We start from the raw sequence: 44,361 nt of genomic DNA, 5'->3' as shown, positions 1-44,361 counted from the left end.
CGCGGGCATCTGCCCGCGCCGCATGCTTATGGATTTTTTACTTGGTGCCGAAGATACGGTCACCGGCGTCGCCCAGGCCGGGGACGATGTAGCCATGGTCGTTGAGCTTCTCGTCCAGAGCGGCACAGTAGATATCCACATCAGGGTGGTCGTGGTGGACCCGCTGAATGCCCTCGGGAGCGGCGATGATGTTCATAAGCTTGATATTTTTGACCTCATAATTTTTGATAAACTGGATGGCCGCAGAGGCAGAGCCGCCGGTTGCCAGCATGGGGTCCAGAATGATGACCTCCCGCTCGGCGATGTCGTTGGGCATCTTGCAGTAGTACTCCACCGGCTCCAGGGTGTCGGGGTCCCGGTACAGGCCGATATGGCCCACCTTGGCGGAGGGAATAAGGGTCAGGATGCCGTCCACCATACCCAGGCCGGCCCGCAGAACGGGGACAATGGCCAGCTTTTTGCCTGCGATGGTTTTGAATTTGGCGGTGGTGATGGGAGTTTTGATCTCCACCTCCTCCAGGGGCAGGTCGCGGGTGGCCTCATAGCACATCAGCGTGGCGATCTCTGAGACCACCTCACGGAAGTCCTTAACTCCGGTGTTCTCATCCCGCAGGATGGACAGCTTGTGCTGCAGCAGAGGGTGGTCCAAAATGTGTACTTTTTCCATGTCCATGGCACGATTCCCCTTTGTGTTGTTCTTTTTCCAGCCGCTCCCGTTCCGCTTGGGAGAGCCGGTGGTAATTGGGCGTCAGTCCGGCCGCGTCGGTCAGCCTGCCCGCTCTGGTCAGCTCCAGTGCACACCGGGCAACCCCCCAGGCACTCTGGTGCCGCAGGTGGGGAGGCGCCAGCCGGATGTCCAACCCCAGTTCCTTGAGGGTAGTATAGCATAAAAGTGCGCCGTCTCCAACCAGAAATTGCGGATTCCCGCTCTTTTTTAGCTCGTCGGCCAGGGCGTCCAGGCCCACGGCCCGGTCGGGGCACAGGCGCTCCAAGCGGCCGCCTGCCGCACGGAAGCGGGCGTTGTAGACCTGGTTCCGGCGGGCATCCATGACTGCACAGATCTCCCCGTCCAGGTGGGCCAGACACCAGGCCATGGACTCCAGGGTAGAGCAGGCCGCGCAGGGCTTGTTCCCCGGCCAGGCCAGCCCCTTGGCGGCGGCGACGCCGATGCGCAGGCCGGTGAAGGAGCCGGGCCCGGCCGCCACGGCGATGAGCTCCACCGCGTCCAAGGCGGTTCCGCAGTTGTCCAGCAGGGATACGGCCATGGGCATGAGGGTGCGGGAGTGGGTCAGGCCATTGTTCTGGAAGGACTGGGCAATCAGAGCCTCATCCTCACACAGCGCCACCGAGCAGGCGGTGGCGGAGGACTCCAGGGCCAATATTTTCATGCGTCCGTCCCTCCCGTGATGGTAATGATGCGCTCTCCTTCACCGGCTCCCCGCCGTATGTCCACCCGGAGCACGCCGTCCTCCAGCGCGTCGCTGACAATCTCGCTCCACTCCACGGCGCACACGCCGCCCCGGGCCAGATAGTCTTCCCACCCGATGTCGAACAGCTCGTCGGAGGAGCCCAGCCGATACATGTCAAAGTGGAACAAGGGCAGACGGCCCCCCTCATATTCGTTGACAATGGTAAAGGTGGGGCTGGTGACCCGGTCGGGAACGCCCAATCCCCGGGCCAGTCCCCGTGTGAAAGCGGTCTTTCCCGCCCCGAGATCTCCGGTAAAGGCGACCACCGTCCCCGCTGTCAGCCGGGCGGCCAGCGCCTCGCCCAGCGCCTCGGTCTCTGCTGGGGAGTTGGATATATATTCCATATAACACCTCGAATGTGAAAATTCGCTTAAATATTATACCACACCCGTTTACCAAACGCAAAAAAGATGGTAAACTAAATTGATTTTAAGCACGGTTTTGGAAGGGAGGGATGTGGTTGAACTGGCTGACCGATTCGATCCGCGAATTTATACACCGGGGCGACCGGCTGTTGCTGACGCTCTGCCTGCTGGCCAGCGGCTTCGGAATGGTGCTGATTTACAGCGCCACCCGTTATATGAACCACTCGGCGGGGTTGCGCTGCATGCTGATCCAGGCGGTGGGTATCGTTCTGGGGGTGTTCGTCTATATCGCCATGTCCTCGGTTGATATTGAGCTGTTTACGGAAAAATCCTGGAAATGGCTCTTTTTGTTTGGACTGTTCATCAATTTGCTGCTCCTGACCCCACTGGGGATCGGCGCGGATGAGACAGGCAACAACAGTTGGCTGAGTATTCCCGGCTTTCCGGTCAATCTGCAGCCGGCGGAGCTGGCCAAGCTGACCTTCGTACTGCTGCTGGCCTGGCAGATGAACCGGCAGCGGGAGCGGGGACTCAGCCGCCCCTCCTCCGTATTCCAGTTGGCGGGCCACACCCTGGTCATGATCGGGTTGATTGTGGCGACCTCCGGCGATTTCGGTATGGCGCTGACCTATGCCTTTATCTTTGTCATCATGGCTTGGGCGGGCGGGGTGAAAAAACGGTGGTTCCTGCTGGCCATTGTGGTTTGTGTCATAGGGGCCGTGCTCATTTGGCCCCACATCAGCGACAAGTACTTCGCCCGGCGTATCACCGTGGTCATCGATCATATTATGGGCAATACGGAGACCATCAGCGAACAGACTCAGGGACAGGGCTTTCAGCAGACCCGCAGCATCCTGGCTATCGGCAGCGGGGGGCTGTTCGGCATGGGGTATCTCAAGGGGATTCAGACCCAGAGCCTCTCTGAGTCTGCCCTGCCCGCCCGGCACACCGACGAGATCTTTGCGGTCTGCGGAGAGGAGTTCGGCCTGATCGGGTGTATTGTTCTGCTGTTCCTGCTGGGAGCGATCATTGCCCGCTGCATCTGGGTGGCGCGGCGGGCCTGCTCGCCTCAAAGCGCTTTCATCGCCATGGGGTACGCAGGGATGCTGTTGGCCCAGGTTGGAGTCAACGTGGGAATGTGTCTCTATGTGTTCCCCGTTGTGGGGCTGACACTGCCGTTCATCAGCTATGGCGGCACCTCCATCGTCACCATGTTTGCGGCCATGGGCATTATCTCCAGTATCAAAATGCGCTCCCTTCCGAGCTGGCTGCGGGATCGGAGCCGTATTTGAACCAGTGGACGGGGGCTGGCCGATTTGGATAGCCTCCGCCGTATATTCTCCTTGATTTGGCAAAGACTACGGATGATTTCCAAACAAGGAGGTAATTGTCTTGAAACACCGCGTCCTTCTGCGCCGCGCTCTGCCGCTGGCAGTGCTGGCGGCGGTCCTGTACTCCGCTGGCTGGCCTGCATCTGCCTTTTTCTTCCAAAAAGATGAGGCGGTCCCAACCGTGGCGGCCATGACCAAAAACGGCCCGGCGGCGGAACCCATCTCCTTTTCCGAGGAGGACTTCGTTGTGGAAGGCTCCGGCAAGCTGGACAGCATTGTGATCACCACTCTGCCGGATGCCGCGGTCGGCTGTCTCACCCTGGGCGCTCAGGGCATCCAGGTGGGCGACGTGATTGCTATGGAGGCGGTGGACGGACTGCGCTTCACCCCTCTGGCCGCACCGGCCGGCCTGGAGGCTCAGTTCCAGTTCACCCCGGTCTTTTCCGACGGGCGGAGCGGCGATGCCGTCACCGTTGAACTCTACCTGCTGGCCGAGGCAAACGGCGCGCCGGTGGCGGAAAACCTGGAGCTCACCACCTACAAAAATGTGGCGGTGACGGCCCAGTTTTCCGCCGTAGACCCCGAGGGGGATCTGCTCACGTATCATATCCTCAACAAGCCCGCCCGCGGGGCGGTGACCATGCCGGAGGACGGCAGCAGCGAATTTGTCTACACTCCCTATGAAAACAAGACTGGCAAGGACTCCTTCACCTATGTGGCGGTGGATGCGGTGGGCAACTCCTCCGACCCCGCTACCGTTAAGATCAAGATTGAAAAGCCGAATACCAAGGTCACCTACGCCGACATGGACGGCGACCCGGCCCATAAGGCTGCCATCCGACTGGCAGAGGAGGGGATCTTCGTGGGCGAGTGCATGGGTGGGGCCTATTTCTTCCAGCCCGACACCGCTGTGACCCGCGGGGAATTCGTGGCTATGGCCATGAACGCCGCCGGTATGGAAGCCCTGGAGGACGTAGAGCGCACCGGCTTTGCCGACGATGTGTCGATTCCCACCTGGGCCAAGCCCTATGTCTCCTCCGCGCTGAAGGCGGGACTGGTGCAGGGCAGCCGCTCCAGCGATGGGCAGGTAGTGTTCCAGGCGGAGGAGCCCATCACCGCGGCAGAGGCGGCGGTGCTCCTGGACCGGGCCCTTCAGGTGACTGACGTGTCCGCCGATACGCTGGCGGAGGAGGGGATTCCCACCTGGGCGGCCCAGTCTGCCGCCAATCTTGCCACCTGCGGCGTACTGTCGCTGGACGGAGGCCTGAGTGCCCCCCTTACCAGGGGCGAGGCGGCCGAGCTGCTGTGCGGCGCGCTGGAGTTGCAGGACAGCCGGGATGGCGGCTGGTTCTGAACTCTGAACAGAGAGAATGGGCCGGTTCCGTAGGGAACCGGCCCATTGCCTATGTGCGGCGCACCAGAAGCGAGAGACCCAGGGCGGCCGAGGCGCCGCCCAGCAGGACGAAAAAGCCCCAGAGAAAATTCCAGCAGGGGGAGGTCACATCAAACATCCAGGCCAGCAGGGAGTGCCAAAAGGACAGGCCGGCGGCAATGGCAAGGAGATCGAACAGGACATAGCTGCCGCCGAAGAGGTAGATCCACCGCCACCAGGGATTGCGGCCCCAATTCCGAAAGAAGGTGGCGACGCCCGCCAGGCACAGCACGGCCAGAAGGCCCATCAGGCCGAAGTAGAGGGGACCCTTTTGTGTCAGAACCCCCAGCCAGAAGGCGGCGTAGCTCTCCCGGTCCGCCAGCCCCCAGACACGGTGCAGATGAAACGCCCCAAAGAAGAGGAAAAACAGCGGCTCATACCACGCGATTTTCACAGCGCACCCCCCAATCTCCGCTCTACTCTACCACAGAGGAGGTGCTTTTGCAAGAATTGGACGGGGAAGGTTCGAAAGAAGGTTGAGAATAGGCCGGAACCGTGCTATAATATACCACTAGTGCGTATCATATTGTATCAAACTCTCGAACGAGGTGTGCTATGAAAATTGTTGTGCTGGCAGGGGGACTGTCTCCAGAGCGGAATGTGTCCCTCTCCACAGGAACCATGGTGACCGAGGCGCTGCGGGCGCTGGGCTACCGGGCGGGCCTGATCGACTTATATTTCGGCCTGGAGACGGGCGGGGCGGACGAGGCGTTTTTTGACGCGCCTGTGTCCGAGGCCTACAAGAAAATCAGCCGCGAGGCTCCGGATCTGGATCAGGTGCGGCGCGGCCGGAAGGGGGACAGCCCCAGCATGTTCGGCCCCGGGGTGCTGGAGTTGTGCCGGATGGCCGACATGGTATTCCTGGCCCTCCACGGCACCTGCGGCGAGGACGGGCGGGTGCAGGCCGCCTTTGATCTGATGGGAATTCCCTACACCGGCGCGGGCTATCTGGGCAGCGCCATCGCCATGGACAAGGATCTGACCAAGCGGATGGTGGCCGACGTGGTGTCCACCCCCGGCTGGAAGACCGTCGCCTACACCGCCGCGGACATCGACCGACTGGTAGAGACTGCCCGCTTGCCCCTGGTGGTCAAGCCGGTGGCCAGCGGCTCCTCCATCGGTGTATCCATCGCCCACACGGCGGAGGAGCTGCGCCGGTCCCTCACTGAAGGACTGGCCCTGGGTGGGCGCACGGTGCTGGAGGAGTACATCAGGGGCCGGGAGATCCAGGTGGGCATCCTGGAGGATAAAGCCCTGCCCTCCATTGAGATCATCCCCAAGCAGGGCTTTTACGACTATGCCAACAAGTACCAGCCCGGCGCCGCTCTGGAGGTCTGCCCGGCGGAGATTACTCCGGAGGAGGAGGCGCGTGTGCGGGCCGCGGCCCTGCGGGTGTACGAGACACTGGGGCTGTCGGTGTACTCCCGCGCGGACTTCATCCTCACGGAGGACGGGGAGCCCTGGTTCCTGGAGATCAACACCCTGCCCGGCATGACACCCACCAGCCTGCTGCCCCAGGAGGCCGCGGCGGCGGGCATTGACTACAACGAGCTGTGCCAGCGCATTGTGCACGCCTCTCTGGAGGCCCGAAAACAGGGAAGATAAGGAGCGGAAACGGATTATGGAGCCGATGACCATACGTGAAATCATGGACGCGGTCGGCGGTAAGCTGCTGGGAGAGTTTGGGGATATCAACCGGATGGTGGGACGGGTGGAGACGGACAGCCGCACCATCCACGCCGGGTCCCTCTTTGTGCCCCTGGTAGGGGAGCGATTCGACGGCCACGCCTACATCAACGCCGCCCTGGAGGGGGGCGCTGCGGGCTGCTTTACCCAGCGGGAGCGGGAGAGCTATCTGCCGGGCAAGTTCTATATCAAGGTGGACTCCACCCAGCGGGCCCTGCGGGATCTGGCCAAGTATTACAAGAAAAAGTTCCCCATACCCGTGGTGGCCCTGACGGGCTCGGTGGGTAAGACCACCACCAAGGACATGGTGGCGGCGGTGCTGGGGGAGAAGTACCGGGTGCTCAAGACCGAGGGCAACCTGAACAACGAGATCGGCGTGCCCATGACCCTGCTGCGCCTCAGCGGGGAGCACGAAATTGCCGTGCTGGAGCTGGGCATGAACCACGCCGGGGAGATCGACTACCTCTCCGCCCTGGTGGAGCCCGACGTGGTGCTGATGACCAACATCGGCGACTCCCACATCGAGCACTTCGGCTCCCGGGAAAAGATCCTGGAGGCCAAGAGCGAGATCTTCCACCATGTCAAGTCCGGCGCCTTCGTGGTCATCAATGGGGACGATCCCCTGCTGAACACCCTGCCGGGGAAGCTCCCCTATGCGTTCACCCGCGTGGGCGCCGGAGAGGGGCTGGACTATCGGGCGGAGGGGCTGGTCAGCGACGGCAAGAGCCATATGACCTGTGAAGTGAAAACACCTCACAACTATTTCCGGGTGGAGATTCCCGCCCTGGGCGACCACATGATCTACCCCACGCTGATGGCGGCGGCGGTGGGGGAGCACTTTGGCCTGACGCAGACGCAGATTGCCGACGGCGTGCTCCACTTTGCCCCCACCAAAATGCGTATGAACCTGCTCCACCGGGGCGATGACATCACCATCCTAAACGACACCTACAACGCCAACCCCCAGTCCATGCGGGCGGCGGTGGAAGTGCTCTCCAGTGCCCGGGGAGCGTATAAGGTAGCCGTACTGGGCGACATGTTCGAGCTGGGGCCCCTGGCCCCCGCCCTCCACGCCGGCGTGGGCGACTACCTGGGCAAGGCGGGCATCGACTGCCTGGTGGCGGTGGGCGAGCTGGCAAGGCACATCCATGACGCAGCCCAGGCCGCCGGCGTGCCGGAGTGCTATTACTGCCCCACAAAGGCGGAGGCCAGGCCGGTGCTGGACGGCGTGGTGCGGCCCCATGCCACCATTCTGGTCAAGGCCTCCCGCGGCATGGCGCTGGAGGAGCTGGTGGATTATCTGCTCACCATCACAGGGGAGGCATAAAAGGGCCGCCGGGTGTCCGCCCGGCGGCCAGCAGGGGCCGGTGTTCCCATCGGCCCGTCTTTATCCAAACAGCTTTTGCAGATTCTCCTGAAAGGGCGGGTAGATGACCCCCTTCTCGGTGATGATGCCGGTGACCAGACTGTGGGGGGTCACGTCGAAAGCGGGGTTGCAGACCTCCACCGACTCCGGGGCGGTGCGGGTGCCGTACAGGGTGCGCACCTCGTCCCTGTCCCGCTCCTCGATGGGGATGCCGCTCCCGTCGGCCAGAGACAGGTCGATGGTGGAGCAGGGGAGGGCCACATAAAAAGGAATGCCGTGGTAATGGGCGTTGACCGCCACGGAGTAGGTTCCGATCTTGTTGGCAAAGTCGCCGTTGGCGGCCATGCGGTCACACCCCACTACAGCCAGGTCAATCTTCCCCTTGGCCATCAGGCTGGCGGCCATGTTGTCCGCGATCAGGGTGGCGGGGATGTGGTCGGATACCAGCTCGTAGGCCGTCAGGCGGGCTCCCTGGAGGAGCGGTCGGGTCTCATCACAGTAAACCATATTTACTTTACCAGCTTCATGGGCCGCGCGGATGACACCCAGTGCCGTGCCGTAGCCGCCGGTGGCCAGGGCCCCGGCGTTGCAGTGGGTGAGGATGCGGGCGTGCTCCGGCACCACCGCCGCCCCGTGGGCCCCCATGGCCCGGCACATGGCCACGTCCTCGGCGTGGATGGCCTTGGCCTCGGCGATCAGCGGTTCTGCCGCGCCGCCGCACTCCTTTGCCTTGCGTTCCATGCGCTCCAGGGCCCAGAACAGGTTGACCGCTGTGGGCCGGCTGGCGGCCAGTGTCTCCTTGGCCTCGTCCAGCCCCTCACCGGCCAGGGCGGCCAGGCAGTAGGCATAGGCGGCGGCCACACCGATGGCGGGGGCGCCCCGCACCACCATGGTGCGGATGGCATCGGCCACTGGCCGGTAATCGGTATAGGGGAGCCACACTTCGGTCACGGGGAGCTTGGTCTGGTCGAGCAGGTAAAGGGTATTTCCTTCCCATCGGATGGCGTCCATAGGGAAAACCTCCATTCCTTGATTTCGTCTTTCACTATATCACAACGGACAACAGGAGTAAACAAATGATTGATATCTCCATCTCGAACCTGTCCAAGGAGTTCGAGGTAGGCAAAAAGATACTGGACGGCCTGACCTTTCAGGTAGACCAGGGGGAGCGGGTGGGCCTGCTGGGCAAAAACGGCGCCGGCAAGACCACACTGTTCAAAGTCCTCACTGGGGAGCTGGACTGGGATGAGGGCGAAGTGCATGTGGCCCCCGGCAAAGGGGTGGGCCTCATCTCACAGATCCCGGTTTACCCGCCCGCCTACACCGTGGAGGATGTGCTTCAGACGGCCTTTGACCGGCTTCACGCCATGGAGGCCGAGATGGCCCGCCTCGCCGAGCAGATGGGCGCCGACACAGACCCCGCCCTGCTCAGGCGGTACGACGCCCTCACCGCCGCTTTTGAGGCGGGGGGCGGCTACGATACCCAAACGGAGCTGAATAAGGTGTGCAATGGCCTGGAGATTTCCCAGGACATGCGGGGGCAGCTTTTTTCCTCCCTCTCCGGCGGGGAGAAGACCCGGGTCAACCTGGCCCGCCTGATTCTGGAGGATACCGATATCCTCCTGCTGGACGAGCCCACCAACCACCTGGATCTCCGGGCCACCGAATGGCTGGAGGAGTATCTGGACCGTTACAAGGGCACCGTGCTGGCCATCTCCCACGACCGCTGGTTCCTGGACCGGGTGGTACGCCGGGTCATCGAGATCCACGATGGCAAGGCGGAGTTTTACGCGGGCAACTACAGCTTTTATGTGGAGGAGAAGGAGCGGCGCTACGAGGAGAAGCTCAAGCAGTACGAGAAGGAGCAGGCCAAGCTTGAGCAGCTCCAAGAGGCGGCGGACAAGCTGCACCTGTGGGCTTTTATGGGCAACGACAAGCTGCACAAGCGGGCCTTTTCCATCGAAAAGCGCATGGAGCGCATCCGCACCACCGACAAGCCCACCAAGGAGCGGCGCTTAGACATAAAATTCGGGGAGAGCGAGTTCCGGGGGGACGAGGTGCTCACCATCAAGGAGCTGAAGAAGTCCTTTGACGGGCGCACTCTCTTTGACCACGTGAACCTGGAGGTCATCGGCGGCGAGCGCATTGCCCTGCTGGGCGACAACGGCACCGGCAAGTCCACCCTGCTGAAGATTTTGCTGGGGGAAGAGGAGCCGGACTCCGGAAAGTTGCGCATGGGACCGACTGTAAAGGTGGGGTACCTGCCTCAGATCATCCGCTTCTCCCACCCGGAGCGCAATCTGGTGGACACCATGATCTACGACCAGGACTGCTCCACCCAGACGGCCCGCAATCGGCTGGCGGCCTTCAACTTCCGGGGGGAGGACGTGTTCAAGCCCGTGTCCGCCCTCTCCGGCGGGGAGCAGAGCCGCCTGCGCCTGTGTATGCTCATGGACGAGAAGATCAATCTGCTGATCCTGGACGAGCCCACCAACCACTTGGACGTGGCCAGCCGGGAGTGGATTGAGGAGGCGGTGGAGAGCTACGAGGGCAATCTGCTCTTTGTCTCCCACGACCGCTACTTCATCAACCGCTTTGCCACCCGTATCTGGATGCTGGAGAACGGACAGATCATTGATTTCCGGGGGACCTTTGAGGAGTACCGGGCCGCCCAGGAGCGGAAACGGCTCCAGGCCGCGGTCCTCGTCAAGGCGGAACCGGAGAAGCCGAAAAAGGAAAAGCACCGCCGTCCCGGCGGTACGAAAGAGCTGGAGAAGCAGGTGGCCGCGGCGGAGCGGGCGGTGGCCAAGGCGGAGGAGCGGCAATACGAGCTGACCCTCAAGGCCGAGGAGGTGGCCTCCAACTATCTGGAGCTGCAGAAGGTCTATGACGAGCAGAAGGCCCTGGAGGAGGAGATCGCCGCGCTTTACACGAAGTGGGAGACGCTGGCGGCCGAGCTGGAGGAGGCCCGAGGGTGAATCGGAGAAGGAAGAGCTGCTACCGTCCCTATGAGGGGAAGCGGTGGCCCCTGTGGCGGAAGGCCGTGCTGGCCCTGCTGCTGGCGGGGGCGCTGGCTTTCGGCGCCCTATTCGGCGCGGTGATGTATGGTGCCTATGACCACATACAGGGCGAGCCCAGGCTCATGGTCATCCTGGGCTGCCAGGTGAAGCCCTGGGGGCCGTCCATTCTGCTCCAGGACCGGCTGGACAAGGCGCTGGATTACCTGGAGGAGCACCCGGACGTCCAGGTGGTGGTCTCCGGCGGCCAGGGTTCCGACGAGCCCACTACTGAGGCGCAGGCCATGTACGACTACCTGACGGAGCACGGCGTGGAGCCGGAGCGCATCTGGCAGGAGGACCAGTCCCACAACACCTGGCAGAACGTCCGGTATACCCTGGCGCTGCTGGAGGAGAAGGGGGCGGACACGAGTGCCGGCGTGGTGCTGGTGTCCAGCGGCTTCCACCTCACCCGGGCGCGTATGCTGTGGGAGCGCGCCTCCGGCGGAGCGGGAGAGCTGTCCACCCTGGCGGCCCCCTGCACCCATGTGCCGTCCCGGCTGAAGATGTATATTCGGGAACCCTTTGCACTGGTAAAGTCCTTTTTGTTTGACAGGTGATATGACTTGGAAATGATGGAAAAGCTGCGCGCCCTGGATCTCCACTATGCCGATGTGGAGGCCCGCCTGAGCGCGCCGGAGACCTATGAAGACCCCGCGCTGGTGGCCAGGCTCAACAAGGAGCAGCGGGAGCTGGAGCCGGTGGTCATGGCCTACCGGGCCTACCAGCGCCGCCGGCAGGATCTGGAGGATGCCGAGGCCCTGATGGGCGACCCGGATATGAAGGAGCTGGCCCAGGAGGAGTACCAGCAGGCCAGGGAGGAGCTGGCCCGGCTGGAGGAGGAGATCAAGGTGCTGCTCCTGCCCCGGGACCCCAACGACGACAAGAATGTCATCGTGGAGATCCGCGCCGGAGTGGGCGGGGAGGAGGCGGCTCTGTTCGCCCACTCCCTGTTCCGCATGTACTCCATGTACGCCGATGCCCGCCGCTGGCGCGTGGAGGTGGACTCGGTCAACGAGACGGAACTGGGTGGCGTGAAGGAAATCTGCTTTACAATTGAGGGAGACGGAGCCTGGTCCCGTCTGAAATTCGAGAGCGGCGTCCACCGGGTGCAGCGGGTACCTGAGACCGAGTCGGGTGGGCGTATCCACACATCCACCGCCACCGTGGCGGTGCTGCCCGAGGTGGACGAGGTGGACTTCGAGCTCAACCCGGCGGACATCGAGATGCAGGTTTTCCGCTCCTCCGGTGCGGGCGGCCAGCACATCAACAAGACCTCCTCCGCTGTGCGGCTCATCCACAAGCCCACCGGCACGGTGGTGGAGTGCCAGCAGGAGCGCAGCCAGTTCCAGAACCGGGACCGGGCCATGCAGATCCTGCGCTCCCGTCTGTACGAGGAGAAGGTGCGGGAGCAGGAGGAGGCGGTGACGGCGGAGCGCCGCAGCCAGGTGGGCACCGGCATGCGCAACGAGCGTATCCGCACCTACAACTTCCCCCAGGGGCGGCTGACCGACCACCGTATCGGGCTGACCCTGTACCGGCTGGAGAGCGTCATGGACGGCGATCTGGATGAGATTATCGACGCGCTGGTGACCGCCGACCAGGCGGAGCGGCTGAGGGCTCGGGAGCAGGACGGCTAAGGCGGGGACGGCCAAAAAACAGCGCACAAGGCTGAGAAAAGGAGTAAGAAAGCGTGGAATTGATCATTCACTTTACCGCCCTGCCGGAGAAGCTGACCCTGGATATGGTGAAGTCCGACCTGGCGGAGCTGCTGGAGGACGACGGCTGGCTGACCGGCTCAGGGGCGGACTATCTGGAGCTGGAGCTGGAGGACGAGAAGGTGAACCCCAAGTACGGTATTCTCACCGTGAAGGGTTATCTGCAAAAGGCCCGGTTCGCCCCGGACACCACCATCGAGCTGGCCGGGACGCCGGTGGGCATCTACGAATAAGCAGGGGAGGGTATTTTTATGAAAAAAGCCATCGGCATTTTACAGATTGTCTCTGGCGCGGCCCTGCTGGCCGCGGGCGTGCTGACCATCGTGGAGGGAAGCGCACGACGGAGTGCCCGGGTTCGGCATGGAAGGGGAGTTCGTTTTTGAGCAGGGAAGATGCCGCGCTGTGGGAGCGTCTGTCCCGCTTTTGGGCGGACGTGGCGCGGCAGGATGCCGCAGCCCTGCGGGAGTGGTTCGCGCCGGAAGCAGAGGTGTATTGGCACTGCACGGACGAGCGCTTCACGGCGGAGGAATACATTCGGGCCAACTGTGAGTACCCAGGGGACTGGGAGGGCGCGGTGGAGCGTGCGGAATGGACGGAGGACGGTTGTGTTTCGGTCGCAGCGGTGTGGCCGAAGGACAGGAGCGCCCGTTTTCATGCGGTGTCTTTTTTCCGTTTCGCGGGGGGCAGGATCACCCGCTTAGATGAGTACTGGGCGGACGATGGGCCCCCGCCCCAGTGGCGGAAGGAAAAGCACATCGGCAGTTCCATCGGGAGAAGCTGAACCATCGGGAAGGTGAGCACATTGCACACACAAAGACTACAGCCGCGGGACACGGCCGAGGCGGCGGAGATTCTCCGCCGGGGCGGCCTGCTGGGCATCCCCACGGAGACGGTGTACGGCCTGGGGGCCAACGGCCTGAATCCAGACGCCGTGGGCCGCATCTTCGCGGCCAAGGGGCGGCCCCAGGACAACCCGCTGATTCTGCACATCCCCTCGGCGGACTGGCTGGAACGCTACTGCGGGGACATTCCGGACACGGCCTACGCCCTGGCGGAGCGCTTCTGGCCGGGGCCGCTGACCATGGTGCTCCGGCGGAAACGCGTGGTGCCCGACGTGGTGACCGCCGGGCTGGACACCGTGGGGATGCGCTGTCCGGCCCACCCGGTTTGCCGGGCCATTCTGGCGGCCGCCGACGTGCCGGTGGCCGCCCCGTCGGGCAATACCTCCGGCCGGCCCAGCCCCACCAACATGGCGGACATGCTGGAGGATATGGACGGAAAAATTGACGGCATCGTGGACGGGGGACCCTGCGCGGTGGGGGTGGAGTCCACCATCGTGGATCTGACGGTAATGCCCCCACGGCTTCTGCGCCCCGGCGGCGTCACCCTGGAACAGCTCCGGGACGCGCTGGGTGAGGTGGCGGTTGATCCTGCGGTGACCCGGCTCATGGGCGCGGGGGAGCAGCCCCGGGCTCCCGGCATGAAGTACCGCCACTACGCCCCCAAGGCCCCGGTGACCGTGGTGCAGGGGGCCCCGGCGGCGGCGGCCCGCTACATCCAGGCCCACATGGCCCCCGGAGACGGGGTGATCTGCTTCGACGAATACGCCGGGCTGTTTGCCGGCCACCCGCTGGAGCAGCTGGGGCCCAGCACCGACGTGCCGGAGCAGGCCCGCCGGGTCTTTGAGGCCCTGCGCTGGTTCGACGGCACCGGCGTGTCCCACATCTGGGCCCAGTGTCCCGCCGCCGCCGGTATCGGCCTGGCGGTGGCCAACCGGCTGAACAAGGCCGCCGGCTTCCACATCGTGCGGGCGGAGTGAAGCCTCTCCTGCGGTGGAAATTTACAAATACATAACAAACCCGGAACGAGATATGCTATACTGAACCACGGAGGCGAAGCCATCCATGAAACGCATCGGCATCACCGGCCCCACCGGGGCGGGGAAGACCACCGCGCTCCAGGCCCTGGCGGAGCTGGACGCCCATATCATCGACGCGGATGCGGTGTACCACGCCCTGCTGGAGTCCAGCGCCACCCTGCGGGCGGAGCTGACCGCCCGGTTTGGCCCTTCCATTCTGGACGGGGAGGGCCGTGTCAACCGCAAGGCCCTGGGCGGGGTGGTATTCGGCGATCCGGCGGCCCTGGCCGAGCTGAACGCCATCACCCACCGCTTCATCCTGGCCGAGATCGACCGGCAGGCCGCCGGGGCGGAGGAGCAGGGGCGGAGCGCCGTGGCCATCGACGCCATCGCCCTCATTGAGAGCGGCCTGGGGGAGACCTGTGGCGCGATAGTGGGCATACTGGCCCCCAGGGAACTGCGCATCCGGCGGATCATGGCTCGGGAGGGGATTTCGGAGGACTACGCCCGGAAGCGGGTGGAGGCCCAGCAGGGGGACGGCTTTTTCCGCACCCACTGCGATTATCTCCTGGAAAACCGGGCGGATGACACGCCGGAGGCCTTCCAGGCCAGGGCGAAACAACTGTTTGAGCAGATACTATGCAATATGAAATAGATTGAGGAGGAAACCACATGGAAGAAAAGCAGAAGACAGCGGGAGAGTTGCGGCGCGAGGCGCTGCTCTACCAGCCGAAAAACGGCTACGACCGCCTGAGCGCCCAGGATGAGGCGGATATGAAGTCCTATTGTGAGGACTACAAGAAGTTTTTGGACGCAGGCAAGACGGAGCGGGAGTGCGTGACCGAGGCGGTGCGCCTGGCGGAGGCCAAGGGCTTTAAACCCTTCACCCGCGGCATGGCGGTCAATCCTGGCGACAAGCTGTACCGGATCAACCGGGGCAAGGCCCTGATGCTGGCCGTGGTGGGCACCAGGCCCCTCAGCGAGGGCGTCAACATCGGCGCGGCCCATATCGACTCCCCCCGGCTGGATCTCAAGCCCAACCCTCTCTATGAGGACGCGGAGCTGGCCTTTTTCAAGACCCACTATTACGGCGGTATCCGCAAGTACCAGTGGGTGACCATCCCCCTGGAGCTCCGCGGCGTGGTGGCCCTGAAGGACGGCTCCACCGTGGCCGTGTCCATCGGCGGCGCGCCGGAGGACCCCCAGTTCACCATTGACGATTTGCTGCCCCACCTGGGCGTGGAGCAGTCCAAGAAGCCCCTGGGCGAGGCCATCCCCGGCGAAAGCCTGAACCTGCTCATCGGCAGCCGCCCCTTTAAGGACGACGAGGGCTCCGACCGGGTGAAGCTGGCCATCATGGACTATCTGAACCAGAAGTACCACATCGTGGAGGAGGATTTCATCTCCGCCGAGCTGGAGGTGGTGCCCGCTTTCAAGGCTGCCGACATCGGCTTCGACCGCTCCCTGATCGGTGCCTACGGCCACGACGACCGGGTGTGCGGCTTTGCCTGTCTGGCGGCCCTTCTGGCCCTGGGCACCCCCGGCAAGACCGCCGTCTGTATGCTGGCGGACAAGGAGGAGATCGGCTCGGCCGGCGTCAGCGGCATGAAATCCGCAGCCTTTGATACCTTTGTCAGCGACCTGTGCGACGCCCAGCGGGTGCCGCTGAAGGCCTGCTACGAGAAGTCCTTCTGCCTGTCCACCGACGTGACCGCGGCCTACGACCCCAACTTCGCCGAGGTCTATGAGAAGCGCAACAGCGCCCGGGTGAACTACGGCATCGGCCTGTGCAAGTACACCGGTTCCCGCGGTAAGTCGGGCGCCTCCGACGCCTCTGCCGAGGTGGTGGCCTATATCCGCAGGGTGCTGGACGAGGCCGGCGTGGTGTGGCAGATGGCTGAGCTGGGCAAGGTGGACGCCGGCGGCGGCGGCACCGTGGCCTGCTATATGGCCGAGCGCGACATCGACACCATCGACGCGGGTGTGCCCGTGCTGAGCATGCACGCCCCCTTCGAGACAGTGGGTAAGCTGGACTGCTATATGACCTACAAGGGAATCAAGGCGTTCTACGAGAAGTAAATTTGCATAGGAAGCAAGCGCACCTGCGGGATGACCGCAGGTGCGCTTGCTTTACGGCAAAAAGAAAGTTAAAACTAAAAAAGGAGAAACCGATACTATATAATCTGGTTAAATCTGGTGATCTCTCCTATGCTATGGAAACAGGAGGGATTTTATGTTGAACTTTGTAGAAATCGGTAGAATCATTGTTGTACTGCGTGAGAGAAAGGGGCTGACACAGGAAAAGTTGGCGTTGGAGGCGGAGATGAGCGTGATTTATCTGCGCAGGATTGAGCGCGGCCGTGCGAACCTGACGCTTCGCGCCCTGGACCGGGTGGCGGCCATACTGGGATTGGAGCTCTCCACACTTCTGCAGCTCTCCGAAGGAGGACAGAAATCTCGGGAAGAATCGCGGGCGCTCTGCGATGGAGAGGCATCGCCACACGCCTGATGGGGGAGGGACAGTATGAAAATTCATTCGGAGGACGCATATCATCTGCTGCATCGGCTGGGCGCAACGGCCAACTATACCGGCTTTTCTTATCTGGTACGGGCGCTCCAGCTCTGTGCAGAGGAGCCGGAACGTCTGCTGCTGGTGACAAAATGGCTCTACCCGGACGTAGCAAAGCAATACGGAACGAACTGGAAGGCAGTGGAACGGAATATCCGCACTGTGGGCCGTGTGATTTGGAATTCAAACCGGCCGCTTTTGGAGGAGCTGGCCCGCCGGGAACTCCCCCAAAAGCCGTGTACGGCGCAACTGCTCGCAATCCTGCATGCCAGCCTGTTGCCGTCCGGTTCTAGTACGGATGAAGAGTAGGAAAAGTTTTTGTAGCAAAGGAGGGAGGAACATGGTCTAATAGACAGGAAAGAAGAAGGGGGGCGGGGATATGGAAAAGCCTTTGACCTCGGTGCGCAGGGAATCCATGGATCTGGCCGGCCTGTTGGAGGAACACGGCGACCACCTCCTGCGGCTGTGCACGCTCTATCTGGGAGACCGGAGCCAAGCGGAGGACGCGGTGCAGGACACCTTCCTTCGTGCGCTGAGGGCTTGGCCGGGGTTTTGAGGAGACTGTGCCGTGGAGACGTGGCTGGTGCGTATCGCTATCAATGTGTGTAAGCGCCAGCTCAGGAGCCCGTGGAGGCTTCTGCGGGCACCGCAGGAGAGCCTGGACAGCCTGCGCATGGAGGGACCGGAACCGCCGGACGACACCCTGGTACGGGCCATACAGGCCCTCCCGCCAAAATACCGGGAAGTGATCATCCTTTACTATTACCAGGAGTGGAGGGCCTGGGAGATCGCCCAGCGGCTGCATGTTCCGGTCTCCACCGTGACGGTACGGCTCTCACGGGCCCGGGGACTGCTGAGGGAACGTCTGAAGGGGTGGTACTATGAGCAGGAATAAGCAGAGCATGCACGCCGAGCTGGAGACGGCGCTCTCGGAGCTTCACCTGAGTATGGAGCGGCGGGAGGCAATTTTGGCCGCGGCGGGGCGCATGACGGAGAGAGAAAACCGCCGCCGTCCGCTGCGCACCGGCCTTATGGCGGCGGCTATCTGCGCCGCTCTGGCCGTGACCGCCGTCGCGGTCTCACCCTCTCTACGGGAAACGCTGGTCCAATTCCTCGGCAGCTTTGAACCCTACGCTCAGGAGGTAGAGGGGGTGTCGGCTACGGACCAGGGCATCGAGCTGCGGGTAGTGCGGGTTTTGGCGGATAAGAATGGGGGCACTGCATACCTGGAGGCGGAGGATCTGGCGGGGGAGCGGCTGCACGAAAGTGCTGCCCTGGAATCCTACCGCGATCCCTGTATTGCCTACGACGCGGAAGCCGATACGGCACTGTTTGCCCTCGCGCTGGACGATATCGCTCCGTGCCAGATGGAGACGGGGGATGTCTATACAGTAGAATTTTCCCGCATTCTCCCCTCGGTGGAGCCATTTTTCGCACCTCTTCCGTGGGAACTTCTGACCGGAGAGCGGCTGGATACCCTGACCGTAGCGACAGAGAAGTACATATCGGGAGAGAGACGGGAGGAAACCAGAACAGTGCTGGTCCCCGGCCAGACGCCGGCGGAATTGGGCACGGAGCTGTGCAGCCTGTCCTCCATGGGGTTTGACCAGGACGGGGCCTTTCACATTCAACTCCGGCTGGCGGACGGCGTCGGCGGGGAATACGGCTACCTGCAGACGGGTATGCCGCAGGTGGAGTGGGAGGTGGGCGCCATTGGTGAGACCCACACCACATTCCAGCGGGAAGGAATATCGTACTACGATATCCGGTTCCGCACGCTGACGGCGGAGCATTTCGGCCAGTTCCGCATTGACCACATATGGGGCGAGCTGACCATGGGGCAGCCTATTGAGGGGGAGTGGGTTCTGAGCTTCCCGCTGGAGCTGCTGCAGGAGCGCACGATTGAGCTGGAGGAGAAGCTGAACAGGCAGGTGATACGGGAGATCACCCTGACGGCTACCAGCCTGAAGACACACTCCCAATTTGAAGATCCGGACTACCCCACCTGCAATGGGTTTCCACTTACCGTCTATTTGACGGACGGCAGTACCATGGTGATCCCATATAACGGAAACTGCGACCGCAGGACAGTCTTTTTCACGGAGGAGGACACCCTGACCTATTACGCTCCTGGAAACAAGGACCGCTGGGGTGAGGATATCGTATGGTATTTCCCGAGAGCCATCGATCCGAGGGAGGTAACAGGTATCGCGATCGGCCAGCGCTATCTGCCGATGAACCAGGACGGTACCGCTGGGCCGGGGTGCTGGCTGGACCGGCTTCCGGAGTAAGGCGCGCTGCGGCGGTTGCATAAAATTGCCCCCGCCGGCTCATACTGAATCCAAACGACATTTTGGGAGGGTATGGGCATGGATGAGACGAAGCAGACTGCGGAGACCGGAAGCGAGGAGGGCGGCGACCAGCGCCAGCAGCAGATCGTGGATATGGGCTCCTCCACCATCCGGACGGAGCGGGGGACCATCCACACCCTGACCATTGTAGGACAGATCGAGGGCCACCAGGTTCTGCCCTCCTCGGCCAAGACCACCAAATATGAGCACGTCATGCCCCTGCTGGCGGCCATTGAGGAGAGCGACGAGGTGGACGGCCTGCTGGTGCTGCTCAACACCGTGGGGGGTGACATCGAGGCGGGCCTGGGTATCGCCGAGCTGATCGCCTCCATGTCCAAGCCCACCGTCTCCCTGGTGCTGGGGGGCGGGCATTCCATCGGCGTGCCTCTGGCGGTGTCGGCCAAGAGGTCCTTTATCGCCCCGTCGGCGGCCATGACCATCCACCCGGTGCGGCTGAACGGCCTGGTGATCGCGGTATCCCAGACCTTCAACTACTTTGCGCGCATCCAGGAGCGGATTATTCAGTTTGTCACCCGGAACAGCCGTGTAAAACGGGAGGACTTCACCCGGCTGATGCTCCAGACCGGGGAGCTGGCCGCGGATGTCGGCAGCGTGATCTACGGGGAGGAGGCCGTGCGCCTGGGACTGATTGACGAAATTGGCGGCCTGTCCGACGCGCTGGCCTGCCTGCACCAGATGATGGATGAGCAAAAAACGGGGAGCGCCGCAGAATAATCTGCGGCGCTCCCTTGTCTGTTGCCTGTTTATGACGCCTCCCGGAACCAAAAGCCCTCAAAGTCACCCTTCATGACACGGTAGCCATTCATCATACAGTCGTAGGAGAAGGCGCGGATCAGGTTGCCTTCGCTGTCATACTCGCCAAATTCATGGGCCACACCGCTGTTGACCACATAATTGCCGTCAAAGGACTGGGCGTTTGAAACGATGCTGGAATAGGTGACGGGAAACTGCTTGGCCAGAGAGAAGGTTTTGGCGTTGGAGTCCACCAGATAATAGGTCACATAGGAGTGGATTCCAGACCCACCTGTGAGGCTGGTTCCAACACTGTCGGGCAGCTCAGGCTCGTAGTCGTCCCGGGTGCTCAGACTCCAATAGTTGTTGTCGTACATGCGCAGAAGGTATTGTCCCTCCGGCAGGCTGTCATCCTCAACCAGCTCCACGTCATGCTGGCCGTACTGGGGGACAAAATCCCCTTGGGGCTGATAGGAGAGCGACTCATACTCCGTCCCCGCCCAGAAGGCGGGATCGCCGATCAGGGCGGTGAGGGTTGGTGTGCTGTGGACACCGGATACCTGCACAATGGTGGAGGTCTCCCGGGAGCTGACCAGGATGCTGTCGTCCGCCTGCCTGTATTGAACGGAGTTGAGGTGGAGCCAGTCGTCCTCGCCGGCCTGCCAGAAGGAGGAGCCGGTGAGGGGAACGTGATGGGTCATGGCGCCGTAATAGCCGTCCATCAGCGTGGAGAAATCCACGAGCTCGGTAACAGCGCCGGTTTCGGGGTCCAACTCGACAACCACATCCATCACGGTGTCTTGTTCCGTGTCGTTGACCAGGGCCAGAATGGTGCCGTCCGGCCCCCAGTTGATGTCGTGGTGCAGCTCATACTGGCCCAGGTCATAGATGCGGATAGCCTGACCAATGGGGGTCAGCAGCGCGATTTTTCGGCTGCTGACGCAGGTGTAGAGTCCCATGTCGGTGTAGAGGAAACGGTCGGAGTGGAAGCCCTCCAGTACCATCTCATAGCGCAGCACACCGGAGTTATCAAAGAAGAAGGTGTAGCCGTAATAATCGCCCAGTCCGGTGGCGTAGAAGAGGCCGTTGCTCAGTGCGGCGGCGCTGTCCCCGTCGGTGTATGTAAGCCGGCTGTCATAGCCGGAGCTGGAGGGGGGCATCTTAATGGTGAAGGTGGCGCGCTCCTGTACCTTGCCCCACTCGCCTATGGCCTCCAGTGTCACCTCCTGGGTCTCGCCCGGGACGAGACCCACCAGCAGGAAGCAGTGCTTCCTGCTGAACTGCTTGTCCCCCAAGCCCTGCGCTGTGGCGGTATAGTCAGGCAGTTCTGCGCTGGTGGTGTGGATGGTATAGCGGATTTCGCTTTTCCGGTCCGTCTGGAAGGCGAGGAGGAGCCCGTTGCTCCCGGTTCCAAAAGGATTTAGGAGGGCCAGCGGCGCGTCGATGGCGGCGTTCCCCTGTTGCTGTACCAGTTCCATCAGCTCCTGCCCCAGCCGGTGCTGAACCGACTCGTCGTAGTAGGTGAAGCCGTCCTCCTCATACTCATCCGGCACCATCCGGGAGACGGGAATGCTGGCCTCGCAGGGGGCGGAGTAGAGGGAAACGCCCCGCTCCTCACTGGTATACATACGCTCTCCCAACTGGATGTTCCAATCGTCCCGGCTGCTCATCTCAGAGTCCATCAGCACATGGACGATGATTTCAAAAATGGCAAAGCCGCAGAGCAGAACGGCCAAGGTGATCAGCAGGCGTTTGATCCACTTTTTCTTATTCATCGCACGACATCCCCTTATGTAAAGTCCATAGCTTCCTCCTTCCATATAGTAGCCGACGCAGCGAAAGTGTCAAGAGTTAAAATGTAAATTTTGAGAGACAGGCTCAGAAAATGGGCGTAAACAGAACGGGTCCACAGCCCGAATCGGGCTGTGGACCCGGCTATTCCCACCGGCATCCGTGTGCGATGCCAGTGATAGTACCGATACACTTCAGAGAGTCGTTCTCATGGATGATAATGTCTTTGAAGTTCAGATTAGGGGCGACCAGTTTGGTGATGCCCCGTTTATAGTACAGGCGGCGAATGAACGCCTCCTGATTGAGAAGAAACAGGCCATATTCCTGGCGGGAGGCATGCTCCCTTTTGCAGAGCAGAATGGTTCCGGCGGAGTAGAGCGGCTCCATACTGCCGTTGGTGAGCAGAACGGCAAAGTCTGCCTCACGGGCGGCGGCATCTGTCTCGGGGATCAGTACAGGCCGCAGAAAAAAGGAGTCACCCAATGGGTTGGAGTCCCCGGGAGGAGCGGTTACATAGCAAAAGGTCCGCTTGACCGGCAGATTTCCTGCCAACCGGCCAGGCGGCATATTGAGAAGTTCGGTCATGGTATCCACCGCCCGCTTGCTGTGAGGCTCCAGATCCCGGTATTTCATGAGAAATTGAATTTCCTCTGAGGAGAGCAGTAAAATCCCATCGTCCGTGGAGGTGCTGACATGGTATTCAATCGGAAGCTCGTCATCTAAAAGGTAGTGTATGGGAATGCGCAGGACCTGAGTGATCTTGTCCACAGGCCCGACGGCTGGATTTTTGGTTTGACCGGAAAAGATTTTGTTCAGAGTCCCCAGCGGAACGCCTGACTGCTGTGCGATCTCCTCCGTGGTCAGGTGGCGCAGCTTCTTGATGTAGGCCAGTTTTTCGGTCATGGACATGGAACACCCCTCCTGTACGAACATGAGTTAACCGGATGTGGTAAAAAAATCCGGTGAACCGGTCAAAATAACCGGATTGTATTGACATTCCTCTCGAAATACATAATATAGGGATTAGCACGGAAGGAAATACAAGATAGGGGGATGGTCGAAAAACACTGACCTTGAAAGGGGCAACGGTTAGTATACCACGGCAAAGGAGAGAACCTGGTCGAATTCAGTCGTTTATCACCGAAAAGTATTAGGAATGAGGAGAGAGCTTACATGAGAAACAACCACAAGACGTATTGTGTATTCCTGGATGTGGCCTCCCACCCGCAGATGTACGGAATTCGGGGGACGAATGGCATTTGCGTGGGACGGATATCCACGGACTTCCAGGAGGTAAACCGGCTGGCCGAATGCTGCAACAGCGCGGGATTGTCACCGGTACATCTGGCCGACGTGGTGGAGGACTTCCGGCACTCGTGAAAGAGCGGGGCGGCGGGCCGCTTTGCTCTTGACCACAGAGCGGGAAGCGAGTAAACTAATGTATGGCATTCGGCTGTCGAACATGAGAGAAAGGCCACCCGCCGGGGTGGCTTTTTCTTTGCACTTGGAAGGGGATGAATGGATGGTTCAGGAGAAGAGGGGGAGGTGGCTGGCCCTGCTGCGGAAGGAGCCGGTACTCTGTATCGCGGCGGTTTGCGCGGCAGTTTCCACGCTTCTCAATCCGCCCTCGCCGGCCTATCTGAACTATATTGACTGGCGGGTACTCACCCTTCTGTTCTGCCTGATGGCGGTGGTGGCGGGACTGCAGGAGTGCGGTGTTTTTGCAGTGCTGGCCCAGCGGTTGCTGGCGGGGGAGCGGCGGATGCGCCTGGTCAGCCTTGCCCTAGTGCTGCTGCCTTTCTTTGTGTCCATGGTGGTGACCAACGATGTGGCGCTCATCACCTTTGTTCCATTTGCGGTTCTGGTGCTGGGGCTGATCGGACGGACGGAATACCTGGCCCCCCTTGTGGTGCTCCAGACCATGGCCGCCAACCTTGGGAGCATGGCTACCCCGGTGGGTAATCCGCAGAATCTCTATCTTTATGCCGACTACGAATTGACGGCGGAACAGTTTTTTGGGACCATGCTTCCGCTGACCCTGGTCAGCCTGGCTGCGCTGACGGCCGCATCCCTCCTGTGTGTCCGGGATGAGGGAATTCAGGTCCGGTTTCAGGAACAGGCGGAGCTTCGGAGGCCGGGCCGTCTGGGGCTGATGGCAGGCCTGTTTGTGCTCTGCCTGCTGTCGGTATTCCGGGTGCTGCCCTATCCGGCGCTGTTGGCCGTGGTGGCGGGCGGTCTGCTGCTCTTTGACCGGGGATTGTTTCGCAGGGTGGACTATGGCCTGCTTGCTACCTTTTTCTGCTTCTTCCTGTTTGCCGGAAACATCGGGGCCTGCGGCCCGGTACATGCCGCCCTGGCCTCCTTGATGGAAGGCCACACGGCGCTGACCACCGGCCTGACCAGCCAGATCATCAGCAACGTTCCGGCAGCAGTGCTCCTGTCCGGATTTACAGCGGACTGGCGCGGCCTTCTGGTGGGCTCCAACCTGGGCGGGTTGGGGACCCCCATTGCCTCGCTGGCCAGCCTCATCTCGCTTAAGGTCTACCTGCGTACGCCGGGGGCCAGGCCGGGGCGCTATCTGATGCTGTTCACTGCGGCCAACGGGGCTGCATTGGTTCTCCTGTGCCTATGCGCTGCCCTTCTGGCCGGGTAGATGGAAAGATGGAATGCAATTCCTTTTGAATGGGGGTTGCAAGGCGGGAAAAGACATAGTATAATACAATTTACTGCATTTTCTATTGATTTCGAGATACATGGAGAGGGTTCGGCATGAATCGTACTTTGGAACACATCCTCCCACGGGTTCAGAAGCCCGCCCGGTATACGGGAGGGGAGTATAACGCAGTGGTCAAGGACCGGCGCGCGGTGGATGTGCGCTACGCGCTCTGCTTCCCGGACACCTATGAGATCGGCATGTCCAATCTGGGCGTGCGTATCCTTTACGGGTTAATGAACGAGATGGATGGGGTGTGGTGTGAGCGCGTGTTTGCCCCCTGGGGCGACATGGAGGAGGAGATGCGCCGGGAGGGGATTCCCCTGTACGGCCTGGAGAGCGGCGATTCCATCGCCGATTTCGACCTGATCGGCTTCTCCCTGGGCTATGAGATGGCCTATACCAATGTGCTCAACATGCTGGATCTGGCTGGCCTTCCCCTGCGCAGCGGGGAGCGGACAGAGCTGTCTCCCATCGTGGTGGCGGGGGGAACCTGCGCCTTTAATCCAGAGCCCCTGGCCCCCTTTGTGGATCTGTTCGTCCTGGGGGAAGGGGAGGACGTGAGTGTGGAGATTATCCAGCTCTACCGCCAGGCCCGGGAGGAGGGCTGGGGTAAGGAGGAGTTCCTCACCGCCGCGGCCCGGATTCCTGGCGTCTATGTGCCCTCTCTTTACGAGGTGAGCTATCACGGCGACGGCACGGTGGCCGCCGTCACCCCGCTGGAGGGGGCTCCGGCCAGGGTGACCAAGCGCATCGTCCAGGACTTTGACAAGAGCTATTTCCCGGTGAAGACCATTGTACCCTCCACCGAGATCGTCCACGACCGGGTGATGCTGGAGGTGTTCCGCGGCTGCATCCGGGGCTGCCGCTTCTGTCAGGCGGGCTACGCCTACCGGCCGGTGCGCCCCCGCAATCCCCAGCGGCTGGTCCAGCAGGGCATCGAGGCGTGCCGGGACTCCGGCTACCAGGAGATGACCCTCTCCAGCCTGTCCACCAGCGACTACCGGGCATTGGAGGGGCTGTGCGACGGCCTGCTGGAGTGGTGTGAGCCCAACAAGGTCTCCCTGTCCCTGCCCTCCCTGCGGGCGGACAACTTCTCCCTGGGCCTGATGGAGCGGGTGCAGCATGTGCGCAAGTCGGGGCTGACCTTTGCCCCGGAGGCGGGCACCCAGCGCCTGCGGGACGCCATCAACAAGAATGTGACGGAGGAGGAGATCCTCCGCTCCTGCCGCACCGCCTTCTCCGGCGGGTGGAGCAGCGTGAAGCTCTATTTCATGCTGGGCCTGCCCACCGAGACCGACGAGGATGTGCTGGGCATCGCCGAGCTGGCCGAGAAGGTATACAAGGCGTGGAAGGAGTGCACCCCCAACCCCAAGCGGGGGGTGACCATCACCGTGTCCACCGCCTGCTTTGTACCCAAGCCCCACACCGCCTTCCAGTGGGAGGCCCAGGTGAGCATGGAGGAGTACCGGCGGCGGGTCAAGCTGCTGCGGGACAACATGCGGGGGCGTTCCATCCGCTACAACTGGCACGATCCGGACACCAGTTTCCTGGAGGCAGTGTTCTCACGGGGGGACCGCCAGGTGGCCGACGTGATTGAGGAGGCCTGGCGCCAGGGCGCCAAGTTCGACGCCTGGAGCGAGTATTTTGACTTTGACCGCTGGATGGCGGCCTTTGACGCCTGCGGCCTGGACCCCGCCTTCTATGCCAACCGGGTGCGGGAAAAGGACGAGGTGCTGCCCTGGTCGGTCACCTCCACCGGCGTGACCACGCCCTTCCTGTGGCGGGAGCGGGAGCGGGCCTATCAGGCGGTGATCACCCCCGACTGCCGGGTACAGTGTACCGGCTGCGGGGCGGACAAGCTCTATCCGGGAGGGAAATGCGATGCCGAAGCATAGATTAGCGTTCAGCAAGGCGGACACCGCCAAGTTTATCTCCCATCTGGATCTGATGCGCACCTTCCAGCGCTCCTTCCTCCGGGCGGGGATCGCCATCAAGCACACCGAGGGCTTCAATCCCCACGCCTTTGTCTCCATCCCTCTGCCCCTGTCGGTGGGCTTCTCCAGCGGGTGCGAGGTACTGGAGTGCCAGGTGCTGGACACCCCGCTGGATCAGGTGCCGGCGAAGATGAACGCCGCCCTGCCCGCGGGCATCACCATCCAGCGTTGCTATGAGGCGGTGCGGCCGGTGAAGGAGCTGTGCTACGTCAACTATATCGTCACCCTGGAGTATGAGGCGGGGGCCCCCTTCGGCGCGGAGAGCGCCATCCGGGATTTGCTGGCCCGGGACTGCCTGGTGATGACCAAAAGGAGCAAGAAGGCCAAGAGCGGCTTTACCGAGGTGGACCTCATTCCCCTGATCGCTAGGGCAACCGTGGAGGAGCGGCGGGACACCATCGCCCTGGACCTGGTGCTCCGGGCCCAGAATCCCGGCCTCAACCCGGAGCTGGTGGTGGCGGCCATCCGGGAGCACTGTCCCGACGCCGCCCCCGACTTCGTCATCTTCCACCGCCGCGCGGTGCTGGACGGCCAGTTTCAGACCTGGGAATAAGAGACAACAAACAAAGCCCGCGGGATATAAAATCCTGCGGGCTTTGTTCGCTTCAGGCCGGAAGCCTTACCAGAAGTACCAGAACAATGACACAGAGATTGTTGCAGGCATAGGCCGCGCCTGGACCCAGCCAGTCGGCCAGGACTCCGGTATAGGAGATGCCCAGGGGGATCAGTATCCCGGAGAAGAAGGCGAGCAGGGCAAAGAACCGCCCCTGCTGTTCCAGCGGTACCCGGGTTTGGAAATAGGAGATCAGCGGGACGTTGATGCAGGCGGTGAGCCAGCCGATCAAAAGCTGGAAGGTGAAGAAGAGGACAAAGTAAAGCTTTGGAACGGAACGCAGAAGGGGCGCGGCCAGACCAAGGGCGGCCATCAGGGCGCTGTTGACCAGAAACAGGGCGCGCAGGTGTTCCAGGGGGCGGAGGCGGGCCGCCCGGATCAGGAACAGGCTGGCCAGCAGGGTTCCGGCGGTGGAGGCGGAGACCGCCAGGCCGTATCGGGACTCTGGAAACTGGTACAGCTCCACCAGAATGCCGGGGAAGATGATCTCCTCGCTGTTGGCTACAAAAAAGTTGAGGGCCATCACCAGAAGAAAGAGGGAGAACAATTCCCGTCGGCCCAGCAGATATCGAATACCGGCCCGCAGGCGGGGCGGTTCCGCCTGCTGGATGGGGCGCGGCGCGTAGGGAATGAAGCACTCCTGGAGGGCGGAGAGGCCGTAGGCCAGCGCGCACAGCAGGAGGATGGCCCGGAATCCACACAGTCCAAACAAAAGCGCGCCCGTCGCAGGGGCCAGTACCGCCGCGCCGTAATCCAGCAGGCTTTTGATTCCATTGAGGGAGGAGAGGCGCTCCGGTGGACACAGCTCCGAAAAGAGAACCTTGGATGCAATTTCGAACAAATGGGACAGCAGGTGAAAAAGCATGGTGCCCGCAAGGAGGAAGGGGAGCGGGGGGCCGGGGAAAAGCAGGAGAAGGGCACAGAGCGCGCTGGCACCAAAATCACAGAGGATCAGCAATCCTTTCCGGTGGGCGCGCTCCACAAGCGGCCCCAGGAAGGGAACGGCCAGCAGGGGCGGAAGGCTGGTCAGGGTGAAGAAAAGGCCGGACGCCCCCAGACTCCCGGTGCGCTCGAGCACATAGAGGGGCAGGGCGACCAGATAAAAGGAGGAGCCGAACCGGGAAACCGTTCGTCCGGCCAGCAGGAGGGCGGCGGCCCGGCCGCCGACAGCCCGGCCCACCGCCTACTCCTTGCGCCAGTAGGCGGAGCCGGAGGCGGTGCGCTCCAGAAAGCCGTATTCGATCAACAGGCGGCGGAGGTAGGGAAAGTCCTCATAGATCCGGCCCAGCAGCCGGTTGACCTCCTTCTCCGTATACTGTCGGCCGGGCGTGAACTGCTCAGCGATGGCGCTGAGTACGACCAACTTGCGCTTCTCACGGGCAGGCCACTGGCGCAAGGCGCCGGCCTCGTCGAAACAGGCGGCCAGGATGGCCTGCCGCTCCTCCTCAGTAACGGCGTAGCGCGCATCAACCATGGACGCAGTGGGATGGGGGTGGCAAAAGCCGGTATCCACCGGGCTGGAGATGCGGCTGGTGCGCAGTAGCTCCATCAGGGCCAAAAAGAGTCGGGCCTGCCGCTCCTTTTCCCGGAGCTTGAAGCGGTGATTGCGCACGGTGGAGGGGGAAACCCTCTTCTGCGCAGCGATTTCCTTATCCGTGCAGCCCTCCGCGAGCATGCGGAGCAGCTCCAACTGAACCTCGGATAGCCCCAGCAGACCGGGGTTCCGGTGGAGCAGATGCTCCAGCACGGAGCCATGGGCCTCCCGGAGATGGAGGGCTGCCATGGCCTCGGCATCATAGAAGCGGCCCCCGCGGGGAAAGACCTCCCCCTGGGGGAAGGCGACTCCGCAGAGGAGGCAGCGGTACTGTCCATCCCGCAGGGCGATACCCCGTACCAACTCCTGCTGGGAGGACGACCATAATAATTCCTGTTCTTCCATGACAACCACCACACAACAAACATTTTATTTTAGTGTCTATTATTATATAAACGTTAAAGTGAAATGTCAATATAAAAAGCAACTCCCGGGCGTTCGCCCGGGAGTTGCTTTTTATTGGTTTATTCAAAATCGATCTGGTCGACATCCACCGGATGGTGCTTGCGGTACTCCTTGGTCCACTGGCTTACCCGGAAGATAGTCCATAGGTCGGACAGCCCCTCATAGATGAGCACCGCACCGATGAGCATGACCAGGGCCTCCGCGGCCAGGAAGGGCTGAAAGACGATCACCAGCCCCAACACCGCCGATACGGCGGAAAGCACCAGGGGCACGGTCCAGCGGAGATAGAGCATCCGGCGCAGCTCCAGCGCCCGTTTGAGGTTGACCAGGCCGTCCACCACGATGAACAGGCCCAGGATCACGGGCAGGACGGAGGCCACGATGACCGGGCGGAGCAGGAACAGCAGGCCCAGGGCCGCAGCGACGATACCGAGGAAGAGCTCGAACACGAAGCTGCCCTGCCGGCTGTCCCGAAGGAAAAAGCTGACGATGGTCACCACGCCGTAAATAAGCAGGATGCCGCCGAAGGCATAACAAAACACGGTGGCGCTGACGCCGGGCCAGATCAGCAGGATTAGGCCGAGGATGATGTAGAGCACCGCGGCCAGAAGAAAGCTAAGCTTCATATTATGAAAAAATTCCCGCATAAGAAAACCCCCTTTATGCTCTAGTATACCCCCGGCGGGCGGAAAAGTCATTGGACAGAAGGGCGGGAGTGTCCAATCAGCTCCAGTTTTTACATACATCAATCCATCCGGAGCTGTTGGACAGGATGTCCAGCTCTCCGCAACTGAGCCGGACGGCGGAGGCGGCGTTGCCTGCGGCGGGGTAGACCGTGTCAAACCGGCGGAGGGACACGTCCAGGTAGGTGGTCACAGCGGGGTTGTCGATGCCGAAAGGGCACACGCCGCCCACGGCGTGGCCCGTGAAGTCCAGCACCTGCTCCGGGGTGAGCATGGTGGCCTTGGCGTGGAACTGGGCCTTGAACTTGGTATTGTCAATCTTGGCGTCTCCGGCGCAGACGATGAGCACGCAGCCCCCGTCCACCGCAAAGGAGAGGGTTTTGGCGATGCGGGCGGGTTCGCACCCCACCGCCTGGGCCGCCAGCTCTACCGTGGCGCTGGATACGCTGAATTCCTGAATCCGGTCTTCATAGCCTCTGGCCCGCAGATAGGCCCGGCCCGTCTCGATGGACATATCAATTCCCCTTCTTTTTCCCCTGGGCCTTGGCCAGGAACTTGTCGTTCTGAATGATAAAGCGCTCGTGGGTACCCTTGCCGATGGGGCCGGCCTCGTCGTAGGCGGTGACGGCAAAGGTGAGCTTGCGGCCGTCCACGGCGGTGACCTCCGCCTCGGCCCATACCTGCATCCCTACGGGGGTGGCGGCATCGTGGCTCACGTCCAGCCGGGTGCCCACGGTGCCCTGCCCCTCCTCCAGGGAGGCCTGGGTGGCGTCGACGGCGGCGTTCTCCATCAGGGCGATCATCTGGGGAGTAGCGAACACGGGCAGCAGGCCGCTGCCCACGGCGGCGGCGGTGTTCTGATCGTTGACCACGCACGCGGCGCGGCCCTTGCTTCCTACAGTAACGGACATGAATTGGTTTCTCCTTTCCAACTTCTTCTGGAACAGGCCCATTTTACAACAGCCGCGCCGTTCTGACAAGCAAAACCGTCACCGGCGGGGGAGCAGGGCGGTGAAGGTGGTGCCGGCCGCGGCGGTGCTGGTGACGGTGAGCCGCCCGTGGTGGCCCTCCACGATGCTCCTGGCAATGGCCAGCCCCAGGCCGTAGCCGCCCCCGCTCCGGTTCCGGGCGGCGTCCGCCCGGTAGAAACGCTCGAAGAGGTGGGGCAGGTGCTCCGGCGGGATGGGCTCGCCGGTGTTGTGTACCGCCAGCCGCAGCCGCTCCTGGTGCCGCTCCAGGGTGAGGGTGACGGTGCCGCCCGGCCCGGCGTACTTCACGGCGTTGTCCAGGAGGATCATCACCAGCCGGCGGAGTTGCCCCTCGTCTCCGCGCAGGGACAGGCCGGGGGTGATCCGGTGCTCCAGCGCCACGCCCGCCTCAAAGGCCACCGACTCGAAGGGGAGCAGACAGCCCAGCGCCACCTCGCTCATGGCCGTCTCCGCCCGGGCGGCCGGCTGGCGGGCGGCATCCGACTTGGCCAGAAAGAGCAGATCGTCCACCAGCTCCTTCATCTGCTCCGCCTCGTCGTGGGTGTACTCCAGCCATTTGGACTGGGCGGCCACCGTGTCTTCGGGATGGGAGAGGACGAGGCCGGTATTGGCCAGAATGACGGTGAGGGGGGTTTTCAGCTCGTGGGAGGCGTCGGCCACAAACTGGCGCTGCTGCTGCCACGCCCGTTCCGCCGGGCGCAGGGCCACGGAGGAGAGGACAAGGCTCACGAAAAAGAGACCCACCATGGCCAGAGCCCACACCAGCAGGGACAGCAGGGACAAATTGCGCAGGGAGGCAGTCTCCCAGCCCAGATCGGCAAAGGCGATGCGGAGCTCGCCGTCGGGCCTGCGCTCCACCAGAAAGCGCAGGCGAAGCTCCCTGAGCACGCCCTGACTGGCGCCGGAGGACTGGGCCTGCTTCACCGCCTCGGCGGCGGTCTCCTCCGAAACGTCCACCTGGCCGCCGTCGTTGAGGCCGGTAATGGCCCCGTCCTTCACGGTGACCACAAAGACCGGGATCAGGGAGAAGCGGTGCGCCCCGTCCGGCTCGCGCTCCTCCGGCGGCGGGCCGCCGATTTCAAAGCGGGGCGGCCCCTCCCCCTCCTGCCAGGACAGGGCCAGCCGGAGGGCGGCATCGCTCTGCCCCGCCAGGCGACGGACGTTCGCCCCCACAAAGAGGATGAACACCACCGCCAGCACCAGGCCCACCAGCAGCAGGTTGATCAGGATGAATTTCCGCCGCAGCCGCTTGATCATACCGCAGGCACCTCCAGGTGATAGCCCACCTTGCGCACGGTGCCGATGCTCACCCGGGAACCCAGATAGGCCAGCTTTTTCCGCAGGAAGGAGATGTAGACCTCCACGTTGTTGTCCTCCGCCTCCGACTCCAGGCCCCATACCTTGGAGATGATGTCCTCCTTGGGAATGACGGCCCGGGGGGCGGCCAGCAGCAGGCGGAGCACGTCAAACTCCTTGAAGCCCAGCCGGACGGATTTTTCCCCGCAGCGCAGGCTGCGGGTGGGGGTGTCCAGCACCAGATCCCCGGCGGCGAGCTGCTCGCCGATCACCTCGCCCTGCCGCCGGGTGAGCGCCCGCACCCGGGCCAGCAGCTCCCCGATGTCGAAGGGCTTGGTCATATAGTCGTCCGCGCCGTGATCCAGCCCCGCGATCTTGTCCGGGATCTCATCCCGGGCGGTGAGCATCAGAATGGGGGTGGAGACGTGGGCGCAGCGCAGGCGGCGGGCCACCTCAAAGCCGTCCACCTTGGGAAGCATCACATCGAGCACGATGGCGTCGTACTGCCCGGTGAGGGCGTAGTCCAGCCCGTCCGCCCCGTCAAACACCACGTCGGCCTGATAGCGCTGCTCCGCCATGATCTGGCCCAGCGCCTCAGCCAGGCGGCGCTCGTCCTCTACAATCAAGATGCGCATACCTTCTGTCCTTTCCTGCGTTTTTCTCCATTATAAGGGAGAGAACTGAAATCTGTCTGAAATGTATTATAGGCGGGGCGGCAGACGAAAGGATTTACAGAGTGTTAACAATCTCCCGCGGCCCTTTTTCAGAGTAATTTCAGTTTCTCCCCCTATACTGGCCTCCGAAACCGGAACAGAAGGTGAGGACGATTGCATGCAGTTGACGGCATTGCGGAAGAAAGCGGAGGGGAGCGCGCCGCCCGAGCGGAAGCCCGGCCGGCGGCTGACGGTCAGGCGCGGGGCGGCGCTGCTGCTGGTTCTGGCCCTGGCGGCCGGTGCCGCCCTCGGGGGGAAGGCCCTGTTTTTCAGCGGGGAGGAGCAGACGCCCCTGACGGAGCAGACCACCTATGGCAGCCTGTCCACAACGCTCTCCGGCACCGGAACCACCATGCCGGCGGACAGCGTTACGTACACCACCGCCTCGGAGACGGAGATCACCGGCGTATACGTCTCCGCCGGCGACACGGTGGAGGTGGGCGAGCTGCTCTACACCCAGGATGATTCAGAGCTGGACGACCAGATTGAGGAGTACCAGGATCAGATTACCGAGCAGGAAAACCAGCTGGACGATTATCAGGAGCAGCTCGCCCAGCTCCAAGAGGAGATCGCCGCCCTCACTGTGACAGCCCCCTTTGCCGGCCGGATTACCGATGTGGCCGTGGACGTGGGGGACAATGTGGCCGCCGGAACCAAGCTGGCCACCCTTGTGGACGACAGCCAGATGTGCCTGACCCAGTATTTCAGCTACGCCTATGAGGATCAGGTCTACGTGGGCATGAAGGCCGGGGTGTCCGTGGCCAGCCTCATGCTCAACCAGGAGGGAACCGTCACCGACATTCAGATGGTGGACCGGGTGACGGCGGAGGGCACCCACTGCTTTGCCGTCACCGTCACCCTGGACAATCCGGGCGCCTTCACCGAGGGAATGACGGGCGCCGGCTATCTGGTGGCGGACTCGGGCGAAAAGCTCTATCCGTCGGTGGAGGGGGAGCTGGAGTACCGCCGCAGCCAGGATCTCACCGCCGAGGTGGGCGGCGAGGTGACCGGCATCGGGGCGGTGGACTATGAGCAGGTGAGCGCCGGGGCCGTTCTCGTCCAGCTCGACGGGGCCGACTACCAGAAGCAGGTGGAGTCGGTGAACAAGCAGATCACCCAGACCCAGGAAAAGATTGTCCAGCTCCAGGAGAAGAGCGCGGAGACGGAGGAGAAGCGCTCCGACTACGCGGTGACCGCTGAGCTGGCGGGGAAGATCATCATGGTCAATGTCCGGGAGGGAGAGAGCCCCCGGGAGGCGGGGCAGACCGCGGTGGTGCTCTACAACCTGGACTCCATGACCATCACCGCCAACATTGACGAGCTGGACATCGACGGCATTGCCATGGGGATGGAGGTGGACATCACCCAGTCGGGGGCGGAGAGCGACACCCATTACACCGGCACTGTCACGGAGATCAGCTATGAGGCCACCAACTCCAACGGCGTGGCCTATTTCCCCATCACCATCACCATTCCCAGCGGGGGCGCCCTCTCCGCCGGCGTCAACGTCTCCTATTCCATCACCGTGGGCGACGAGTCCGAGGGGGTGCTGGCCCCCATCGCGGCCCTCAAGAGCACCAGCCAGGGAACCTGCCTCTTCGTCAAGGCGGACGCGGCGCCGGACAACGCGGTGGAGCTGGAGGACGGCGTGGTGCCCGACGGGTTCTATGCCGTGCCGGTGGAAACCGGGGTGTCCAACAGCCAGTATGTGCGCATCCTCTCCGGCGTGGAGGAGGGGGTGGAGGTATTCACCCGCTACCAGCAGGCGGCCCCGAACGGCGGGGATACCACCAGCCAGGGAGAGGAGCCGTCCGACTTCCCGGGCGGCGGGGAAATGCCGGACTTCAGCGGCGGAGAGATGCCGGATTTCGGCGGCGGAATGCCTGGCGGCATGGGCGGCGGGATGCCCGGCGGCGGCCCTATGGGCTGAGAAGGGGGATTCTGTATGAGCCTGATTCAATTGAAGGACGTCTATAAAATTTACGCCGAGGGGCAGGAAAACCAGGTCAACGCGCTGGATGGGGTTACGCTGAGCATAGACCAGGGGGAGTTTGTGGCCATCATCGGCACCTCCGGCTCCGGCAAGTCCACGATGATGAACATACTGGGCTGCCTGGACGTGCCCACCCGGGGGGAGTATCTCCTGGACGGCACCCCGATCCGGGAGCGCACCCAGAGGGAGCTGTCCCAGATCCGCTCCCGGCAGATTGCGTTCATTTTCCAGGGCTATAACCTCATCCCGTCCCTGAACGTCTGGCAGAATGTGGCGCTGCCCATGCTCTACCAGCGGGTCCCGCTGGCGGAGCGGCGGGCGCGGGCCATGGAGGCGCTGGAAAAGGTGGAGATCGCCGCCAAGGTGGACAACCGGCCGGCCCAGCTCTCCGGCGGCCAGCAGCAGCGGGTGGCCATCGCCCGGGCCATCGCCGCCCGCTCGCCCATCCTCATGGCCGACGAGCCCACCGGGGCGCTGGACTCCAGAACCGGCGAACAGGTGCTGGGCCTCATGCGCCAGATGAACGCCGAGGGAACCACCGTGATCCTGATCACCCACGACAACGGCATCGCCGCCCAGGCCGACCGTACCGTGCGGGTGAAGGATGGGAGAATCGTCCACGACAGCCTGTGGGACGGCGTGCTGGTGGACTGGAGCGCCCCGCCGGCGCGGGTGGCGCCATGAACGCGCTGCGCATGGCCCTGGACTCCATCCGGGAGAAAAAGGGGCGCTCCTTCCTCACGATGCTGGGCATCATCATCGGCGTGACCGCCGTGCTGGTGCTGGTGGCGCTGGTGTCCGGCTACAACGCGGACATCACCGCCTACTATGAGAAGCTGGGCGTCAACAAGGTCAACGTCACGGTGAACTGGTACGACACCAGCCGGTCTGTGGATGTGATAGACGCCCTCTATGACTATGGGAATGGAGAGCTGGGCGATATGGTGCTGGGGGTGAGCCCCGATCTGTCCACAAGCCTGCCCATGAAATACCGCACCACCACGCTGGACAGCGGGACGCTCTACCTGGGCAGCGACCAGTTCTCCGTCTGCGGGAACTACACCCTGAAGGAGGGGCGGGACATCAGCGCCTTTGACGTCGACCGGCGCAGCCGGGTGTGCGTGCTCGGCTCCTACGTGGCGGACAGCCTGTTTCAATATGCGGATCCCATCGGGGAGACCGTCTACTTCGGCGGTGAGCCCTTCACCGTGGTGGGGATCTACTACCAGAAGGACGGGGGCGAGGAGGGCTCCATGGACGACATGGCGGTGATCCCCTACTCCCTGGATCGGGCCATACTGGGCACCGCCCAGCTCACCCGCTTTTCTGTCAAGGTAGATCAGTCCGACCACATGGACACAGTGATGGCGAAGCTGGAGCGTTTCCTGGGGGAGACCATCGACACGAGCGTGGGGGAGTATGAGCTGGAGAACGGCAACTCCGCCATGAGCGAGAGCACGGAGGAGATGACCTCCATGAGCGTGGTACTGGGCGGCATCGCGGGCATCGCCCTGCTGGTGGGCGGAATCGGTATCATGAACATCATGCTGGTCACCGTCACGGAGCGGACCCGGGAAATCGGCATCAAGAAGTCCATCGGCGCGCCCCGGCGGGAGATCGTGGGGCAATTCCTGGTGGAGGCCGCCATCCTGAGTGCTCTGGGCGGCCTCATCGGCATCGCCCTGGGCTACCTGCTGTCGCTCATTTTGGGAAAGGCCATGTATGATCTGATCTTGTATCCCGACGCGCTGGTGACGGCGGGCGCCTTCGCCTTCTCTGTCGCCATCGGAATCGTGTTCGGCATCTACCCGGCGGCCAAGGCGTCCGGTTTGCAGCCTGTGGACGCCCTGCGCGCCGACTAATCGAGAGGAGAAACACAGATGAAACAACGTATTCTGGCGCTGCTGCTGGCGGCGGGGCTGTGCCTGGGGCTGATCACGGCGGCGCCCGCCCTGGCCTTTTCGGATGTGAGCGGAGAAGAGCTGTCCGAGGCGGTGGAGGTACTCTCCGGCCTGGGTATTGTCTCCGGGTACTCCGACGGGAGCTACCACCCGGACGACGCGCTGACCCGCGCCCAGTTCTGCAAGCTGGCCATTCTAACGGAGGGACACGGGGATCAGGCGCGGGGGAGCGCCTACCGCACCCGGTTTTCCGACGTGCCGGGCGGCGGCTGGGCTGCCCCCTATATCAATCTGGCCTGTGAGGAGGGGCTGGTCTCCGGCTATGGCGATGGCCGCTTTGGCCCGGACGACCCGGTGACTGTGGGACAGGCGGTAACCGTGGTTCTCCGTTTGCTGGGCTATACGGCGGAGGAGATCGGCCCCTTCTGGCCGGAGGACTATCTGAATAAGGCCGGGGCACTGGGGCTTCTGGACGGCCTGCCCGCAGACGTCGGAGCCGGCCTGACCCGGGGAGACGCGGCCCTGCTGCTCTACCGCGTGCTGCGGCAGACAGACCGGGACGGACAGGATTACATCGACAACCTCTGCGCCTCCAAGGTGACCGGCGCGGTGCTGCTGGACAATAACGCCGAGGCGGCGGACGGTACCCTGGGTACGGTGGAGGTCTATGCCAATCAGACGATTAGCTGGTATGAGCCTGCGGAGGCGGTGCCGGACCGCCTGGTGGGGCGGAAAGGCGCGCTGCTGCTGGACGAGGCGGGAAAGGCGGTGGGCTTCCTGCCGGACGATTCGTCCCATCGCACCCTCCGCCCGGCGGAGGTGGCGGCGGACGGCATCACCGCCGCCGGAGGGGGAACGTATGCCATCTCCAGCGGAACCAGGGTGCTGCTGGACGGCGCGGTCAGCACCTACGGCGACTGCTGGTATGAGCTGGAGGGCCGGGAGCAGGTGGCGCTGTATTATACGGACTCCGGGGCGCTCGATCTGGTCGTGGCCTCCGAGGCGGCGGCCTATGAGGGGGTCATGCTGACCGGCTATTATGAGGATGCCAGCCCCAACGCCGCGTCGCCCGCCTCCATCACGCTGCTGGGCGTGGAGCTGGAGGTGGCGGACGGGGCGGCGGCCGGGCTGTCCGCCTTCGCGGTGGGCGACCGGATTACCGTCACCCTGAACGGGGCGGGAGAGGTGATCTCTGCCTGCGCCCCCTCGGAGAAGCGGGCGGAGCTCTACGGCGTGCTTCGGGAGGACGGGGTGGAGCTGACCTGCGGGCTGACTGCGGCGGGTGAGCTCAGCGTCCACGGCGCCGGTGTGGGTGAGCTGGTTCGGGTCAGCTCCACCGGGATCGGGGCCCTGTCGGTCTATCCGGTGTCCGGTGGGAGCCAGTATGCCCTGGATCCGTCGGACGGCACCCTGGGGAGCCTTCCACTGTCGGAGGATGTGAAGCTCTACGAGCGGGCCGGCTCCAGCGTGGTGGCGGAAATTGCCCTGGAGGATATTCTGACGGATACCGTACCCGCCTCCCAAATCGACTTTTACGCCACAGACGAAAACGGGAAGGTCTGCCTCCTCCTGCTGGACGATGTGACCGGGAACGCATTTACCTACGGTCTGCTGACCGCCGGGGAGCAGACTGGGGGCAGCGGCAGCATGACCTATACCAACCGAACCGTCTCCGTGGAGAACAGCAGCGGAGCCAGCCAGGCATATATCACGGGAAAGACGGTCAGGAGCGGAACCATGGGTGGCATCGCGGTGTCGTCCGAGGGAAAGGCCGTGGAGGTTGTGAGCCTGAAGAAGGCCGATGTGAGCCGGGCTGATTTTGACGGAGAGGAGGCCGTGGTGGTGGAAGGCCTTCGGGTGCCCGTCAGCGACGGGGTAGAGGTTTACAACCAAGAAACCGGGCGCTGGACGACCCTCTCGGCCGCCAAATCCTACGGAGCGGAGCTGACCGTGTACTACAGCGGCGCACTGGGCGGGGACGCCGTGGTGCGGGTGGTGACCGTGGGATAGCAAAACAAGATACAATAGATAATAGAGAGCAGAAAGCCGGGCCCGCATGACAAGCCATGCGGGCCCGGCTCAGGCCACAGGGGAGATGACGCCGCAGGCAATGCGGCCCCCGGCGGCGCCGGTGGGCTGACTGCGGTAGTCATCGGGCAGAGCGTGGAGTACCACCGACCGGCCCAGCACCTGCCCGGGCTGAAACCGGCCGGTATACACGAGGGAGAGCGCCCGGCCGCCGCTGGAGAGCAGGACGGGGAGATCTCCCGCGTGGTTCGGGTGCTCGCGGCCTTCCGGATCGTAGTGGGGACCGGCGCAGTGAAAGGCCACGTCGCCCCCGGTGCAGCAGTCGCCGAGCGCGTGAATGTGGCAGGCATAAAAGCCGTCCCCGGGCAGCCCCAGGGCGCGTATCAGCAATAGGGTTCCGTCCTGGTAGGGATAAAACAGCGCCTCGCCCCGCAGGCCGGGGTGGGCGTTGCTGCCACAGAGCAGTGCACGGGCGGCAGGGCGGCCATCCAGCAGGACCCGGGGCAGGCGGCACAGAGCATCAGCCATGGAATACGCCTCCATTCTGTCCCCATGCTATGTGGGGACAGGCGCAATCGTTCCAAAGAAAAAAGGGACCAGCCAAAGGCTGGTCCCTTTTTTACAAACTTACACAGCGCGGGTGACCTTACCCGAACGGAGGCATCTGGTGCACACATAGACGTGCTTGGGCGTGCCGTTGACAATCGCCTTGACGCGCTTCACATTGGGCTTCCAAGGACGGTTGGAGCGGCGGTGAGAGTGGGACACCCGGATGCCGAACACAACGCCCTTATCGCAAAATTCACATTTGGCCATTCGCTTATACCTCCTCGCTCGTCAGGATAGCTTGATAAAGCATCGAATGATATAATAACAGAGCTTTTCGAAAATTGCAAGCATTTTTTTCAAAAAATCCCTTTCTTCCAAAGTGTGTTGCAAAGGAGCAGGGGAGAATGGTATACTATAACTAATAATACCGCAAGGGGGCAGCGCCAATGGAGAGCCTTTATAGCGTAAAGCTGGGAAAACTGATTCAGGAATTTCGCCTGGAGGTCCTGAGGGGCGGGGCGGGGTACGAGGATGTGTCGATCCGGACGGAGGACGTGAACCGGCCGGGCCTGCAGCTCACCGGATTTTTCGACTACTTTGACGCCAAGCGGCTCCAGGTGATCGGCCGCGTTGAGACCACCTATCTGGAGGGGCTGACCTCCGAGGAGCGGCGGGAGAGCTTCGAACTGCTGCTCTCCCAGGACATTCCGGCCCTGATTATTTCCCGGGAGATTGAGCCCTTCCCCGAGTGTATGGAGATGGCCGAGAAGTATGACCGAACCATCCTCCGCAGCCCGGACACCACCAGCGTGCTCATGAGCAACATCATTGCGGCGCTGAAGTCCTATCTGGCGCCCCGCATCACCCGCCACGGCGTGCTGGTGGAAGTGTACGGCGAGGGCGTGCTGCTGCTGGGCGAGTCCGGCGTGGGCAAGAGCGAGACCGCCATTGAGCTGGTCAAGCGCGGCCACCGGCTGATCGCGGACGACGCAGTGGAGATCAAGCGCAACGTCACCGACCGGCTGGTGGGCACTGCGCCGGAGCTGATCCGCCACTATATCGAGCTGCGGGGCATCGGCGTCATCGACGTGTGCCGCCTGTTCGGTATGAGCGCCGTCAAGGACGAGGCCGAGATCGATATGGTCATCAACCTGGAGCAGTGGAAGGACGGGGCCATGTACGACCGCCTGGGCCTGGAGAACCTCTACACCACGATTCTGGACGTGCAGGTGCCCTCTCTCACCGTGCCGGTGCGGCCTGGCCGAAACCTGGCGGTGATCATCGAGGTGGCGGCCATGAACAACCGCCACAAGAAGATGGGGTACAACGCCGCCGTGGAGTTTACCAAGCAGATCAACCAGCACTTCGACCAGGCCATGAGTGCGCAGTTGAATGATAATTAAAAAAGAGATACGTTCCGCCGCCCCGGTGAAAACCGGGGCATTTTTTTGCCGGAGGGTGTCACGTTTGGGAGCCGTGAGGTGTATATCAGGTGAACGCGTTCCAAACGGAGAAAAAGGAGGGAGATTCATGGCGGAGCATGCGGAGGAGACGCTGGCCGCCCGGCTGGTGGAGATCTACTCCGACCGGCTCTTGAGGCTGGCCTATTCCATCCTGAATTCTGTGCCCGACGCCCAGGACGTATGCCAGGAGGTGCTGCTTAAGCGGCTGGAATATCCAGGTGCCTTTGAAAATGAGAAGCACGAACAGGCCTGGATGGTGCGGGTGACGGTCAACGCCTGCAAAAACGTCCGCCGGAGTCCCTGGCGCACCCGCACTGTGGGCCTGGATGCCGTGGCCGAGCCTGCGGCGTTTCAGCCGGAGGAGGGCGGCGTGCTGGAAGAGGTGCAGCGTCTGCCTGCCAAGTACCGGGAGGTGCTGGTGCTCTACTATTATTTAGGATATGATACCAACGAGATAGGGGAGATCCTGGGCCTGCGGGCCGATGCGGTGCGGACCCGGATGAGCCGGGCCCGGATGAAATTAAAGCATATATTGGAGGGATTGGGCTATGGCAGGCTATCGGGATGAGTTGGAGCGGCTGAACTTCTCGGCGGAGGAAAAGGAGGCGCTGACCTGCCGCCTGCTGGAGCGGAGGAGCGGGCAGGAAGAGAAGCGCCCACGCTTCCCCTATCGCGGGTTGGTGGCCATCGTAGCTGCCGCTTCACTCCTGACAGGAGCGGTGGGGGCCGTCTCACTTGCCGGGGTGTCCCCAGCCTTCCGGGAGCTGTTCGGCATCACCAGCGAGGAACAGGCAAAAAACCTGGGGGTTGTACAGATGAACCAGGTGTTCGAGGACAAGAACGGCTCCGGGGCCACCGTCACCGTGAAGGAGGCGGCGGCGGATCAGGAACAGTTCTATATCCTGGTGGAGTTTGCCGCGCCGGAGGGGACGGTACTGCCCGAGCCCGACCAGGTGGAGGAGGGCTTCAACCGCGCCGTCCTCTGGGGCGGGCCGGACGGCAGGGGAATCGGCTTCGGAGCCTATAGGGACGAGAGTTGCACCAGCTTTATCGGCTCCAGCGAGGCGGGGTATGCAATAGACTATGTGGAGGACAGCGACCCCACAGACAACAAAATGGAGTTTATCATTCGTGGGCATATAGATCCGATGCCAAAGGATGCCGCATACTGTCTGTTTTCCGGGATCCAGTCCCTGTGTATGCAGTATCAGGGGGAATGGGTCACCGTGCTGGATGGTATGGACATCGATCTGATCGTCCCCCTGGTTGGCATGGGTACCCATTACGACTTCCAGGGCCGGTGCGGTGTGAATCTGAACGGCGTGACTCTGGCGGTGGCAGAGAACCTGACCATCTCGCCTATCAGCGTCAGCATGGATCTGGTGATCCCGGACGGGGCGGCCTATGACGCGGCCTTCGGTCGGGATGGCCCTTGGCAGATGTATGTCCTGATGTCAGACGGAAGCAAGATCCAAACCCGGTTTGAGAAGGTGGGAGGAGTTCAGGACGTATTTCACGATGATGCAGGACGAACCTTTTTCCGGGCGGATCATGTCCGTTTCGAACTGGAATCCCCCATCGATGTGGCGGAAATACAGAATCTGGTCTTTACAGGGGATAACAGCCGAATCTACGAAGGGGAGGACCGGACCGGCACTCTAATCCAGTTTGATTTCGGCCCTTGGCATTTTCAAAATGAAACCTACTGGAACGAGGTCAACTATTACTGGAAGAAGGACTGAGTATACACTTTATGAAGGGGCCCGGAGCTATCCGGGCCCTTTTTTGCGCGGGAATGAAAAAAACCTTGCAAAACGGGGAACGATGTGATATTATACCAAAGCATGTGATTACGCACACCCGCGGACGGTGGGCCAGGTGCTTTCCAAATGGGAGGTTGGCCGGCTTCGGATGAACCGGGTGGAGGAATCAACAAATAAAGGAGGAATTTTTACTATGGCAGTCGTATCTATGAAGCAGCTTCTCGAGGCGGGCGTCCACTTCGGTCACCAGACCCGCCGCTGGAACCCCAAGATGGCCACCTATATCTACACCGAGCGCAACGGCATCTATATCATCGACCTGCAGAAGACCGTGAAGAAGCTGGAGGAGGCCTACAGCTTCGTCCGCTCCCTGGGCGAGTCCGGCCAGACCCTGCTGTTCGTCGGCACCAAGAAGCAGGCTCAGGAGGCCATCAAGGAAGAGGCCGAGCGCGTCGGCATGTACTATGTCAACGCCCGCTGGCTGGGCGGCATGCTCACCAACTTCAAGACCATGCGCGGCCGCGTGGAGCGTCTGAACCAGCTCAAGAAGATGCAGGAGGACGGCACCTTTGACATGCTGCCCAAGAAGGAAGTCATGAAGCACCTGGGTGAGATCGCTAAGCTGGAGAAGTATCTGGGCGGCGTGGTCGAGATGAAGAAGCTCCCCGGCGCGCTGTTCGTGGTTGACCCCCGCAAGGAGCGCAATGCCATCAATGAGGCCCGCAAGCTGCACATCCCCATCGTAGCCATCGTGGACACCAACTGCGATCCCGACGAGATCGACTATGTCATCCCCGGCAACGACGACGCCATCCGTGCCATCAAGCTGATCTCCGGCGTGATGGCCAACGCCATCCAGGAGGGCAAGCAGGGCCAGGACGCTTCCGAGGCTTCCGCTGAGAAGGAAGCGGCCGCCGAGTAATTCCGGCCCCAAACCGTGATGTTGAGAGCGCCCGCCCGCGCGGGCGGGCGCTCCTTTTGATATTTGAGATGGAGGTAATGTGATCATGGCAATCACTGCAAAAGACGTACAGACCCTGCGCGAGATGACCGGTGTGGGTATGATGGACTGCAAGAAAGCCCTCACTGAGGCCGAGGGCAACATGGACAAGGCCGTTGAGATCCTCCGCGAGAAGGGCCTGGCCGCCTCTCAGAAAAAGGCGGGCCGCATTGCCGCCGAGGGCATGGCCTATGCCACCGTGGTGAACGGCGTCGGCGTGGTGGTCGAGGTCAATGCAGAGACCGACTTCGTTGGCAAGAACGAGAAGTTCGTGGACTTCGTTAAGGGCGTGGCCGCCGTTGTGGCCGCCAACAAGCCCGCCGACCTGGATGCCCTGATGGCCCTTTCCTACGGCAACGGTCGCACCGTGCAGGAGGAGCAGCAGGAGATGGTGCTCGTCATCGGCGAGAACATCAAGGTCCGCCGCTTTGCTTTCTTTACCGATGGCATCTCCGTGCCCTATGTCCACGCTGGCGGCAAGATCGGCGTGCTGGTAAACCTGGAGACTGGCCTGACTGCCGAACAGGTGGAGACCGTGGGCAAGGACGTGGCCATGCAGATCGCCGCTTTGAACCCCCGTTTTTGGGACAAGAGCCAGGTTGACCAGGCCACCCTGGATGAGGAGAAAAAGATCCTCCTGGTGCAGATGGAGAACGATCCTAAGATGGCTTCCAAGCCCGAGAAGGTCAAGGAGGGCATCGTCGCCGGTAAGCTGGGCAAGTTCTACAAGGAGAACTGCCTGCTGCAGCAGGAGTTCGTGAAGGATAACGCCATGACCGTGGAGCAGTATATCGCCTCCGTTGCCAAGACTCTGGGCGGTACCATTACCTTCAAGAACGCCGTCCGCTTTGAGAAGGGCGAGGGCATCGAGAAGAAGCAGGAGAACTTCGCCGAAGAGATCGCTAAGCAGCTGGGC

General features: G+C 62.5%; 48 protein-coding genes. 32 read left to right on the top strand and 16 right to left on the bottom strand.

Translation table 11 applies throughout. The annotated features are described in order from the left end of the window. Positions 1-37 precede the first annotated feature (37 nt). From upp to tsaE, 3 genes are read right to left on the bottom strand one after another with little or no spacing between them, the layout of a single operon-like run. Positions 38-667 carry a uracil phosphoribosyltransferase gene (gene upp, locus HMPREF0372_RS17880; RefSeq protein WP_034566285.1) on the bottom strand — a complete coding sequence of 210 codons (630 nt, stop codon included), beginning with the start codon at positions 665-667 and terminating at the stop codon, positions 38-40. Further along, positions 603-1,388 (bottom strand): tRNA (adenosine(37)-N6)-threonylcarbamoyltransferase complex dimerization subunit type 1 TsaB, encoded by a 786-nt coding sequence (tsaB, locus tag HMPREF0372_RS17875; protein WP_007495636.1) that lies wholly within the window; start codon positions 1,386-1,388, stop codon positions 603-605. Before tsaB ends, upp begins: the two co-directional genes overlap by 65 nt. Beyond that, positions 1,385-1,813 carry a tRNA (adenosine(37)-N6)-threonylcarbamoyltransferase complex ATPase subunit type 1 TsaE gene (gene tsaE / locus HMPREF0372_RS17870; RefSeq protein ID WP_007495635.1) on the bottom strand — a complete coding sequence of 143 codons (429 nt, stop codon included), beginning with the start codon at positions 1,811-1,813 and terminating at the stop codon, positions 1,385-1,387. The genes tsaB and tsaE overlap by 4 nt, the downstream gene beginning before the upstream one ends. 110 nt (positions 1,814-1,923) lie before the next feature. Between tsaE and HMPREF0372_RS17865 the strand changes: the two genes are divergently transcribed. Next, complete coding sequence (locus HMPREF0372_RS17865) at positions 1,924-3,126, top strand: FtsW/RodA/SpoVE family cell cycle protein (protein WP_007495633.1); 1,203 nt, start codon at positions 1,924-1,926, stop codon at positions 3,124-3,126. A 100-nt stretch (positions 3,127-3,226) separates the two neighbouring features. Beyond that, positions 3,227-4,519 (top strand): Ig-like domain-containing protein, encoded by a 1,293-nt coding sequence (locus tag HMPREF0372_RS17860; RefSeq protein ID WP_007495631.1) that lies wholly within the window; start codon positions 3,227-3,229, stop codon positions 4,517-4,519. Positions 4,520-4,568: 49 nt separating this feature from the next. On the opposite strand, the gene HMPREF0372_RS17855 is transcribed toward HMPREF0372_RS17860, so the two are convergent. Beyond that, positions 4,569-4,991: a hypothetical protein gene (locus HMPREF0372_RS17855; protein WP_007495629.1), complete on the bottom strand. Its 423-nt coding sequence runs from the start codon at positions 4,989-4,991 to the stop codon at positions 4,569-4,571. Between the two features lie 161 nt (positions 4,992-5,152). Here HMPREF0372_RS17855 and HMPREF0372_RS17850 point away from each other — a divergent pair, with 161 nt between their 5' ends. Both HMPREF0372_RS17850 and HMPREF0372_RS17845 read left to right on the top strand, forming a co-directional pair. Beyond that, the gene (locus tag HMPREF0372_RS17850) at positions 5,153-6,202 is read left to right on the top strand and encodes a D-alanine--D-alanine ligase family protein (protein ID WP_039998006.1); all 1,050 of its coding nucleotides are present in this window, start codon (positions 5,153-5,155) and stop codon (positions 6,200-6,202) included. 16 nt (positions 6,203-6,218) lie between these two features. Next, positions 6,219-7,610, top strand: a complete 1,392-nt coding sequence (locus tag HMPREF0372_RS17845; protein WP_007495627.1) for a UDP-N-acetylmuramoyl-tripeptide--D-alanyl-D-alanine ligase — start codon at positions 6,219-6,221, stop codon at positions 7,608-7,610. 60 nt (positions 7,611-7,670) lie between these two features. Here HMPREF0372_RS17845 and mtnA read toward each other — a convergent pair whose 3' ends face one another. Next, positions 7,671-8,660, bottom strand: coding sequence for an S-methyl-5-thioribose-1-phosphate isomerase (mtnA, locus tag HMPREF0372_RS17840; protein WP_009256960.1), 990 nt, complete (start codon positions 8,658-8,660; stop codon positions 7,671-7,673). A gap of 65 nt (positions 8,661-8,725) precedes the next feature. On the opposite strand from mtnA, the gene abc-f reads away from it, so the two are divergent. The 15 genes from abc-f to HMPREF0372_RS17775 all read left to right on the top strand — a co-directional run bounded on the left by abc-f (position 8,726) and on the right by HMPREF0372_RS17775 (position 19,936). Then, entirely contained in the window at positions 8,726-10,627 is a 1,902-nt protein-coding gene (gene abc-f, locus HMPREF0372_RS17835) for a ribosomal protection-like ABC-F family protein (RefSeq protein ID WP_007495625.1), read from the top strand. Then, complete coding sequence (locus HMPREF0372_RS17830; protein ID WP_007495624.1) at positions 10,624-11,265, top strand: YdcF family protein; 642 nt, start codon at positions 10,624-10,626, stop codon at positions 11,263-11,265. Before abc-f ends, HMPREF0372_RS17830 begins: the two co-directional genes overlap by 4 nt. A 12-nt stretch (positions 11,266-11,277) precedes the next feature. Further along, positions 11,278-12,345, top strand: coding sequence for a peptide chain release factor 1 (prfA, locus tag HMPREF0372_RS17825; protein WP_007495623.1), 1,068 nt, complete (start codon positions 11,278-11,280; stop codon positions 12,343-12,345). Positions 12,346-12,398: 53 nt separating this feature from the next. After that, a complete protein-coding gene (locus HMPREF0372_RS17820) occupies positions 12,399-12,656 on the top strand; it encodes a hypothetical protein (protein WP_007495620.1) in 258 nt (85 codons plus the stop codon). A gap of 18 nt (positions 12,657-12,674) precedes the next feature. After that, positions 12,675-12,806, top strand: coding sequence for a hypothetical protein (locus HMPREF0372_RS21145; RefSeq protein ID WP_007495619.1), 132 nt, complete (start codon positions 12,675-12,677; stop codon positions 12,804-12,806). Further along, complete coding sequence (locus HMPREF0372_RS17815) at positions 12,803-13,204, top strand: nuclear transport factor 2 family protein (protein WP_007495618.1); 402 nt, start codon at positions 12,803-12,805, stop codon at positions 13,202-13,204. Before HMPREF0372_RS21145 ends, HMPREF0372_RS17815 begins: the two co-directional genes overlap by 4 nt. Before the next feature lie 21 nt (positions 13,205-13,225). Further along, positions 13,226-14,242: an L-threonylcarbamoyladenylate synthase gene (locus HMPREF0372_RS17810; RefSeq protein ID WP_007495617.1), complete on the top strand. Its 1,017-nt coding sequence runs from the start codon at positions 13,226-13,228 to the stop codon at positions 14,240-14,242. 85 nt (positions 14,243-14,327) lie between these two features. Continuing rightward, a complete protein-coding gene (gene coaE / locus HMPREF0372_RS17805; RefSeq protein ID WP_007495616.1) occupies positions 14,328-14,936 on the top strand; it encodes a dephospho-CoA kinase in 609 nt (202 codons plus the stop codon). A gap of 17 nt (positions 14,937-14,953) precedes the next feature. After that, positions 14,954-16,360, top strand: a complete 1,407-nt coding sequence (locus tag HMPREF0372_RS17800; RefSeq protein ID WP_007495615.1) for an aminopeptidase — start codon at positions 14,954-14,956, stop codon at positions 16,358-16,360. A gap of 154 nt (positions 16,361-16,514) precedes the next feature. Continuing rightward, entirely contained in the window at positions 16,515-16,790 is a 276-nt protein-coding gene (locus tag HMPREF0372_RS17795; protein WP_007495607.1) for a helix-turn-helix domain-containing protein, read from the top strand. A 15-nt stretch (positions 16,791-16,805) separates the two neighbouring features. After that, the gene (locus tag HMPREF0372_RS17790) at positions 16,806-17,159 is read left to right on the top strand and encodes a sporulation initiation factor Spo0A C-terminal domain-containing protein (protein ID WP_007495606.1); all 354 of its coding nucleotides are present in this window, start codon (positions 16,806-16,808) and stop codon (positions 17,157-17,159) included. A gap of 70 nt (positions 17,160-17,229) precedes the next feature. Next, complete coding sequence (locus HMPREF0372_RS19495; RefSeq protein ID WP_007495605.1) at positions 17,230-17,406, top strand: RNA polymerase sigma factor; 177 nt, start codon at positions 17,230-17,232, stop codon at positions 17,404-17,406. A gap of 12 nt (positions 17,407-17,418) precedes the next feature. After that, positions 17,419-17,745, top strand: a complete 327-nt coding sequence (locus HMPREF0372_RS18885) for an RNA polymerase sigma factor (protein ID WP_007495604.1) — start codon at positions 17,419-17,421, stop codon at positions 17,743-17,745. After that, on the top strand, positions 17,732-19,141 hold the full coding sequence (locus HMPREF0372_RS17780) for a DUF4179 domain-containing protein (RefSeq protein ID WP_007495603.1): 1,410 nt from the start codon (positions 17,732-17,734) through the stop codon (positions 19,139-19,141). Before HMPREF0372_RS18885 ends, HMPREF0372_RS17780 begins: the two co-directional genes overlap by 14 nt. 78 nt (positions 19,142-19,219) lie before the next feature. Further along, positions 19,220-19,936 (top strand): ClpP family protease, encoded by a 717-nt coding sequence (locus HMPREF0372_RS17775; RefSeq protein WP_009256950.1) that lies wholly within the window; start codon positions 19,220-19,222, stop codon positions 19,934-19,936. 29 nt (positions 19,937-19,965) lie between these two features. On the opposite strand, the gene HMPREF0372_RS17770 is transcribed toward HMPREF0372_RS17775, so the two are convergent. Both HMPREF0372_RS17770 and HMPREF0372_RS17765 read right to left on the bottom strand, forming a co-directional pair. Further along, on the bottom strand, positions 19,966-21,729 hold the full coding sequence (locus tag HMPREF0372_RS17770; RefSeq protein ID WP_007495600.1) for an aryl-sulfate sulfotransferase: 1,764 nt from the start codon (positions 21,727-21,729) through the stop codon (positions 19,966-19,968). 160 nt (positions 21,730-21,889) lie between these two features. Further along, positions 21,890-22,654, bottom strand: a complete 765-nt coding sequence (locus HMPREF0372_RS17765; RefSeq protein ID WP_009256948.1) for an XRE family transcriptional regulator — start codon at positions 22,652-22,654, stop codon at positions 21,890-21,892. Positions 22,655-22,918: 264 nt separating this feature from the next. Here HMPREF0372_RS17765 and HMPREF0372_RS17760 point away from each other — a divergent pair, with 264 nt between their 5' ends. From HMPREF0372_RS17760 to HMPREF0372_RS17745, 4 genes are all read left to right on the top strand, one after another. Continuing rightward, positions 22,919-23,125 carry a DUF6514 family protein gene (locus HMPREF0372_RS17760; RefSeq protein WP_007495596.1) on the top strand — a complete coding sequence of 69 codons (207 nt, stop codon included), beginning with the start codon at positions 22,919-22,921 and terminating at the stop codon, positions 23,123-23,125. A 142-nt stretch (positions 23,126-23,267) separates the two neighbouring features. Next, entirely contained in the window at positions 23,268-24,398 is a 1,131-nt protein-coding gene (locus HMPREF0372_RS17755) for an SLC13 family permease (RefSeq protein ID WP_039998003.1), read from the top strand. Between the two features lie 116 nt (positions 24,399-24,514). Then, positions 24,515-26,356 (top strand): TIGR03960 family B12-binding radical SAM protein, encoded by a 1,842-nt coding sequence (locus HMPREF0372_RS17750; RefSeq protein WP_007495593.1) that lies wholly within the window; start codon positions 24,515-24,517, stop codon positions 26,354-26,356. Then, complete coding sequence (locus HMPREF0372_RS17745) at positions 26,343-27,008, top strand: TIGR03936 family radical SAM-associated protein (RefSeq protein WP_007495592.1); 666 nt, start codon at positions 26,343-26,345, stop codon at positions 27,006-27,008. Before HMPREF0372_RS17750 ends, HMPREF0372_RS17745 begins: the two co-directional genes overlap by 14 nt. Positions 27,009-27,060: 52 nt before the next feature. Here the strand turns inward: HMPREF0372_RS17745 and HMPREF0372_RS17740 are convergent, their stop codons facing one another. The 7 genes from HMPREF0372_RS17740 to HMPREF0372_RS17710 all read right to left on the bottom strand — a co-directional run bounded on the left by HMPREF0372_RS17740 (position 27,061) and on the right by HMPREF0372_RS17710 (position 32,670). Beyond that, positions 27,061-28,248, bottom strand: a complete 1,188-nt coding sequence (locus HMPREF0372_RS17740; protein WP_007495591.1) for an MFS transporter — start codon at positions 28,246-28,248, stop codon at positions 27,061-27,063. 3 nt (positions 28,249-28,251) lie between these two features. Beyond that, positions 28,252-29,007 carry a DUF2087 domain-containing protein gene (locus HMPREF0372_RS17735; RefSeq protein WP_007495590.1) on the bottom strand — a complete coding sequence of 252 codons (756 nt, stop codon included), beginning with the start codon at positions 29,005-29,007 and terminating at the stop codon, positions 28,252-28,254. 119 nt (positions 29,008-29,126) lie between these two features. Continuing rightward, a complete protein-coding gene (locus HMPREF0372_RS17730) occupies positions 29,127-29,714 on the bottom strand; it encodes an HdeD family acid-resistance protein (RefSeq protein WP_024724148.1) in 588 nt (195 codons plus the stop codon). A gap of 76 nt (positions 29,715-29,790) precedes the next feature. Next, positions 29,791-30,264 (bottom strand): YbaK/EbsC family protein, encoded by a 474-nt coding sequence (locus HMPREF0372_RS17725; RefSeq protein WP_007495581.1) that lies wholly within the window; start codon positions 30,262-30,264, stop codon positions 29,791-29,793. 1 nt (position 30,265) lies between these two features. Next, entirely contained in the window at positions 30,266-30,661 is a 396-nt protein-coding gene (locus HMPREF0372_RS17720; protein ID WP_009256940.1) for a thioesterase family protein, read from the bottom strand. Between the two features lie 78 nt (positions 30,662-30,739). Then, a complete protein-coding gene (locus tag HMPREF0372_RS17715; RefSeq protein ID WP_007495567.1) occupies positions 30,740-31,996 on the bottom strand; it encodes a sensor histidine kinase in 1,257 nt (418 codons plus the stop codon). Beyond that, positions 31,993-32,670, bottom strand: coding sequence for a response regulator transcription factor (locus HMPREF0372_RS17710; protein WP_007495566.1), 678 nt, complete (start codon positions 32,668-32,670; stop codon positions 31,993-31,995). The genes HMPREF0372_RS17715 and HMPREF0372_RS17710 overlap by 4 nt, the downstream gene beginning before the upstream one ends. Positions 32,671-32,866: 196 nt before the next feature. On the opposite strand from HMPREF0372_RS17710, the gene HMPREF0372_RS17705 reads away from it, so the two are divergent. The 4 genes from HMPREF0372_RS17705 to HMPREF0372_RS17690 are packed head-to-tail and all read left to right on the top strand — an operon-like array spanning position 32,867 to position 38,652. After that, positions 32,867-34,678 carry an efflux RND transporter periplasmic adaptor subunit gene (locus HMPREF0372_RS17705; protein WP_007495564.1) on the top strand — a complete coding sequence of 604 codons (1,812 nt, stop codon included), beginning with the start codon at positions 32,867-32,869 and terminating at the stop codon, positions 34,676-34,678. Between the two features lie 15 nt (positions 34,679-34,693). Continuing rightward, a complete protein-coding gene (locus tag HMPREF0372_RS17700; protein ID WP_007495562.1) occupies positions 34,694-35,425 on the top strand; it encodes an ABC transporter ATP-binding protein in 732 nt (243 codons plus the stop codon). Continuing rightward, positions 35,422-36,603, top strand: coding sequence for an ABC transporter permease (locus tag HMPREF0372_RS17695; protein ID WP_007495560.1), 1,182 nt, complete (start codon positions 35,422-35,424; stop codon positions 36,601-36,603). Before HMPREF0372_RS17700 ends, HMPREF0372_RS17695 begins: the two co-directional genes overlap by 4 nt. An 18-nt stretch (positions 36,604-36,621) precedes the next feature. Next, the gene (locus HMPREF0372_RS17690) at positions 36,622-38,652 is read left to right on the top strand and encodes an S-layer homology domain-containing protein (protein WP_007495553.1); all 2,031 of its coding nucleotides are present in this window, start codon (positions 36,622-36,624) and stop codon (positions 38,650-38,652) included. Between the two features lie 69 nt (positions 38,653-38,721). On the opposite strand, the gene HMPREF0372_RS17685 is transcribed toward HMPREF0372_RS17690, so the two are convergent. Beyond that, positions 38,722-39,198 (bottom strand): superoxide dismutase family protein, encoded by a 477-nt coding sequence (locus HMPREF0372_RS17685; RefSeq protein WP_009256933.1) that lies wholly within the window; start codon positions 39,196-39,198, stop codon positions 38,722-38,724. Between the two features lie 99 nt (positions 39,199-39,297). After that, positions 39,298-39,486, bottom strand: coding sequence for a 50S ribosomal protein L28 (rpmB, locus tag HMPREF0372_RS17680; protein WP_007495551.1), 189 nt, complete (start codon positions 39,484-39,486; stop codon positions 39,298-39,300). Positions 39,487-39,665: 179 nt separating this feature from the next. Between rpmB and hprK the strand changes: the two genes are divergently transcribed. The 5 genes from hprK to tsf form a co-directional block, all read left to right on the top strand. Further along, complete coding sequence (gene hprK / locus HMPREF0372_RS17675) at positions 39,666-40,622, top strand: HPr(Ser) kinase/phosphatase (RefSeq protein WP_007495549.1); 957 nt, start codon at positions 39,666-39,668, stop codon at positions 40,620-40,622. A 127-nt stretch (positions 40,623-40,749) separates the two neighbouring features. Then, positions 40,750-41,250, top strand: a complete 501-nt coding sequence (locus HMPREF0372_RS17670; RefSeq protein WP_007495548.1) for an RNA polymerase sigma factor — start codon at positions 40,750-40,752, stop codon at positions 41,248-41,250. Continuing rightward, positions 41,231-42,424, top strand: a complete 1,194-nt coding sequence (locus tag HMPREF0372_RS17665; protein WP_007495547.1) for a DUF4179 domain-containing protein — start codon at positions 41,231-41,233, stop codon at positions 42,422-42,424. Before HMPREF0372_RS17670 ends, HMPREF0372_RS17665 begins: the two co-directional genes overlap by 20 nt. Before the next feature lie 214 nt (positions 42,425-42,638). Beyond that, positions 42,639-43,367, top strand: coding sequence for a 30S ribosomal protein S2 (rpsB, locus tag HMPREF0372_RS17660; RefSeq protein WP_039997998.1), 729 nt, complete (start codon positions 42,639-42,641; stop codon positions 43,365-43,367). An 85-nt stretch (positions 43,368-43,452) separates the two neighbouring features. After that, positions 43,453-44,361, top strand: a 909-nt coding sequence (gene tsf / locus HMPREF0372_RS17655) for a translation elongation factor Ts (protein WP_007495542.1), incomplete at its 3' end; no start/stop codon positions are given.

It is taken from the genome of Flavonifractor plautii ATCC 29863, from assembly GCF_000239295.1.
GTDB classification, from domain to species: domain Bacteria; phylum Bacillota; class Clostridia; order Oscillospirales; family Oscillospiraceae; genus Flavonifractor; species Flavonifractor plautii.
This window is presented reverse-complemented; position numbering and strand designations above follow the sequence as displayed.

What these genes read in the sequence shown, in the direction of transcription:
- upp (WP_034566285.1), bottom strand. Translation starts at nt 667, where the DNA reads ATGGAAAAAGTACACATTTTGGACCACCCTCTGCTGCAGCACAAGCTG.
- tsaB (WP_007495636.1), bottom strand. Translation starts at nt 1,388, where the DNA reads ATGAAAATATTGGCCCTGGAGTCCTCCGCCACCGCCTGCTCGGTGGCG.
- tsaE (WP_007495635.1), bottom strand. Translation starts at nt 1,813, where the DNA reads ATGGAATATATATCCAACTCCCCAGCAGAGACCGAGGCGCTGGGCGAG.
- HMPREF0372_RS17865 (WP_007495633.1), top strand. Translation starts at nt 1,924, where the DNA reads ATGTGGTTGAACTGGCTGACCGATTCGATCCGCGAATTTATACACCGG.
- HMPREF0372_RS17850 (WP_039998006.1), top strand. Translation starts at nt 5,153, where the DNA reads ATGAAAATTGTTGTGCTGGCAGGGGGACTGTCTCCAGAGCGGAATGTG.
- HMPREF0372_RS17845 (WP_007495627.1), top strand. Translation starts at nt 6,219, where the DNA reads ATGGAGCCGATGACCATACGTGAAATCATGGACGCGGTCGGCGGTAAG.
- mtnA (WP_009256960.1), bottom strand. Translation starts at nt 8,660, where the DNA reads ATGGACGCCATCCGATGGGAAGGAAATACCCTTTACCTGCTCGACCAG.
- abc-f (WP_007495625.1), top strand. Translation starts at nt 8,726, where the DNA reads ATGATTGATATCTCCATCTCGAACCTGTCCAAGGAGTTCGAGGTAGGC.
- prfA (WP_007495623.1), top strand. Translation starts at nt 11,278, where the DNA reads ATGATGGAAAAGCTGCGCGCCCTGGATCTCCACTATGCCGATGTGGAG.
- HMPREF0372_RS21145 (WP_007495619.1), top strand. Translation starts at nt 12,675, where the DNA reads ATGAAAAAAGCCATCGGCATTTTACAGATTGTCTCTGGCGCGGCCCTG.
- coaE (WP_007495616.1), top strand. Translation starts at nt 14,328, where the DNA reads ATGAAACGCATCGGCATCACCGGCCCCACCGGGGCGGGGAAGACCACC.
- HMPREF0372_RS17800 (WP_007495615.1), top strand. Translation starts at nt 14,954, where the DNA reads ATGGAAGAAAAGCAGAAGACAGCGGGAGAGTTGCGGCGCGAGGCGCTG.
- HMPREF0372_RS17795 (WP_007495607.1), top strand. Translation starts at nt 16,515, where the DNA reads ATGTTGAACTTTGTAGAAATCGGTAGAATCATTGTTGTACTGCGTGAG.
- HMPREF0372_RS17790 (WP_007495606.1), top strand. Translation starts at nt 16,806, where the DNA reads ATGAAAATTCATTCGGAGGACGCATATCATCTGCTGCATCGGCTGGGC.
- HMPREF0372_RS19495 (WP_007495605.1), top strand. Translation starts at nt 17,230, where the DNA reads ATGGAAAAGCCTTTGACCTCGGTGCGCAGGGAATCCATGGATCTGGCC.
- HMPREF0372_RS17780 (WP_007495603.1), top strand. Translation starts at nt 17,732, where the DNA reads ATGAGCAGGAATAAGCAGAGCATGCACGCCGAGCTGGAGACGGCGCTC.
- HMPREF0372_RS17775 (WP_009256950.1), top strand. Translation starts at nt 19,220, where the DNA reads ATGGATGAGACGAAGCAGACTGCGGAGACCGGAAGCGAGGAGGGCGGC.
- HMPREF0372_RS17770 (WP_007495600.1), bottom strand. Translation starts at nt 21,729, where the DNA reads ATGAATAAGAAAAAGTGGATCAAACGCCTGCTGATCACCTTGGCCGTT.
- HMPREF0372_RS17765 (WP_009256948.1), bottom strand. Translation starts at nt 22,654, where the DNA reads ATGTCCATGACCGAAAAACTGGCCTACATCAAGAAGCTGCGCCACCTG.
- HMPREF0372_RS17760 (WP_007495596.1), top strand. Translation starts at nt 22,919, where the DNA reads ATGAGAAACAACCACAAGACGTATTGTGTATTCCTGGATGTGGCCTCC.
- HMPREF0372_RS17755 (WP_039998003.1), top strand. Translation starts at nt 23,268, where the DNA reads ATGGTTCAGGAGAAGAGGGGGAGGTGGCTGGCCCTGCTGCGGAAGGAG.
- HMPREF0372_RS17750 (WP_007495593.1), top strand. Translation starts at nt 24,515, where the DNA reads ATGAATCGTACTTTGGAACACATCCTCCCACGGGTTCAGAAGCCCGCC.
- HMPREF0372_RS17745 (WP_007495592.1), top strand. Translation starts at nt 26,343, where the DNA reads ATGCCGAAGCATAGATTAGCGTTCAGCAAGGCGGACACCGCCAAGTTT.
- HMPREF0372_RS17735 (WP_007495590.1), bottom strand. Translation starts at nt 29,007, where the DNA reads ATGGAAGAACAGGAATTATTATGGTCGTCCTCCCAGCAGGAGTTGGTA.
- HMPREF0372_RS17730 (WP_024724148.1), bottom strand. Translation starts at nt 29,714, where the DNA reads ATGCGGGAATTTTTTCATAATATGAAGCTTAGCTTTCTTCTGGCCGCG.
- HMPREF0372_RS17725 (WP_007495581.1), bottom strand. Translation starts at nt 30,264, where the DNA reads ATGTCCATCGAGACGGGCCGGGCCTATCTGCGGGCCAGAGGCTATGAA.
- HMPREF0372_RS17720 (WP_009256940.1), bottom strand. Translation starts at nt 30,661, where the DNA reads ATGTCCGTTACTGTAGGAAGCAAGGGCCGCGCCGCGTGCGTGGTCAAC.
- HMPREF0372_RS17715 (WP_007495567.1), bottom strand. Translation starts at nt 31,996, where the DNA reads ATGATCAAGCGGCTGCGGCGGAAATTCATCCTGATCAACCTGCTGCTG.
- HMPREF0372_RS17710 (WP_007495566.1), bottom strand. Translation starts at nt 32,670, where the DNA reads ATGCGCATCTTGATTGTAGAGGACGAGCGCCGCCTGGCTGAGGCGCTG.
- HMPREF0372_RS17705 (WP_007495564.1), top strand. Translation starts at nt 32,867, where the DNA reads ATGCAGTTGACGGCATTGCGGAAGAAAGCGGAGGGGAGCGCGCCGCCC.
- HMPREF0372_RS17700 (WP_007495562.1), top strand. Translation starts at nt 34,694, where the DNA reads ATGAGCCTGATTCAATTGAAGGACGTCTATAAAATTTACGCCGAGGGG.
- HMPREF0372_RS17695 (WP_007495560.1), top strand. Translation starts at nt 35,422, where the DNA reads ATGAACGCGCTGCGCATGGCCCTGGACTCCATCCGGGAGAAAAAGGGG.
- HMPREF0372_RS17690 (WP_007495553.1), top strand. Translation starts at nt 36,622, where the DNA reads ATGAAACAACGTATTCTGGCGCTGCTGCTGGCGGCGGGGCTGTGCCTG.
- HMPREF0372_RS17685 (WP_009256933.1), bottom strand. Translation starts at nt 39,198, where the DNA reads ATGGCTGATGCTCTGTGCCGCCTGCCCCGGGTCCTGCTGGATGGCCGC.
- rpmB (WP_007495551.1), bottom strand. Translation starts at nt 39,486, where the DNA reads ATGGCCAAATGTGAATTTTGCGATAAGGGCGTTGTGTTCGGCATCCGG.
- hprK (WP_007495549.1), top strand. Translation starts at nt 39,666, where the DNA reads ATGGAGAGCCTTTATAGCGTAAAGCTGGGAAAACTGATTCAGGAATTT.
- HMPREF0372_RS17670 (WP_007495548.1), top strand. Translation starts at nt 40,750, where the DNA reads ATGGCGGAGCATGCGGAGGAGACGCTGGCCGCCCGGCTGGTGGAGATC.
- HMPREF0372_RS17665 (WP_007495547.1), top strand. Translation starts at nt 41,231, where the DNA reads ATGGCAGGCTATCGGGATGAGTTGGAGCGGCTGAACTTCTCGGCGGAG.
- rpsB (WP_039997998.1), top strand. Translation starts at nt 42,639, where the DNA reads ATGGCAGTCGTATCTATGAAGCAGCTTCTCGAGGCGGGCGTCCACTTC.